At 47.5% G+C, this 57671-nt stretch carries 56 protein-coding genes and 2 pseudogenes (2 of these 58 cut by a window edge); 31 read left to right on the forward strand and 27 right to left on the reverse strand.

The genetic code is table 11. From position 1 onward, the window contains the following. Positions 1 to 89: the final stretch of a patatin-like phospholipase family protein gene (locus DYD54_RS09960; RefSeq protein ID WP_084260704.1), read on the forward strand. The gene continues 1054 nt to the left of window position 1, outside the view; the window shows 89 of its 1143 coding nt (coding positions 1055–1143); its start codon lies off the left edge, out of view; its stop codon occupies positions 87 to 89. Between the two features lie 68 nt (positions 90 to 157). Here DYD54_RS09960 and DYD54_RS09965 read toward each other — a convergent pair whose 3' ends face one another. Continuing rightward, entirely contained in the window at positions 158 to 727 is a 570-nt protein-coding gene (locus tag DYD54_RS09965) for a hydrolase (protein ID WP_063514748.1), read from the reverse strand. Between the two features lie 170 nt (positions 728 to 897). Between DYD54_RS09965 and argA the strand changes: the two genes are divergently transcribed. After that, positions 898 to 2199: an amino-acid N-acetyltransferase gene (argA, locus tag DYD54_RS09970; RefSeq protein ID WP_063514749.1), complete on the forward strand. Its 1302-nt coding sequence runs from the start codon at positions 898 to 900 to the stop codon at positions 2197 to 2199. A 205-nt stretch (positions 2200 to 2404) separates the two neighbouring features. Further along, positions 2405 to 3763: an MFS transporter gene (locus DYD54_RS09975; RefSeq protein ID WP_063514750.1), complete on the forward strand. Its 1359-nt coding sequence runs from the start codon at positions 2405 to 2407 to the stop codon at positions 3761 to 3763. 65 nt (positions 3764 to 3828) lie between these two features. Here DYD54_RS09975 and bamJ read toward each other — a convergent pair whose 3' ends face one another. Beyond that, complete coding sequence (bamJ, locus tag DYD54_RS09980) at positions 3829 to 4677, reverse strand: BamJ family beta-barrel-assembly machinery protein (RefSeq protein WP_063514751.1); 849 nt, start codon at positions 4675 to 4677, stop codon at positions 3829 to 3831. A 288-nt stretch (positions 4678 to 4965) separates the two neighbouring features. On the opposite strand from bamJ, the pseudogene DYD54_RS09985 reads away from it, so the two are divergent. Then, positions 4966 to 6162: pseudogene (locus DYD54_RS09985) on the forward strand (mechanosensitive ion channel); the annotation flags it as partial. A gap of 146 nt (positions 6163 to 6308) precedes the next feature. On the opposite strand, the gene DYD54_RS09990 reads toward DYD54_RS09985, so the two are convergent. From DYD54_RS09990 to DYD54_RS10010, 5 genes are all read right to left on the reverse strand, one after another. Then, positions 6309 to 6884, reverse strand: a complete 576-nt coding sequence (locus DYD54_RS09990) for a retron system putative HNH endonuclease (protein WP_063514752.1) — start codon at positions 6882 to 6884, stop codon at positions 6309 to 6311. A gap of 1 nt (position 6885) precedes the next feature. Beyond that, complete coding sequence (locus tag DYD54_RS09995) at positions 6886 to 8403, reverse strand: AAA family ATPase (protein ID WP_063514753.1); 1518 nt, start codon at positions 8401 to 8403, stop codon at positions 6886 to 6888. Positions 8404 to 8481: 78 nt separating this feature from the next. Further along, a complete protein-coding gene (gene ettA / locus DYD54_RS10000) occupies positions 8482 to 10143 on the reverse strand; it encodes an energy-dependent translational throttle protein EttA (RefSeq protein WP_063514754.1) in 1662 nt (553 codons plus the stop codon). Between the two features lie 285 nt (positions 10144 to 10428). Continuing rightward, positions 10429 to 10746 carry a TSUP family transporter gene (locus tag DYD54_RS10005; RefSeq protein ID WP_084260707.1) on the reverse strand — a complete coding sequence of 106 codons (318 nt, stop codon included), beginning with the start codon at positions 10744 to 10746 and terminating at the stop codon, positions 10429 to 10431. Between the two features lie 92 nt (positions 10747 to 10838). Then, positions 10839 to 11183: a hypothetical protein gene (locus DYD54_RS10010; RefSeq protein WP_084260708.1), complete on the reverse strand. Its 345-nt coding sequence runs from the start codon at positions 11181 to 11183 to the stop codon at positions 10839 to 10841. 120 nt (positions 11184 to 11303) lie between these two features. Here DYD54_RS10010 and DYD54_RS10015 point away from each other — a divergent pair, with 120 nt between their 5' ends. The 6 genes from DYD54_RS10015 to parC all read left to right on the forward strand — a co-directional run bounded on the left by DYD54_RS10015 (position 11304) and on the right by parC (position 17594). Continuing rightward, the gene (locus DYD54_RS10015) at positions 11304 to 11579 is read left to right on the forward strand and encodes a GNAT family N-acetyltransferase (RefSeq protein ID WP_063514755.1); all 276 of its coding nucleotides are present in this window, start codon (positions 11304 to 11306) and stop codon (positions 11577 to 11579) included. 25 nt (positions 11580 to 11604) lie between these two features. Beyond that, positions 11605 to 13416 (forward strand): DUF294 nucleotidyltransferase-like domain-containing protein, encoded by a 1812-nt coding sequence (locus tag DYD54_RS10020; RefSeq protein ID WP_063514756.1) that lies wholly within the window; start codon positions 11605 to 11607, stop codon positions 13414 to 13416. A gap of 2 nt (positions 13417 to 13418) precedes the next feature. After that, a complete protein-coding gene (locus DYD54_RS10025; RefSeq protein WP_084260753.1) occupies positions 13419 to 14057 on the forward strand; it encodes a 3'-5' exonuclease in 639 nt (212 codons plus the stop codon). Between the two features lie 166 nt (positions 14058 to 14223). Further along, entirely contained in the window at positions 14224 to 14514 is a 291-nt protein-coding gene (locus DYD54_RS10030; protein WP_063514758.1) for a 4a-hydroxytetrahydrobiopterin dehydratase, read from the forward strand. Between the two features lie 62 nt (positions 14515 to 14576). Beyond that, the gene (gene tenA / locus DYD54_RS10035) at positions 14577 to 15257 is read left to right on the forward strand and encodes a thiaminase II (protein ID WP_063514759.1); all 681 of its coding nucleotides are present in this window, start codon (positions 14577 to 14579) and stop codon (positions 15255 to 15257) included. A gap of 93 nt (positions 15258 to 15350) precedes the next feature. Further along, positions 15351 to 17594, forward strand: a complete 2244-nt coding sequence (parC, locus tag DYD54_RS10040; protein WP_063514760.1) for a DNA topoisomerase IV subunit A — start codon at positions 15351 to 15353, stop codon at positions 17592 to 17594. A gap of 52 nt (positions 17595 to 17646) precedes the next feature. Here parC and DYD54_RS10045 read toward each other — a convergent pair whose 3' ends face one another. The 9 genes from DYD54_RS10045 to DYD54_RS10085 form a co-directional block, all read right to left on the reverse strand. Beyond that, complete coding sequence (locus tag DYD54_RS10045; protein ID WP_063514761.1) at positions 17647 to 17970, reverse strand: YqfO family protein; 324 nt, start codon at positions 17968 to 17970, stop codon at positions 17647 to 17649. Positions 17971 to 18070: 100 nt separating this feature from the next. Next, on the reverse strand, positions 18071 to 18787 hold the full coding sequence (gene purC, locus DYD54_RS10050; protein ID WP_063514762.1) for a phosphoribosylaminoimidazolesuccinocarboxamide synthase: 717 nt from the start codon (positions 18785 to 18787) through the stop codon (positions 18071 to 18073). A gap of 29 nt (positions 18788 to 18816) precedes the next feature. Then, positions 18817 to 19095 carry a hypothetical protein gene (locus DYD54_RS10055; protein WP_046697250.1) on the reverse strand — a complete coding sequence of 93 codons (279 nt, stop codon included), beginning with the start codon at positions 19093 to 19095 and terminating at the stop codon, positions 18817 to 18819. 28 nt (positions 19096 to 19123) lie between these two features. Continuing rightward, positions 19124 to 20026, reverse strand: a complete 903-nt coding sequence (dapA, locus tag DYD54_RS10060) for a 4-hydroxy-tetrahydrodipicolinate synthase (protein ID WP_063514763.1) — start codon at positions 20024 to 20026, stop codon at positions 19124 to 19126. Positions 20027 to 20110: 84 nt separating this feature from the next. Then, positions 20111 to 21415, reverse strand: a complete 1305-nt coding sequence (locus DYD54_RS10065) for a trypsin-like peptidase domain-containing protein (RefSeq protein ID WP_370446616.1) — start codon at positions 21413 to 21415, stop codon at positions 20111 to 20113. 219 nt (positions 21416 to 21634) lie between these two features. After that, positions 21635 to 22279 (reverse strand): dTMP kinase, encoded by a 645-nt coding sequence (gene tmk / locus DYD54_RS10070; RefSeq protein WP_063514765.1) that lies wholly within the window; start codon positions 22277 to 22279, stop codon positions 21635 to 21637. 11 nt (positions 22280 to 22290) lie between these two features. Then, positions 22291 to 23412 carry an endolytic transglycosylase MltG gene (mltG, locus tag DYD54_RS10075; RefSeq protein WP_084260709.1) on the reverse strand — a complete coding sequence of 374 codons (1122 nt, stop codon included), beginning with the start codon at positions 23410 to 23412 and terminating at the stop codon, positions 22291 to 22293. A 104-nt stretch (positions 23413 to 23516) separates the two neighbouring features. Beyond that, entirely contained in the window at positions 23517 to 24368 is an 852-nt protein-coding gene (locus tag DYD54_RS10080; protein WP_063514766.1) for an aminotransferase class IV, read from the reverse strand. 13 nt (positions 24369 to 24381) lie between these two features. Beyond that, positions 24382 to 24969 carry a hypothetical protein gene (locus tag DYD54_RS10085; RefSeq protein WP_084260710.1) on the reverse strand — a complete coding sequence of 196 codons (588 nt, stop codon included), beginning with the start codon at positions 24967 to 24969 and terminating at the stop codon, positions 24382 to 24384. Between the two features lie 115 nt (positions 24970 to 25084). Between DYD54_RS10085 and aroE the strand changes: the two genes are divergently transcribed. The 3 genes from aroE (at position 25085) to DYD54_RS10100 (ending at position 28617) form a co-directional block, all read left to right on the forward strand. Next, entirely contained in the window at positions 25085 to 25915 is an 831-nt protein-coding gene (aroE, locus tag DYD54_RS10090) for a shikimate dehydrogenase (RefSeq protein WP_063514768.1), read from the forward strand. A gap of 128 nt (positions 25916 to 26043) precedes the next feature. Further along, a complete protein-coding gene (locus DYD54_RS10095) occupies positions 26044 to 27864 on the forward strand; it encodes an acyl-CoA dehydrogenase C-terminal domain-containing protein (protein ID WP_063514769.1) in 1821 nt (606 codons plus the stop codon). A gap of 114 nt (positions 27865 to 27978) precedes the next feature. Continuing rightward, positions 27979 to 28617, forward strand: a complete 639-nt coding sequence (locus tag DYD54_RS10100; protein ID WP_063514770.1) for a tetratricopeptide repeat protein — start codon at positions 27979 to 27981, stop codon at positions 28615 to 28617. Positions 28618 to 28686: 69 nt separating this feature from the next. Here the strand turns inward: DYD54_RS10100 and DYD54_RS10105 are convergent, their stop codons facing one another. Then, complete coding sequence (locus DYD54_RS10105; RefSeq protein ID WP_063514771.1) at positions 28687 to 29958, reverse strand: glutamate-5-semialdehyde dehydrogenase; 1272 nt, start codon at positions 29956 to 29958, stop codon at positions 28687 to 28689. A 257-nt stretch (positions 29959 to 30215) separates the two neighbouring features. Here DYD54_RS10105 and DYD54_RS10110 point away from each other — a divergent pair, with 257 nt between their 5' ends. The 6 genes from DYD54_RS10110 (at position 30216) to DYD54_RS10135 (ending at position 35039) form a co-directional block, all read left to right on the forward strand. Further along, positions 30216 to 30989, forward strand: coding sequence for an ABC transporter ATP-binding protein (locus DYD54_RS10110; protein WP_063514772.1), 774 nt, complete (start codon positions 30216 to 30218; stop codon positions 30987 to 30989). A 22-nt stretch (positions 30990 to 31011) separates the two neighbouring features. Then, a complete protein-coding gene (locus DYD54_RS10115) occupies positions 31012 to 31791 on the forward strand; it encodes a transporter substrate-binding domain-containing protein (protein WP_063514773.1) in 780 nt (259 codons plus the stop codon). Between the two features lie 28 nt (positions 31792 to 31819). Further along, positions 31820 to 32596 (forward strand): transporter substrate-binding domain-containing protein, encoded by a 777-nt coding sequence (locus DYD54_RS10120; RefSeq protein WP_063514774.1) that lies wholly within the window; start codon positions 31820 to 31822, stop codon positions 32594 to 32596. Positions 32597 to 32657: 61 nt separating this feature from the next. Continuing rightward, positions 32658 to 33434, forward strand: coding sequence for a transporter substrate-binding domain-containing protein (locus DYD54_RS10125; RefSeq protein WP_063514775.1), 777 nt, complete (start codon positions 32658 to 32660; stop codon positions 33432 to 33434). Between the two features lie 178 nt (positions 33435 to 33612). Beyond that, a complete protein-coding gene (locus DYD54_RS10130; protein ID WP_063514776.1) occupies positions 33613 to 34332 on the forward strand; it encodes an ABC transporter permease in 720 nt (239 codons plus the stop codon). Then, positions 34329 to 35039 carry an ABC transporter permease gene (locus tag DYD54_RS10135; RefSeq protein WP_063514777.1) on the forward strand — a complete coding sequence of 237 codons (711 nt, stop codon included), beginning with the start codon at positions 34329 to 34331 and terminating at the stop codon, positions 35037 to 35039. The genes DYD54_RS10130 and DYD54_RS10135 overlap by 4 nt, the downstream gene beginning before the upstream one ends. 51 nt (positions 35040 to 35090) lie before the next feature. Here DYD54_RS10135 and DYD54_RS10140 read toward each other — a convergent pair whose 3' ends face one another. The 6 genes and pseudogenes from DYD54_RS10140 to DYD54_RS11630 all read right to left on the reverse strand — a co-directional run bounded on the left by DYD54_RS10140 (position 35091) and on the right by DYD54_RS11630 (position 37748). Then, positions 35091 to 35447, reverse strand: coding sequence for a hypothetical protein (locus DYD54_RS10140; protein WP_147285095.1), 357 nt, complete (start codon positions 35445 to 35447; stop codon positions 35091 to 35093). 84 nt (positions 35448 to 35531) lie between these two features. Next, positions 35532 to 35723 (reverse strand): hypothetical protein, encoded by a 192-nt coding sequence (locus tag DYD54_RS10145; protein ID WP_084260712.1) that lies wholly within the window; start codon positions 35721 to 35723, stop codon positions 35532 to 35534. Between the two features lie 28 nt (positions 35724 to 35751). Continuing rightward, the gene (locus tag DYD54_RS10150) at positions 35752 to 36057 is read right to left on the reverse strand and encodes a hypothetical protein (RefSeq protein ID WP_063514778.1); all 306 of its coding nucleotides are present in this window, start codon (positions 36055 to 36057) and stop codon (positions 35752 to 35754) included. Between the two features lie 164 nt (positions 36058 to 36221). After that, on the reverse strand, positions 36222 to 36692 hold the full coding sequence (locus DYD54_RS10155; RefSeq protein ID WP_063514779.1) for a hypothetical protein: 471 nt from the start codon (positions 36690 to 36692) through the stop codon (positions 36222 to 36224). 52 nt (positions 36693 to 36744) lie between these two features. Further along, a pseudogene (locus tag DYD54_RS11855) lies at positions 36745 to 37344 on the reverse strand (alpha/beta hydrolase). A 59-nt stretch (positions 37345 to 37403) separates the two neighbouring features. Continuing rightward, positions 37404 to 37748 carry a hypothetical protein gene (locus DYD54_RS11630; RefSeq protein ID WP_063514782.1) on the reverse strand — a complete coding sequence of 115 codons (345 nt, stop codon included), beginning with the start codon at positions 37746 to 37748 and terminating at the stop codon, positions 37404 to 37406. A 284-nt stretch (positions 37749 to 38032) separates the two neighbouring features. Here DYD54_RS11630 and DYD54_RS10165 point away from each other — a divergent pair, with 284 nt between their 5' ends. Beyond that, positions 38033 to 38407, forward strand: coding sequence for a hypothetical protein (locus DYD54_RS10165; RefSeq protein WP_063514783.1), 375 nt, complete (start codon positions 38033 to 38035; stop codon positions 38405 to 38407). A gap of 137 nt (positions 38408 to 38544) precedes the next feature. Here DYD54_RS10165 and hslO read toward each other — a convergent pair whose 3' ends face one another. Further along, complete coding sequence (hslO, locus tag DYD54_RS10170) at positions 38545 to 39432, reverse strand: Hsp33 family molecular chaperone HslO (protein ID WP_063514784.1); 888 nt, start codon at positions 39430 to 39432, stop codon at positions 38545 to 38547. 257 nt (positions 39433 to 39689) lie between these two features. Here hslO and DYD54_RS10175 point away from each other — a divergent pair, with 257 nt between their 5' ends. The 6 genes from DYD54_RS10175 (at position 39690) to glmS (ending at position 47574) form a co-directional block, all read left to right on the forward strand. After that, positions 39690 to 40814: an acyl-CoA dehydrogenase family protein gene (locus DYD54_RS10175; RefSeq protein WP_063514785.1), complete on the forward strand. Its 1125-nt coding sequence runs from the start codon at positions 39690 to 39692 to the stop codon at positions 40812 to 40814. Between the two features lie 105 nt (positions 40815 to 40919). Continuing rightward, positions 40920 to 42290 (forward strand): FAD-dependent oxidoreductase, encoded by a 1371-nt coding sequence (locus tag DYD54_RS10180; RefSeq protein WP_063514786.1) that lies wholly within the window; start codon positions 40920 to 40922, stop codon positions 42288 to 42290. 105 nt (positions 42291 to 42395) lie between these two features. Next, a complete protein-coding gene (locus DYD54_RS10185) occupies positions 42396 to 43778 on the forward strand; it encodes an ABC transporter substrate-binding protein (RefSeq protein ID WP_063514787.1) in 1383 nt (460 codons plus the stop codon). Between the two features lie 17 nt (positions 43779 to 43795). Next, the gene (ntrB, locus tag DYD54_RS10190; RefSeq protein ID WP_063514788.1) at positions 43796 to 44683 is read left to right on the forward strand and encodes a nitrate ABC transporter permease; all 888 of its coding nucleotides are present in this window, start codon (positions 43796 to 43798) and stop codon (positions 44681 to 44683) included. Then, entirely contained in the window at positions 44673 to 45545 is an 873-nt protein-coding gene (locus DYD54_RS10195) for an ABC transporter ATP-binding protein (RefSeq protein ID WP_063514789.1), read from the forward strand. Before ntrB ends, DYD54_RS10195 begins: the two co-directional genes overlap by 11 nt. A gap of 184 nt (positions 45546 to 45729) precedes the next feature. Continuing rightward, complete coding sequence (glmS, locus tag DYD54_RS10200; protein ID WP_063514790.1) at positions 45730 to 47574, forward strand: glutamine--fructose-6-phosphate transaminase (isomerizing); 1845 nt, start codon at positions 45730 to 45732, stop codon at positions 47572 to 47574. A gap of 37 nt (positions 47575 to 47611) precedes the next feature. On the opposite strand, the gene DYD54_RS10205 is transcribed toward glmS, so the two are convergent. Then, on the reverse strand, positions 47612 to 48355 hold the full coding sequence (locus DYD54_RS10205; protein ID WP_063514791.1) for an endonuclease/exonuclease/phosphatase family protein: 744 nt from the start codon (positions 48353 to 48355) through the stop codon (positions 47612 to 47614). 106 nt (positions 48356 to 48461) lie between these two features. After that, a complete protein-coding gene (locus tag DYD54_RS10210; RefSeq protein WP_228703557.1) occupies positions 48462 to 49586 on the reverse strand; it encodes an AOC03_06830 family ribosome hibernation factor in 1125 nt (374 codons plus the stop codon). Between the two features lie 280 nt (positions 49587 to 49866). On the opposite strand from DYD54_RS10210, the gene DYD54_RS10215 reads away from it, so the two are divergent. The 3 genes from DYD54_RS10215 to pdxH are packed head-to-tail and all read left to right on the forward strand — an operon-like array spanning position 49867 to position 52843. Then, positions 49867 to 51972: a M3 family metallopeptidase gene (locus tag DYD54_RS10215; protein ID WP_063514792.1), complete on the forward strand. Its 2106-nt coding sequence runs from the start codon at positions 49867 to 49869 to the stop codon at positions 51970 to 51972. Beyond that, the gene (locus DYD54_RS10220) at positions 51972 to 52202 is read left to right on the forward strand and encodes a YheV family putative metal-binding protein (RefSeq protein ID WP_046697275.1); all 231 of its coding nucleotides are present in this window, start codon (positions 51972 to 51974) and stop codon (positions 52200 to 52202) included. Before DYD54_RS10215 ends, DYD54_RS10220 begins: the two co-directional genes overlap by 1 nt. A gap of 8 nt (positions 52203 to 52210) precedes the next feature. Then, positions 52211 to 52843: a pyridoxamine 5'-phosphate oxidase gene (gene pdxH, locus DYD54_RS10225; protein ID WP_063514793.1), complete on the forward strand. Its 633-nt coding sequence runs from the start codon at positions 52211 to 52213 to the stop codon at positions 52841 to 52843. A gap of 99 nt (positions 52844 to 52942) precedes the next feature. Here pdxH and plsB read toward each other — a convergent pair whose 3' ends face one another. Continuing rightward, positions 52943 to 55570, reverse strand: coding sequence for a glycerol-3-phosphate 1-O-acyltransferase PlsB (gene plsB, locus DYD54_RS10230; RefSeq protein WP_084260714.1), 2628 nt, complete (start codon positions 55568 to 55570; stop codon positions 52943 to 52945). Positions 55571 to 55849: 279 nt separating this feature from the next. On the opposite strand from plsB, the gene DYD54_RS10235 reads away from it, so the two are divergent. Then, positions 55850 to 56776 carry an acyl-CoA thioesterase gene (locus DYD54_RS10235; protein ID WP_063514794.1) on the forward strand — a complete coding sequence of 309 codons (927 nt, stop codon included), beginning with the start codon at positions 55850 to 55852 and terminating at the stop codon, positions 56774 to 56776. A 2-nt stretch (positions 56777 to 56778) separates the two neighbouring features. Next, a protein-coding gene (locus DYD54_RS10240; protein ID WP_063514795.1) for a DUF1615 domain-containing protein crosses the window boundary here: on the forward strand, positions 56779 to 57671 show its 5' portion. 259 nt of this gene lie beyond the right edge of the window; the window shows 893 of its 1152 coding nt (coding positions 1–893); the start codon lies at positions 56779 to 56781; the stop codon falls past the right edge of the window.

Consider the following 57671-nt stretch of genomic DNA (forward strand, 5'->3'; position numbering starts at 1 on the left):
CAGGCTATGATGCCACCATCGCCAAAATCCCCCAAATCAAGCAAACACTGGCTGAACACCAAAAGCTGCAATCCACCACCAAGCAATAAAACAAAAAACGCAAATCCAATCGGGTTTGCGTTTTTTGGTTATCCTACTGATACGAGCTTAGAACTGATTATTTTACCAAGTTACTAATCGCCTTAAAATTCGGGTCTTGGCTAGAGCGCAGCAGCTCAAACAATATTGCCTCTGCGGTCGTCACCACCGCGCCTGCACGTCGCATTCTACGGATGGCGATTTTACGGTCATATGGGTCGCGAGAGCTGGTCGCATCAATGATGATGACAGGCTGCATGCCATTATCGAGTAGATCCAGCGCGGTCTGCTGCACACAGACGTGCGTCTCAATGCCAAATAATAACACGTGATGGCGGTTCTGCATGGCAAGATGTCGCCAAGTGTGTTCGTCATCTACCGAACTAAACGCTGATTTTTCAAACACGGGCGCATCGCCAGACACCGCTTTTAGCTCACCAATCGTATGTCCAAGCCCCTTGGGGTATTGCTCATTGATGGTCAAAGGCACGCCAAGATGCCCTAAGCCTTCTATCAAGATACGTGCTTTTTTGGTGATTTTATCCATGTCAAAAACATGCGGCACGAATCTATCCTGCACGTCAATCATGAGCGCCTGAGTATCCTCGCGGCGAATGCGATAAGTGCGTGTGACGGTCGTGGTCGGCATGGCAACTCCTTGTTGATAGTGGATGACGACTTTACTGTACTAAAATTTCCCCATCAGGTCAAGGAATATCCCTATGCCAAAAATGACAAAATTTCCACACTCTGACAAAAAACACTTGGCATTCATCAAAAAGCTGACTATCATAGGCGTGTTTTTATGATGATATTACCATGACGCACACCGCCCAAAACCCCATACAATGGTTTCGCCATTCTGCCCCTTATATCAACACCCACCGAGGCAAGACTTTCGTGGTCATGTTCGGTGGCGAGGCAGTCGCACATGAGGAATTTGATCGTCTGATTCATGACTTTGCACTTTTGCACAGTCTTGGCATTCGACTCGTTCTGGTGCACGGTGCCAATCCTCAGATCGAGACGGCGCTGCACAACGCCAACCTACCAAACACCGCCCAGAACGGCGTTCACATCACCCCCTCCGAGGCGATGCCTCACATCCTATCGGCTGTCGGTGCGATTCGCCTACAGCTAGAGGCACGGCTGTCGATGGGGCTTGCCAATTCGCCAATGTTCGGTTCGCGCATCGATGCAGTGTCTGGTAATTTCATCAACGCACGCCCTTTTGGTGTGCGTCATGGCGTAGATCATCAGATGACAGGCGAGGTGCGCGGCGTGGACGTGGATGCCATTCATCATAATCTAATTCATAACCACATCGTTATTCTAAGTCCGATTGGTTTTTCGGCGACAGGTGAGGTCTTTAGCCTGTCTGCTGAAGACGTCGCAGAACACGCATCCATTGCTTTACAGGCTGACAAGCTGATTTTATTGGGTGAAGCGCCTTTATATAATCAAGGCGCACTCGTTAGAGAGATTACCACCAAACAAGCTCAAGAACTGCTAGACGATAACAGTCTTAGCGATGAGATTCGCCGATTCTTAGGCTGCGCGATTCGCGTAAGCGACGTGGTCGATCGCACACAGATTCTACCCTTCGCCAAAGATGGCGCGCTCATCGAAGAGCTGTTCACTCGGGATGGTCTTGGCACCATGATTGCACGTGCGCCATACGATCAGATTCGTCAGGCGCATCTTGGGGACGTAGTGGGATTGTTGGCACTTTTAAGACCATTAGAAGAAGCTGGCATTCTCATTCAGCGACCGCAGTATCTCCTAGAAGCAGACATCGAACACTACACCGTCATCGAGCGTGATGGGATGGTGGTCGGCTGCGCGGCACTCTACCCACTCGATGAGCATTGCGCTGAGGTTGCCAGCATCGCCATCCATCCTGACTATCGTGGTGGCAGTCGCGGCGATGAATTGCTACAGTTCATTGAATCGCGCGCCAGATCAGAAGGATTTACACGGTTATTCGCGCTCACCACGCACACCAGTCACTGGTTTATTGAGCATGGTTTTATTGAAACTGCTGTATCATCCCTACCCGTCTCTCGCCAAGCACGCTATGACAATGGGCGCAACTCCAAGATATTCGTCAAAACCATCTAAATACAATCTGCACACAACGCCCAATCGGGCGTTTTTTTAAAATTTTTTGTATTAAATTGAATAATAGTTCAAAAAATGGTTTACAAGTCATTATAAACAAAATACAATAACAAACATGTCATCATATTGTAATGACATGGCGGCGCACTAGGATAAGTCGCCATTAGGACTTTTGATAGATACACAAGGATCAAGGAGAGCGTGTATGAATCAACACACCCATACGGCAGGTGTCGCAGGCGGCGCACCGACCGAGCACGTCGTCAATGTGAACGACGTCATTGATAACACCACCTTTAAACCCTTTCATTGGCAGGTGCTGTTCTGGTGCTTGCTCATTATCATCTTTGACGGCTATGATCTTGTTATCTATGGTGTGGCACTGCCGCTACTCATGGAGCAGTGGTCATTAACCCCTGTCGAGGCCGGCATGCTGGCAAGTTCGGCTCTAGTCGGCATGATGTTCGGCGCGATGATTTTTGGTACGCTGGCCGATAAATTTGGACGCAAAAAGATCATTATGGTCTGTACTGCGTTCTTTAGCGGATTTACCTTCTTGGGTGCCTTTGCACCATCACCGACAGAATTTGCCATTTTAAGATTCTTGGCAGGTCTTGGTATCGGCGGCGTAATGCCAAACTTGGTCGCCCTAACCTCTGAATACGCCCCAAAAAAATCACGCGCCACGATGGTCTCCATCATGTTCAGTGGCTACGCAGTTGGTGGTATCATCTCAGCACTGCTGGGCTCATTCTTGGTCAAGGACTACGGCTGGGAAATCATGTTCTACCTAGCAGGTATTCCATTGGTGGGCTTGCCGATCATCTGGCGCTACCTGCCTGAGTCTTTGACATATCTGGTTAAGGACAACAAACAAGGCCCAGGTCGTCACATCATCCAAAAGATCGATCCATCGCTTCGTGTCACAGATAATACCAAGCTTGTGCTTAATGAAGCTGCACCGACTGCGATAGGCAAGCCTCAGGACTCTTCATTCAAGGCACTATTTACCGAGGGACGTGCCTTTGGTACACTGATGTTCTGGACAGCGTTCTTTATGTGTCTATTGATGACTTATACGCTATCTAGCTGGCTGCCTAAGCTCATGCTGTCAGCAGGTTACTCACTAAAAGGCAGTATCATGTTCCTGTTCGCCTTGAACATCGGTGCGATGGTCGGTGCGATTGCAGGTGGTTATTTGGCAGATAGATTCCATCTAAAGCCTGTCATCGTTACGATGTGTGCTTTGGCGGCGGCATGCATCTCAGCACTTGCCATTAACTCACCACCAATCATTCTATACTCATTGGTGGCAGTGGCTGGCGCGACGACGATCGGCACGTCGATCCTACTGTACAGCTATCTTGCGCAGTTCTACCCGCTACACATTCGTACCACAGGCATCGGCTGTGCTTCTGCGGTGAGTCGCATTGGTGCGATCGTAGGCCCGATCATCACAGGTTTCTTGTTGGCGATGAGCCTACCGCACGCGTATAACTTCCTAGTCATTGGCATTCCTGCACTGATTGCGACCATCGCCATGGCAATATTAAAACGCTCATGATGGATTATTTTAAGCACATAAAAAAGCCCTTATCATTAAGGGCTTTTTTATTTTGGGTTATTTAATTACTTGTTCTCGGTAGCAGGCTGGGCTTGAGTGCTGCCCGCAGCTTCGGTCTTCGCCACAGCTTCTGCCATTTGTTTTTGAGCTTGCTCTAGTGCAGCTTTGGCTTGCTCTTCGCTTAATAGCTCAACGGTGAAAGTTAGCACGCTGTTCGGCTCAATCATTGGGTTGCCCGCTTCACCATAGGCAAGCTCTGATGGGATATAGAATTCGTATTTTCCGCCTTCTTTCATCAGCTGCAAACCTTCAGTCCAGCCTTTGATGACTTCATTCACCGCGAACTGTGCTGGCATGCCACGCTCATAAGATGAGTCAAACACCTTACCACTGATTAGTTTACCTTCATAATGAACGATAACGGTGTCAGTTGCTTTTGGTGATTTGCCAGTACCTTCGGTGATGACCTTATACTGTAGACCTGATGCGGTGGTTTTTACGCCTTCTTTGGTCTTATTCTCAGCTAGGAACTTATCACCTTCAGCTTTGTTTTTAGTGGCTTTATCAGCAGCTTCTTTGACTTTACGCTCTTCGTACGCCTTGCCAACGGCTTGGATTTGCTCATCAGTTAGCGCACTTTCTTTGCCATTGAAGGCATCAGCGATTGCTTTATTGAAAATTTCCAAATCCAACTCTTCGCCAGTTTGTTCGGTCATGGCTTTTAGGTTCATGCCTTGCTCATAGCCGATGATGTAGCTGATTTTTTGGATTTCGGTGCTGCTGTCAGTCACCACGGTAGATTTCTCAGCAGTTTTGGTGTCTGCTACTGCATCGGCTGTCTCAGCTTTTTTGTTGCAGCCAGCCAATGCTAGGATTGCCATCATGCTTGCAGCAAGTAGAGTGTGTTTTTTCATAATACTCTCAATTAGAAGATTAGAAATGGGATCGATATTTATCGATGTTTAATGGCACAACATGATACCAAAAATTAAGGCGCTGCGCCACGAATTCTAAGAATAATTGATGGCTTACTGTATAGAATTTGTTAATATTGTACTAAAAAGTCAACCGCTTCCGACATAGGGCGGTTTTTAGTGTTACAATCTGTCTTGAATTTTTAGCAAGTTTAGTTTAATCAATTGGAGTGTTCCGTGGACTACCAATCAAAATTTATTTTATTTAATCAAGGCCTACAAGGACCCGTTGCCTCAATCATCGCAGCCATTCTTATCGGTCTTATCGGCTGGCTATTCGCTTCTATTTTTAGAGATTTGGTCGCAAAGGCATTGGCCAAAACTCGCCTAGACCAAAAACTATCAAACAACGCAGGTGTCAAGCCAATGAGTGGCACGATCGCAGACATCGTGTATTGGTTCATTCTTCTGTTGGTATTGACCATGGTATTGGGTCGCTTAGGCTTAAATGGTCTATTTATGCCATTGACGAACATGATCGACAAGACATTTAGCTTCATTCCAAATGCACTACTAGCAGCATTTGTGTTCTTCATTGGCTTTGTCGCTGCTCGAGCGGTGCGTGGCACCGTGACCAATTTGGTTGCAGGTTTCAACATCCAAGCCCTAGCCACCAAAGCAGGCATCAACGAAAAGAACAGCCTACCGACCATCGCAGGCTCGCTGTCGTTCATGTTGGTGATCATTCCATTCACCATCGCTGCACTAGATGCATTGAAGGTTGAGGCGATCTCTCGCCCTGCCACCAATATGCTTAACAAGGTGCTAGAATCTCTACCGAACGTCTTCACCGCCGCTGCGATTCTGGTTGTTACCTATTATGTCGTGCGCATGCTGGCCGGCATTGTTAAGAACATCTTAGCCAATACCCAAATCGATGCTTTGTCTGCCAAGCTTGGCCTACAGGGCGCCCTAGGCGAGAAGAAAGTATCTGACTTGGTTGGCTGTGCGATTTTGTTCTTTGCCATGTTGTTTGCAGGCATTGCGGCAGCTGACTTGTTGGGCTTTGAAGCGATCAGCGGCATCATCGCCATGTTCATCGCCTTCGGTAGCCAGATCATCCTAGGCGCTGTTATCCTAACCATCGGTTTTTGGCTTGCAAGCATCATCGCAGGTGTGGTTGATCGTTCTGAACAAGGTTCAAAATTCCTAGCCAACATCGTACGCGTCCTAATCATGGGCTTGGTTCTTGCGATGGGTCTAAAAGCAATGGGTATCGCTGACAGCATCGTGAACCTAGCATTCGGCTTGACGCTTGGTGCGGTTGCCGTGGCATTCGCTCTGGCATTCGGTCTAGGTGGTCGTGATGCAGCTGCTCGCCTACTTAAGCGTATTCAAGATAAAGCTGAGCACGAAGCTGACAACAAAGTCTTGCTACCAAAAGATACACAAGATACCTTCCGAGGCGACGACAATCGTTTCTAATCCAAAGCTTCAAAACAAAAACGACATCTTAATGATGTCGTTTTTTATGCCTTTGATGATCTTGATTGATTAATTATTTGGAGGAATTTACCCATCACAAAACAAACCGCCGTGCCAATCGGTGTGATTGGTTTATTCTTAATCTTTTATCTATCTAGCTTCTTCAAAACATAACGATAAAGTTCTGCCTGCTCATTATCCATCCATGCAAAAATCAATTCCAAATTCTCCTGATTAAGCTCATTATCAATCCCAAACAAATCGCCAATCGCCTGTTTTCTTCTTTGACACAAATCAGCATTATTTAGGTTTAACAAATCAATCGCTTGTTTTGCTCTATCACTGATTGGATTTAATTCCCCATTAACTTTTAACATAATTTCTGTATCACACGCTGTCATCAAAGGGGTCAAATCTAATTCATCATTACCTTTTGCATTATCGCATTGCTTACTTTGTTTGCAAGATAATAATAAATTACCATAATCAAAAGTGAATTGTGGAAATTTACTGCGACTTTTTAAATGTTCAACACTCGCCTGTTTTTCCAAAATCTGACAACAATAACAACATAAGCCTTTTTGCTCTTGGCGTAATTGCTCTCTCAATGAGACATAACCATCATAGTAATCTTGGCTCAACTCCCAAGTTTTTGGTTTATTTTTCTTAATCCAATTTTCCACATTTATTGGCATCATTAACTTTTTATCAATATACTGCATATTAGACTTCCTTGCTTTGGTCTAATTTTGCTTTTGCCCAAGTTAATTGCGTTCTTAATAAATGCGTATGATTTTTTGGTAAAATTTGAGACAATTCATCAATTAAATTTTTGGCATTATCCAATTGCTTATCGCCAATATAATCTCCAATCATTTTAAATTTTTCGGCAATTTCAGGCGTGCGTTCAGAAACCCCAAACACCCCATTTAACAAAGTATTGACATCTTCGCCATAGGCATTATTATATGGTCTTAATTCGCCATTATCCAAAATATACACCAATACATCAGGATTATCGCTCACGATATGGGATGAATGCGTGGTTAGGATAAACTGCACATTTGGGAAAGTTTTGGTGAGTTTGTCAATCAGATTTTGTTGCCATTTTGGGTGTAAATGCAAATCCACTTCATCAATCAACACCACTCCTTCGCCATGCAAAGGATTATCAAGACTGGGGTTTAAAATCGCCAATCTGCGAGCAATATCACCCACTAAAGCAAGTAAGGATTTTTCGCCTTGTGAAAGTTGATTAACATCTAATTTTTCACCGTCTTTTTCTACAACCATTTTAGGCGTGCCTTGTCGCTCAATACGGATATTTTTAAAATCAGTAAAAAGTTCAATTGCTGATTTAACAGTTTTAGCATCTATATTAATACACTCACTTTGTATGGTATCTATTTTTGATTGAAACCCTTTGCTTATTTCTTTTTCCATTCTAGCCATTTGCTCAATTAAATCAGCTCTACTTTCTCGCAAAAGCTCCAATGTTTCTTCATCTTTTTCTTCCTTAATTTGTTGACTCAATTCTTCAAATGATTCACTAAACTCTTTAAATGTATTTAATAAACTAGCATAGTCATCGTTTCTTTTTTTTCTAATTTCATTAACAATATTGGCATTTTCTATATCCTCTAACTCTTTAAACCATTTAAAAAAATCATAAAAATCAATACCTACACCATCTACGCAAGCAAAATAAGCATCCAATTGATCAAATTCACTTGTTAAGGTATCAGCTTGCGAGTTTATGATAATTGAGCGCTCAACAGGATAAAAAACAATCAGCGGCAATGACAATAGATTGTTCTGTGTCAAAGAACGACGATACTTACCAACCGCCTTTAACAAAGATAAAATTTTATTAGAAAAGGTGGACTCTCTTCCATTTTTAACAGATGATATTTGCCAACTTGTGTTTTTTTCTCCTATCAATGCGCTTATATCACTTTCATCGTTGTAGTAATCTAAATCCACCTCCAAATGAACACAGGTTTCATTAGTATTGTTTTTTATTAATTTTTTATCAATCTCAAACCCGTTACTATTATTTTTAACTCCGTTCACAAACCAACTGAACCCTGTTGCCAACGCCTGTAAAACCTGCGATTTACCCGCCCCATTATTACCCACAATAATGGTAACATTGCCCTTGATTTCATCACTGGGGGCAAATTCCATTTGCAACTCTTCGAATCGTCCATAATTTTGTAAATGCAGTTTTTTAACTTTCATTGTCATAACCTATTTTAAAAAGGATAAAACATAAATACCCCACCCAACGGCAAGGTATTTATGATACAAAAGCCGATATTACCCACCAATCTTCTTATATTTCATTCTCTTCGGTGTGGCATCTACCCCAAGTCGTTCTTTACGCCATTTTTCGTATTCGGTGTAGTTACCGTCAAAGAATTCTGGCGTTTCGTTTTCAAACGACAAAATGTGCGTACAAATACGGTCCAAGAACCATCGGTCGTGCGACACCACCATGACCGTACCAGGGAACACCTGCACCGCATCTTCCAAGGCACGCAAGGTCTCCACGTCAAGGTCGTTGGACGGTTCGTCAAGCAGGATAACGTTCGCCCCTTGTTTTAGGGTTTTGGCAAGTTGCAAGCGGTTACGCTCACCGCCTGACAGACTGCCCACACGTTTTTGTTGGTCTTGACCCTTAAAGTTAAAGCGTCCGATATAGGCACGGCTTGGCGTGGTATACTCACCCACCGTAATCATATCAAGCCCGTCCGAGACTTCTTCCCACACGGTTTTGTTGTCGTCAAGCTCATCTCTGACCTGCCCCACATAGGCGACTTTCACGCTCTCACCCACTTCTACCGTGCCAGTATCAGGCTTGTCTTTGCCTGTAATCATATTAAACAAGGTCGTTTTACCTGCACCGTTTGGACCCACGATACCGACAATCGCCATCGGTGGCACGCTAAACGATAGGTTCTCATACAGTAGACGGTCGCCAAAGGATTTTGAGATGTTATTAACTTCAATGACTTTATTACCAAGTCTTGGTCCTGGTGGAATATAAATCTCCGCCGTCTCGTTACGCTGTTGGAACTCACGAGAGTTCATCTCTTCAAAGCGTTCAAGGCGAGATTTGGATTTGGCTTGCTGACCTTTTTGGTTTTTGCGAACCCAATCTAGCTCTTGTTTTAGGGCCTTAGCAAAGGCTTCTTCTTGCTTTTGCTCTTGTTCTAGGCGTTTGTTCTTTTGTTCTAGCCATTCGGTGTAGTTGCCTTGATATGGGTAGCCATAGCCACGGTCAAGCTCCAAAATCCACTCAGCGACATTGTCAAGGAAATAACGGTCGTGGGTAATCGCCACAATCGTGCCAGAGTAGTCTTTTAAGAAGCGTTCAAGCCACGCCACAGACTCTGCGTCCAAGTGGTTGGTTGGCTCGTCAAGTAGGAGCATATCAGGCTTGGATAGGAGCAGACGGCACAGGGCAACACGGCGTTTTTCGCCCCCTGACAGCTTAGACACGTCAGCGTCCCACGGCGGCAAGCGAAGTGCGTCCGCCGCCTTTTCAAGTTGGGTGTTTAGGTTGTGAGCATCCCACGCCTGAATGATATCTTCCATTTTACCTTGCTCGGCGGCAAGTTTGTCAAAATCGGCATCAGGCTCGGCATATTCGGCATAGATTTGGTTAAGGCGTTCTAGGGCATCAAGGGCTTCACGCACGCCGTCTTCTACGTTGCCACGCACGTCTTTGGTGGGGTCAAGTTGGGGCTCTTGGGGCAAATAGCCTACTTTAATGCCTGCTTGCGGACGAGCTTCCCCGCTAAATTCGGTATCCACGCCCGCCATAATGCGTAGCAAGGTGGATTTACCTGCACCGTTAAGACCCAGCACGCCAATTTTTGCCCCTGGGAAAAAGGACAATGAGATGTCTTTTAAAATTTCGCGCTTAGGCGGAACAATTTTGGACACCTTGTTCATGGTGTAAATATATTGAGCCATATAAATCCTTGAATTAAAAGAAATTTTTAAAAATTGGTCTGACGTATAGCTTGCCAAATTTTCGCCAATTTAACTGCCTATTATCGCATGGTTTGGGCGGTGGGGCAAGTTTGTTGCGTTAAGATTTTGGTAAAAAGAATTTGGCTAAAATAACTGATGGCACCCCACCAATTAAAGTCATGACAAATGGCAATATCAAAAAACTTCCAACCACTCCGCCTAATACCAGATAGCTAATGATGACTTGTTTGGTTGGATACTTTGTCATATTTTTATTTATCATTACTAAACCCCAAACCCTTTTATCAACGCCCGCACGCCCAATATCAGCAAAATGACAAGCACGATTTTTTTAAACATGGCTTGCGAGATTTTATCCCTAAAATAAAATCCTAGATATAAAAACATCACAGACGCCACGCTCGCCACGCCAATCATCAGCCAATCATTTTTGGGCAGAGCGGTCAGAGCCTGCCACAGTACGATAAGCTGGGCGATTTTGCCAACGACATAGCATAGGTTACTTGCCTTGATAAGCTCGGTTTTTGGGTCATCGCAATTTTCGGTGGCGGAGAGCAGATACACCACCAACAGGGGCGACATGGCGTTGGTTGCTCAGCCCAACACCCCTGCAATCGTATCGCTTATCACAAGGCTTAGGGTGGTATTGGAGAGTTTAAAATTTTTGCCCACGCTCATCGCCACAAACTGCATGGCAACATAACCGACAAGAGTAGCCCTAATGCAACCAACAGATGATGACTTGCAATGATAAAGACAAGTTTTGTGCCGATAAAACTGCCAACAAAACTTGTTAGCACGAGCAGCCAGTATTTTTTAAGATAATAAACAATCCGACCGCCGTCCAAAAACACCACCAAATTGACAATCAAACAAGGAATGACCGTCAGCACCAAAACGTGCGACATCGGATAGCTACTCGCCAAAGCGGTGGTGGTGGGTGTTACGCCAATGCCTGTCAGTCCATGAAAGATGCTGGCGATGATGAAGGTTAAGATGATCAGGGCAAATGCAATCATGGCTTATGTATTGGCAATTAATTAAATTCAAAGTATGACAAAGCCCAACGCAAAAAATCCATTTACAACTGTCTTGATTTTCTTTATGATAAAACAAATAACACCAACAAGGACAATCTCATGACCGACATCACCCACAACCCTACCACTCAGCGCTTTGAGACCACCATTGACGGATATACAGGTTTTTTAAGCTATGAAATTATGGATGACACCACACTAAACTACAACCACACCATCGTCCCAAAAGAGCTGGGCGGTCGCGGGCTAGGTACGGCACTGGTTAAGCATGCGCTCGATTACGCCAATGAGCATAACAAAAAGGTCGTGCCAAGCTGCTCATTCGTCGCCAGCTACATCAACAGACGGCCTGAGTATCAGCATCTGCTCGCTTAATCAATCCAGAATACAAGGATGTATCATGAATCACGCGCTTAATCATCTGTTCACGCCACCCTTTGATGTACTCAAGGACGCCGAGAGAAAGACGCTGTCGCAAGCCAGCAAAATCACCTATCTGCCTGAGAATACCGATTTACCCAATGATTGGCGTGATGATTTTTTTATTGTCATTAAAGGCAAGCTCACTCAACACCAAAATGGCGAGCTCATGGCAGGCTTAAAGGCAGGGGATTGGTTCAATCTCAAGGACAAGGATGGTACGCCTTTTAATGTCAAAACCCAAGAGCAAAGCCTACTATACCGCATCGATGGAAAGGCTCTTACTACCATCAGCGATGGCAACGATGAGCTTAGAACTCAGCTATTTGCCGACTTGTCTGCGCGTAAATCCCACCAAGACATGCGCCAAGCTCATCATCAAAACCAACAGATGCTCTATCACGCGGTAAAAAGCATCGGCAATCACATCCGCTCACCAAACTTCGTCGATGATGACGCCACGCTCTATGAGGCGACAGCGCGCATGACTGAGCTCGATGCCAAGCATGTACTGGTGCGCTCTGCCCAAGGCGTGGGCATGTTCACACAGACGGACGTCTGCCGTGCCATCACTGACAGGACTGATTTTCACACGGTGCCTGTTCGTGCATACAGTCAGTTTCAGCTGCATACCATCCACGAGAGCCATGATCTTAGCGAGGCGCTGATCACGATGCTCGATAAGCGCGTGCATCGCCTACCGATTGTAAATAGCGCAGGCGACATCGTGGGTGTGATCGGACAGACCGAATTACTCAACTATCTTAGCAATCAATCCCAGCTCATCACACAGCGCATCGACCAAGCGCAAAGCCTAGATGATGTGGCAGTGGGTGTGGACATGATCGGTAAATTCATCCGTCACCAAGCCCAAAATGGCATGAAAATCCATCTCATCGGGCGCATCGTTCAGAGCCTAAACGCGCACGTCTTTGCCAAAGTCTGGCAGCTCATCGCACCACCTGATGTCATCAGCAACACATGTCTGATCGTCATGGGCTCTGAAGGGCGCGGCGAGCAAGTCATGCGCACCGACCAAGACAACGCACTGATCATTCGAGATGGCTTTTATGATGACAATCTACCCAGCTACACCCAAGCCTTCAATGATGAACTGTACGAACTTGGCTATCCTTATTGCGATGGGCAAATCATGATCAATAATGCTCAGTGGCGACGCTCTTTGAGTGAATTTCAGGCGCAGATTAACAGCTGGCTGATCGCCACAGGTGGTGAAGCCATGGTCAATGTGGCAACGCTCGTCGATGCTCATCCTGTCTGCGGCGATGCCTCACTATTAGAAGACCTAAAATCACATTGGCAAAAAGCCATCACCTCCCCAACCGTGAAATCCGCCAATTTCATCAACCGCTTCGCCGCGCCGACAATTCAAGTCGCAACCACAGAAGGCTTTTGGCAGAAATTCACAGGCGGACTTGATAGCGACGTTGACCTCAAAAAAGCCGGCATCTTCCCCATCACACATGGGGTACGCACGCTTGCTCTAGAATACGGCATCAGCGAAACCAGCACACGCTTGCGCCTAAAGCAGCTAGCCGACCTGAAAGTCATCGATGATAAGAGTGCGCAGAACATCACCGAAGCGCTGGATTTCTTCTTATTAAAACGCCTAGAAGTCGCGCTCATCACAGACGATAAATCCGCGCGCAAAGTCAATCCAAATACGCTATCAGCACTCGAGCGCGACCTACTCAAAGAAAGTCTTGCGGTGGTGAAATATTTCAAAGGATTCATCACGCGTCATTATCGCCTTGATGTGTTTGTGGGGTGATGATGTTTGATTTTATAAAAGATCTTTTTAATAAGAACCAGCAAGCCAAGCTCACCGACACCAAGTACAGCTACCTGTTCGAGCCGGCACCTCTTGATGAATGGGCGTGCCTTGATCTAGAATTAACAGGGCTAGATCCCAAGACCGACCACATTCTAAGCATAGGCGCGGTCAAGATCACAAAAGACGCCACAGGCTACATCATCGACACCGCAAACCCCCTGTCTATCGTATGCCGCCCACCCATCATGCCTGATACGGACAGTATCGTCATTCACGGACTACGCCCCATGGACCTTGAGAATGGCACAAGCTATAACGACATGTTAGATCAGCTGCTGCCATTCATCGGTTCGCGCCCTGTGGTTGGGTTCTATGTGAGCATGGACATTGCATTCTTAAATACACTCATCAAACCAAAAATCGGCACTAAGCTGCCTAACGCGCTCATTGATGTATCGATACTCGACGTCAAGCTCCGCCAAAAAACCAATAAAAACAGCGACATCCCCATCGACAAGCGCCATCTAAGCGAGCTGTTAGGCGCTTATGACATCCCCATATTACCGGCGCACGACTCGATGAATGACGCACTGATGACGGCGATGTTATTTTGCCACCTGAATCATCAATTAAATTAAATCCATGCACTCACATCCATCAATGATTAAAAAATCCAACCAAGATGGTTATCATAAAAGGCAATATAATCAGCACAATGAAATGAAAAATTATCATATAAAAATCGCTAGCATTTAATAATAAATATGCTAAACTAGCCAATATTTTGATATCAAAAGGACAACCATGAGCAGTCTTACTCCTAAACAAACCGCCCTGCAATTAGACAGCCTACCAGCCTGGCAGCAGGATGGCAGCAGCCTAGTGCGCACTTACGAATTTAATGACTTTGGGTCTGTGGTGGCATTTTTGGTTAAGGCATCATTCTATGCCCAAGAGCTTGAGCATTATCCAGAATGGCAGAACCATTATACGACCGTCAATGTTCGCATCGGCAAGATGGAACGCGGCGCGGTACGTCACCGCGATGTGCAGCTTGCCAAGCGCCTAGAGGCCGCTTTTGAAGCCCAAAATTAACCCCGAAGCCAAGTTATCTTGGCTTTTTTGTTACCCGATTAACAGTGAATTAAGGATTGATTATGAGCAAGTTTAGTCAGATTCTGTGGCAAGAAAATCAAACACTCTACGAAGCCACCTTAAACCTACCATTTAATCAAGAGCTAGCAGCAGGCACGCTGTCCAAAGACGCCTTTACCCATTATGTCATCCAAGATGCGCATTATCTGCTGGCCTATGGGCGTGCCTTGGCGATCTGCGCTGCTAAGGCATACGATGCTGACGACGTGATTTTATTTACCGAAGCCGCCAAAGTTGCTATTGTCGTGGAGCGCTCGCTGCATAATGGCTTTATGCAAGAGTTTGGCATCAGCCAAGCTGACTTCATGGAGACACCGCTAACCCTAGCATGCCATCATTACACCTCTTATCTGCTGGCCAGCGCCTATGTTGACAGCTACCCTGTGGTATTGGCAAGTCTGCTGCCGTGCTTTTGGATTTATGCCAAAGTCGGTCAAGACATCTATGATAAGTCCGCCCCGAACAACCCTTACCAAGCATGGATCGATACCTATGCTGGCGAAGAGTTTCACACCGCCGTCCAAAAAGTCATCGACGTCGTGGATAAAGTTGCCGAGCGTGCCGATCAAGATACGCTAGATAGAATGCGCGAAGCTTATACTTATGCCGCCAAGTTAGAATGGCTGTTCTGGGAAAGCGCGCACCGTCAGGATAAATGGCGCGGGCTTGATGGCATCTGTTGATCAAATCTAAAAGTTTCATGTTTGACTACAGCAAATTGCGATAAAGTTTGATAAAATGGCGGTTATTTAAAGTTTGATGACCGCTATTTTATTATGACAGATAACCCACAGTCTTCTTTTGACACCCGCTCGATCGCTGAATTTACCGAATCGGCATATCTTAATTATGCCATGTACGTCATCATGGATCGAGCCCTGCCACACATCGCAGACGGTCTAAAGCCAGTTCAGCGCCGCATCGTCTACGCCATGAGCGAGCTTGGTCTTAAGCACTCCGCCAAACCCAAAAAATCCGCCCGTACCGTAGGTGATGTACTGGGTAAATATCATCCGCATGGCGATTCTGCCTGTTATGAGGCGATGGTGCTGATGGCGCAGCCTTTTAGCTATCGCTATCCGCTTATCTTTGGGCAGGGTAACTGGGGCTCGCCTGATGACCCAAAATCCTTCGCCGCGATGCGATACACTGAAGCCAAGATGAGCAATTATGCCAATACACTGCTTGCCGAGCTTGAACAAGGCACCGTGGACTGGGTGTATAACTTCGATGGCTCATTAAAAGAACCTGCCACCCTGCCCGCGCGCCTGCCGAATATCCTGCTAAATGGCACCACAGGCATCGCGGTTGGTATGGCGACCGACATCCCACCGCACAACCTCACCGAGACGGTCAAAGCGTGCATCAAGCTACTCAAAAACCCAGCCATGTCCGTACGCGAGCTATGCAAGACCTTGCCTGCGCCAGACCTACCCACCAAGGCTGAGATCATCACCCCTCAAGATGAACTCATCAATATGTACGAGACTGGCCGCGGCAGCTACAAGATGCGCGCCACCTATCATCTGGATAAAAATGACAAAAACACCGTCATCATCGATGCACTGCCCTATCAAGTCTCTGGTAATAAAGTCATCGAACAGATCGCCAAGCTCATGCTTGACAAAAAACTGCCTTGGCTTAACGACATCAACGACGAATCCGACCATGAGAACGCCTGTCGCATCGTACTAGAATTCAAAAAAGGCAAATTAGACCTTGATAAAATCATGAATCATTTGTTTGCCATGACCGACCTTGAGGCGTCATATCGCGTGAACATGAACATGATTGGCATGAATGGCAAACCACAGGTCAAAAACCTAAAAGAAATCTTGTCAGAATGGCTAGACAGTCGCCGCGGTGTGGTCATTCGCCGTTTGCAGCATCGTCTGGATAAGATTGATAAACGCTTGCATATTTTGGCAGGTTTGCTCGTTGCCTACCTAAATATCGATGAAGTCATCTCCATCATCAGAAATGAAGACGATCCCAAACTTGAGCTGATGAGCCGATTTGGGCTGACGGACATTCAAGCCGATGCCATTCTTGACATCAAGTTACGCCAATTGGCAAAACTTGAAGAAATCGAATTAAATGCCGAACGAGATGCGCTAGAAGCTGAACGCGCCACCATCGCTGAACGCCTTGCCAATCCTGACAGCCTAACCGCCCTGCTGATCGATGAGCTGACCGCTGACATGAAAGCTCATGGCGATGAACGCATGTCGCCTGTGGTCGTGCGTGATGAAGCCGCTGCCATCAAAGCATCGGATTTGGTACCTAGTGAAGCGGTAACTGTCGTGCTATCAAAGGCGGGCTGGATCCGCATGGCAAAAGGCCATGACGTGGATGCTGCCGCACTCAATTACCGATCGGGCGATGAATATCTGGCACATGCTCAAGGCAAATCCAACGACAAGCTGATCCTACTGGACAACACAGGTCGAAGCTATGCCTTAGACCCCATCAACCTACCATCTGCTCGCGGACAAGGCGAACCGATTACCAGCATGCTAAACCCGCCCGCAGGCGCAAAAATAGAGCAGGTCTTATTCGGCGATAAGGATGGTAAAGTACTGCTGGCAAGCTCTTCTGGTTATGGCTTCGTGGGTCAATATGCCAACTTTGAGACCAATCAAAAAGCGGGTAAAGCCATCATCAATCTCAACGATTCTGCGTTTTTGCCCGTTGGTAAGGTTGGCAGTGACGATACTTTAGTCGCTGCCTTGACAGATGCAGGTTATTTATTGGTGTTTGAATTGTCTGATCTGCCAAGCCTGAACAAAGGCAAAGGCAATAAAATCATCAACCTAAAAGATAAAGACGGCGAAACACTGATTAGCCTAGTCAGCCTTACAGCGTCTGACAGCCTAGCCATCAGTGCGGGCAAACGCACACTCACTCTTAAACCTGCCGACATCGCCACCTACATGGGTAAGCGCGCCAGTCGTGGCAGCCGCCTATCCAAAGGCTACTGGGGCGTATCCGGCATGACAACTCTCAAAAATAGCCAATAGTTAAGATAAAACCCCAAGCGATGACTTGGGGTTTTGTTTAGCTTAAGATTCATTAGATGTCGACCATCTCATACACCTCATAGGCAGGCACTTCATAAGGATGCGCCTGCCTATAGAATGCTACGACCGCAGAGAGCTTATCGGCAGGTACAACCGCCTCTACTCGCCATTCTGAGACGTATTCAATCTTATCGATCTCACCGGTGGCAGGGTTTGCGCCCTTTAGTGGCTTGAACTGCCCCAAACCAAGCACCTGCCATGAGCAGTGGCTATATCCACCGAGCTGTCCTGCACCCGCTTGGAATAAAGCAGTTTTGACTTTCTCCAGATCAGATTCTGGAATATAGCCAATGAATTTATATAGCTTATTTACCATTACTCTCTCCAATGACGAATGTTAGCTTGAACGTCTTTTTGAATACTGTTATTTTATCAATAAAAAACCCAAGGCATCGCTTGGGTTTTTGTTCATTTGGTCAGTCTTCCAAAGGCACGCCGATACGCAGTGCAACTTCTTCATAACCTTCAACCACATCGCCCAAGCCTTGGCGGAAACGGTCTTTGTCCAGTTTTTTCTTGGTTTCTTTGTCCCACAGGCGGCAGCCATCTGGAGAGAATTCATCACCAAGAACGATGCGGCCGTGGAACAGACCAAATTCTAACTTAAAGTCAACTAACATCAAACCTGCATCATCAAAGATCTTAGATAGAACTTCGTTTACTTTATGGGTTAGCACTTTCATCTGCTCAAGCTCGTCAGCCGTGGCATAACCTAGGGCGATAGCGGTTGATTCAGACAGCATCGGATCGCCAAGCTTGTCGTCTTTATAGAACAACTCATAAGTTGGCGGAAGTAGCGGCAGACCCTCAGCCAAGCCAAGGCGCTTCATCAGACCACCTGCAGCATAGTTACGCACCACACATTCAACAGGAATCATTTTTAGGCGTTTTACCAGCACTTCATCGTCAGACAGCTGACGCTCAAAATGCGTCTCAATGCCCGCTTCGCTCAACTTTTGCATGATGAACGCATTGAAGCGGTTATTTACTTTACCTTTACGATCGAGCTGCGCCATCTTCTCGCCATTGAAAGCTGATGCGTCATTGCGAAAATGCAATACCAAATAATCTTGATGCTCAGTCTCATAAACAGACTTGGCTTTACCAGTATAAAGTAGGGCTTGTTTTTCCATGATATTTCTCAAAAAGTCGCAATAAAAAATTAATGGGCTGCGGTTGGCGGCTTTGGCAGCTCATACTGCTTGCCAGAATCATTGGTCAAGTTAATTGGGCTTGCGCCAAGATTTGGCGTTTGATACAACGGAGTGAATTCAGCGGTCGCTTGATTGGCAGGCAGCTTAATCGGGTCGATTTTTTGGCTTTGTTGGTAGTCTAGGCTGCCATTATTACGCTTGCCGAGCCAGTTTTTGGTGGTGCTACAGCCCGTCAAGGCAATACTAAGCGCAACCAAGGCTACACCAATTTTTGTCATGTGATTCATATATTATCCTTGCAAGTTGACCGAACGATTAAGCCAATTGAGCTTTTGTTAATGCTGCATCAACCACAGGCTGATTCTGCTCTGATAGCCATACCAATGGCAGACGAATGCCTTTGCCGATTTTACCCATTTTATATAGAGCATATTTGGCAGGTTGCGGGCTTGATTCACAAAATAGATCATTGTGAAGATGCTTAACCGTGTCATGGATTTCGCTTGCCTTATCAAAATCGCCCGCCAAAGCCAGCTCAAATACTTGGCTCATCGCCTTAGGCACGATGTTAGAGATCACAGAAATATTACCACGAGCACCAAGCTTGATGAATTCAAGTGCCGTTGGGTCATCGCCTGACAGCACAACCATGTGATCGCCAACTGCTTTTATCAATGCTGCGCCACGCTCTAGATTGCCTGTCGCGTCTTTGATGGCGACGATGTTCGGCAGATTCATCAAGCGTTCAACCGTCTCTTGGCTAATATCGACAATGGTACGCCCTGGCACATTATATAGCATCTGTGGCATGTCAACCGCTTCACTGATCGCCTTGTAGTGCTGATAGATACCCTCTTGAGTTGGCTTATTATAATAAGGCGCAACCAAAAGCGCACAGTCCGCGCCTGCTTCTTTGGCAGCTTGGGTAAGTTCAATCGCCTCCAAGGTGTTGTTCGCGCCCGTCCCTGCGATCACAGGCACACGTCCTGCCACATACTTCACAAAAAAACGAATCACATCAATGTGCTCATCCATTGACAAAGTCGTCGATTCGCCAGTCGTTCCTACCGCCACAAGTGCGTGCGTACCTTCGGCAATCTGCCAATCAATCAACTTACCCAATGCGTCATAATCTACTGCGCCATCGTCCTTCATGGGCGTGACCAACGCGGTGATTGAGCCTTTTAGCTTAGATTTAATGTCTTGATAATCTGTCATAATAAAGCCACTGATATGTATTAAATTAGCTTAGTTTATCATAATTAATTTGGGTTTTGATGGATTTTATGAAATTTATTTTGGTCATTCGATACGCATTCCGATGATGGCGGGCGTACCTTGGCGGATCAGCTGCACAGGCACGACGCCCTCGCGGGGCAGGCTTTTTACAGCGACCGCCATCTCATCGGCGCTTCTGGTTGGGTGGCTATTAAGCCCAAGGATTACATCGCCCACTTGAATGCCTGTACGTGCCGCAAGCCCCATAGGATTAACCGAAGTGATCATCACGCCACCATTCACCCCAAAGCTGGCAAGCGCTTGCGCCTCGGCAGGAGACAGCTCTTTAAGGCGCAAGCCTAGGCGAAGTCCATTATTGCTCTGATGCTGACCACCTGCTGACACATCACTAGGTGCTTCAGCGAAGGTGCCTTGAGCGACGTATTTTTGATTGCCTCGTTGGTAGGTTAGATTAAAACTGTCATTGGGCTTGGCACGGTTAAGCAGATTTAGCATCTCGGCAGCGTGCGTGATGGCATGGCCGTTGAAATTTAGCACCAGATCGCCGGGTCGAAGTCCGGCTCGATCGGCAGGTGAATCAACTGCCACGCGGGTCAATAGCGCGCCTTGTGGGCGTGACAGCCCATATACCTCAGCCAGATTTCTATCGACATCCTGTACCACAAGCCCCATCGCAGCTCGGCGCACTCTGCCTGTCGTCTTGATCTGCTCATAGATGTGCAAGGCGGTATCAATCGGGATTGAGAACGACAGCCCCATGTATCCGCCCGTGTCGCTAAAGATGTGCGAGTTCACGCCGACGACCTCGCCTCGCTTATTAAATAGCGGTCCACCTGAATTACCTTGATTCAAAGCCACGTCTGATTGAATGAACGGTACAGTCGCCTCGGGCGTCATGCTTCGTGATTTGGCAGATACGATGCCTGCCGATGCCGAATAATCAAAGCCAAAAGGCGAACCGATGGCAAGCACAGGCTCGCCCACACGCAGCTCATTTCTAGACATGGTCAGCGCCGGGAAGTTTGTCCCTTCTACCTTTAGAACAGCGATGTCAGACGCTTCGTCAGAACCGACGAGTATGGCATCCATTTCGGTGCGATCGTTTAGAGTTACTGTGATGCGGTCTGAATCTTTGACGACGTGATGGTTGGTTAAGACATAACCATCCTTAGTGATAAAAAACCCCGTGCCAAATCCATGCTCAATGGTTGGCGCATTACCCGCATGCTCACCCAAATATTCACGCAGCAGCTGTGAAGTTTGGGCGTTGCGGTTCAGCATCTCCTCACTGATGGGCTTGGTGGTTGAGATTCGCACAACCCCACTGGACACACGCTCCACCAAATCGGCAAAATCCACCTGAACCATCGCATGCGCTGATGTGGCAGGACTGGGAAAAATGACTGATACAGACAAGGCAGCCGCCAAAATAGCGGGTCTGAATAGATGCTTGCTTAACGAAGTGTGGTTTAACATGATCATGAATTTTAAAATAAGTAGTGGGTTAGTATCTTAAAAATCATCCGAGCCGTCAAGTGAGACTTCTTAGTAAAAACTTACCAAAGCCTTAACAAGCTTACACGTTTCTCACACGCCTACCGCACCAATGATGCGTACCAACACCTCATCAGTCTCCCCACTGGCATCGATACGGCGAATGCGCGTGGGTGCGTGATTGAATTGATGTAAAAGCCCTTGATACACTCGATCAAAAAAACTCGTGTCCAGCGATTCAAATCGGTCAGCCTGACTGCGCTTGGCGGCACGAGCCATGCCTGTCGCCACATCCAAATCTAGCCACAGCGTCACATCAGGTAGCCTAGGGACAAAATTGGCAATCAGCAGTTCAATCTTATGAAGTGCCGCCGCATCACCATCAAACCGTCCAAACCCTTGATAGGCAACCGTACTGTCGATGAATCTGTCGCACACCACCCATTTGCCCGCCGCTAAAGCAGGCAAGATGGTCTTATGCAGATGATCGGCGCGTGCAGCGAACATGAGTAACAGCTCAGTATCATCGTGTAAGATGTTGTTTTTATTTAATAAAACCTCACGAACAACTTCCGCTACATCAGCGCCACCTGGCTCGCGCGTACGCACATGCTCGATGCCCTGAGACATCAAGTATCGACAAAACCCATCAATGGCGGTCGTCTTGCCCACACCTTCTGTGCCTTCAAAACTGATGAACTTAGGCGTCTGAGATTGAGCTTTGGCTGATGCATTCATGAGGTGCTGCCTTATTGATTCTTGGATTTCATGACCGCGCGATATTCTGCCACTGCCTTGTTATGCTCATCCAAAGTGCGGCTAAACTTATGCCCGCCGTCGCCTGTCGCCACAAAGAAAATAACGTCTGTATCTTCAGGATGTATGGCGGCCTCAATGGCGGCCTTTGATGGCAATGCGATCGGCGTAGGCGGCAGACCGTCAATCTGATAGGTGTTGTAGTCAGTCTTTTCATTGATGTTAGAGCGATAAATCTTGCCATCATAACGATCAAACAGCCCATAAATGATGGTCGGATCCGTCTGTAAGCGCATGTTCTTGCGCATGCGGTTGATGAACACCGCTGCGACCTTGTGACGCTCTTCTGCCAGTCCGGTTTCTTTTTCAATGATGCTTGCCATGATGAGCGCCTCATAACTGTTCTTATAAGGCAAGTCTGGCGCGCGGCTCTCCCATGCATTCACCAAAGCGGTCTGCTGATCATCATAGAGTCTTTTTAGGATTTGGCGATCGGTCGTTCCATGATCGAAAGTATAAGTATTCGGTGCAAACTGTCCTTCTAAATTCCCATTCACGGCGGTGATGCCAAGCGCCTTTGATACAGCTTCATTGTCGCGGGCAACATCCGCCCATGAATAACCATCAGCGCGTGGAGTCAGGATTTCAAGGGTTACACCATCGGTATTTTTTAGGGTGTTGTATAAGTCCTTGACTGTCTTACCCTCGATGATCTGCACCTTAATCATGCGGACTTCGGAGCCTTGCGATAAGATATCAATGACCTGTTTTAGGCTAGCATTGGCAGGGATCTGATAGACGCCTTCTTGAAGTGGCGTGCGTGCGTGGACTTTTAGGTATAGCTTAGTTGCCGCACTTGATGCCAATGCGGATGTTTGCCATTTATCTTTGACCAACAGGCTGTGATAGGTATCGCCTCTCTTGACTTCCAGCGTCTGCGCCTGTCGATCCGTCTTGGCAAAGATGGTGCTGTACACGATGACACACCATAACAAGATAGCCGCCAATATTCCAAGCCAAATCAGCTTTGAAACGGCGCTTTTCCCTAGGGTGTTATTACGCCTTTGGTTGGGTCTGGCGGTGGTTTTTTGGGTGGTTTTTTTTGGATTTGGCATGGCTTGTGGCTGTGTCAATAAAAATAAAAATTACCGTATTGTATCATGTTTTTGAAATGGCGCATCAGGCATTTTGGTTAAGGCAATTTACATGATAAGTCGGCCTAATGACTGTTTGATGACAAGATATGGATGTGCTGACTTAGTTGTAGAATGTCGCCATCAATAATTAGTGCATCGATCGGCATGATGCCACGCACCGCATTACAAAAGAACATACCGCTGATGCGCTTTAGATCATCGTCTGTCAGCCCACGAACTTTAATGCTAAACTTTAACATCAAGGTTCGGCGCATCACGCCATCCACACCCACATCCGTGATGGGCGGCGTATACCACACGCCATCAATGCAGTAGCAGACATTGCCCGTCGTGCCACTGACCCAGTCGCCTGACGCGCTCTTGATCAGCCCTTCTACGATGCCAGAATTAGATTCTTGATGATCCAATAAAGCTCTATGAATAAAAACTTGCTCATGGCTACTAATGAGCTTAAGTCCAATAAATCTGGACGTGCGCAACGATACCTTCTCATCAAGGCAAACAGCCCTACCTACTTTCTGACAAGGTACACCCGATACGAATTCCACACCATCATAAATGCGTGATGCTGTTGACTTGATAAAAACTTGCGCGCATTGATTGAGATAGCCATAGCCACGCACTTCTTGGGGTGCGCGAGTGACAATGATTTTTAGTATGCCTTCTTGGATGTCTTTCGCTAGGCGATATAAAGCCGACATCACACCATCTACGTCGAATGATAATTCTAGCCGCTCTGCTGATCTGACCAGTCGCTCTCGATGACCATCAGCGAATAGCACACGCCCATCATGAGCGCCAATGGTGCTAAAAAACCCATCCCCATAAGCCAAGCCGCGCTCATCCATGATGCCATCGCATTTGGTGAGCGCCTGCTGATCAGACTCTCTAAGAAGATAATAAGTTGTCGTCATGATATGTGCCAAGTTATTTTTGAAGGATGATGCGACATTGATAATTCATGCAGTCAGCCGTGATCACGCCTGCAACCTTCTCGCCTTTGTCGGTGGTTGCGTATGGTTTATTGGGGTTTTGTAGGATGGTTCTGACCAGATTTTCGCCTTTTTTGCCATCATAAGCACCCATTAGCGAATGAATGCGCTTGGCATAATCTAAGCTTGCGCGTTTTTGGTCGTCGTTATCCTTGGGTGCGGCATAATACCAAGCAACCTCAAGCACCTCATCTGACTCCACGACATAGAGCGGTGGTTCATGGCGTGCGCTGAATCGATATTTGGTGGCGTGATTGCCATAATAATCCAAACCGCTCTCTTGGGTGGCGGTCGTGCCGATGCTTGCCTTTAGCTGCTCTATGTTCATGCCTTGCTTGGGTGTGCTTGCCCAATTTTCCACATCATAGACCACCGGCTCATAGACGCGTGCCTCGCCATCATCTTGGACGACTTTTTCTTGGGGTGCAACAGGGCGAGAAATCATAAAAAGCACAATCGCCAACGCGATAAGCACTCCAATGAGCAAGAAAGGCAGCTTAGATTTGGAGGGTTTGGTGGTCATATCAATCATCCAAGTAAAGTTCGTTGTATTTTACCTAAGTTTTAAAAAACTTGCTATTTTTTCTATAATGCAGTAAAAATACCCCAACATTAGCTCTTATTATTTTGGATCATTCATGCAGCATTTTATCGTCATCGGCAACCCCATCGCCCACTCAAAAAGCCCCGACCTTCATCACGCATTCGCTGACAGTGTCGGGCTTGACATCAGCTATCGTCGTCAGCTTTGCCCTGATGACAAAGACAGCTTTAATGCGGTGGTTGAAGCATTCTTTAATGGCGGCGGCGTGGGCGCGAACGCGACCTTGCCATTCAAAGAGATCGCCTTTGAGCTGTGCAGTCAGACGGGTCGTCTAAGCGAATATGCCACGACCGCCAAAGCAGTCAATACCCTAGCCCTACGAGACGGCAAGCTCTTCGGAGATAACACGGACGGGCGCGGATTGGTGGCAGATCTACTAGACGAAGGTGTCACTCTACAGGGCGCGCACGTTGCCATCATCGGCGCAGGCGGTGCGACACGCGGAGCGATTCTGCCGCTCATCGAACAAGGAGTGCGCCTGACCATTTTTAACCGGACATTGGCACGCGCCGAAGCCTTAAAGGCAGACTTTGAAACATTTGGCAGCATTGACATCCATGAATTGCACACCCTAAAGTCAGGTGATTTTTATGCTGATGTCATCATCAATGCCACGAGTGCCACCACCACAGGGCAGATGCTGGAGCTGTCCGATGGTGTACGCGCAGGCTTCGCCTACGACATGATGTATGGTAAGCCATCAGAGTTCTTGGCACACTTTGAACATCAAGGCGTGCGCTGCTGTGATGGCTATGGCATGCTCATTCAACAGGCCAAACTTGCCTTTGAACTGTGGACAGGTAAGCGCGTCGATCTGGATAAAGTGGATTGGGATAAGCACATTAATAATAAAATAAATTCATAATAAACATTATTTATTATGAATTTATTTTATTAATGGCAGAAATTTTAAGTCATTTTAATAAATCTATTGTATAGTGAATGGGCATGGCAACGTCATGCCCAGTTTTTTTAGCCAACCAAGGATTGATTATGCTGACTTATAAAGCTCCCTTACGCGACATCAAATTTTTGATGAATGAAGTGCTTGACTATCAAGGCCACTACCAAACTCTAGACAATGGCAAGAATGCCGATGCTGAGACGGTAGATATGATTCTACAAGGCTTTGCTGACTTTGCTGAGACTATGCTTGCGCCTGTCTATCAAGCAGCCGACGAAGAAGGCTGTCATTTCAAAGATGGCGAAGTAACCACACCAAAAGGCTTTAAAGAAGCCTATCAAGCTTTCATGGAAGGCGGCTGGCAAGGCATCTCTTATCCAGAAGAATTCGGTGGCATGAACCTGCCGATGTCACTTAATCTCATCAAATCTGAGATGATGGGCACCGCCAACTGGCCATGGGCAATGTACCCAGGTCTATCTATCGGCGCGGTAAATACCATCTTACAATATGGTGACGAGAACCAAAAAAACACTTATCTACCCAAGCTAATCAGCGGTGAATGGTCAGGTACGATGTGTCTTACCGAAGCTCAGGCAGGTACCGACCTTAACCAAATGAAAACTCGCGCGACGCCGAATGACGACGGCAGTTATGTCATTACGGGCACTAAGATTTTCATCAGTGCTGGTGAACACGACCTAACCGACAACATCGTACACATTGTCCTGGCTCGCCTGCCGGATGCGCCGGCTGGCACTAAAGGCATCTCGCTGTTCATCGTGCCAAAATTCCTTGTAAACGCTGATGGCGAGATGGGTGAGCGCAATGCGGTGACTTGTGGCTCGATCGAGCATAAGATGGGCATCTCATCTAGCGCAACCTGTGTCCTAAACTTCGACGGCGCGACAGGTTATCTTATTGGTGAGCCCAACAAAGGTCTAAAAGCCATGTTCACCTATATGAACACCGCGCGTATCGGCACAGGCATTCAAGGTCTGTCGCACATGGAACTGGCTTTCCAGAACTCATTGCCATACGCCAAAGAACGTCGCTCGATGCGCGCCCTGTCAGGCACCAAAGAACCTGATCAAGCAGGTGACGCGATCATTCATCATGCTGATGTACGTCGCATGCTTCTGATCCAAAAAGCCTTCTCTGAGGGTGGTCGCTCGATGACTTATCACTCAGCACGCTACGCCGACCATCTGGCGAATGCAGTCGCTAAAGGTGATGAAGAAGGTATCAAAAAATGGGATGACAAGCTAGGATTCTATACACCCATCCTAAAAGGCTTCTTAACCGAGCTTGGTATTGAGTGCGCCAAACACGGACAACAGATCTACGGTGGGCATGGCTACATCAAAGAAACTGGCATGGAGCTCATCGCCCGTGATGCTCGCATTGCCACCCTATACGAAGGCACCACAGGCGTACAAGCCCTAGACCTGCTTGGTCGCAAGGTGCTGCTGCACGGCGGTGGCAAAGTGGTGCGAGACTACACCGCAGGCATCATGAAGTGGTGTAGCGAATACGCCCTTGATAAAGAAATGCGCCAATACGTCTGGGCGCTGACCAAGCTATGCGCTGAATGGAACATGCTGACCGCACGCCTACTCATCGCCGCACGCAAAGACCGCGAAATCGTCTCTGCGGCTTCTGATGACTACCTAATGTACTCAGGCTATGTGATGATGGCATATCACTGGGCGCGCATGGCAGCAGTTGCCTTCGACAAGATGAAAAACGGCGGCGAACAGCCTTATGAATTCTATCTGGCGAAGACTCAGACCGCCGAATTCTACTTCGAGAAAATCCTACCAAGAAGTGATGCGCATGCCAACGCCATGACCACGCCTAGCGAAGTCATGACGAAGATGGATATAGAGCATTTTGCGTTTTTGGATTGATTATTGGTCTAAACACGCTAAAAATAAAAAAGGACGGAGATTTACCGTCCTTTTTTATTGCCAAAGCAGACGAAATCTCCTATCATGTCTGCACAGACTTTCTTGGAGAATCTCATGAAAATACCCGCCCTATCCGCCCTACTACTGGCACTGAGCCTAAGTGTGGCAACGCCTGCAATGGCTGATGATTTTGACATTGCTGTGTCTTACTATGATTCACAAAATTACAGCCAAGCCTTCCCCATCTTTAAACGCTTAGCCGAACAGGGGAATGCAAAGACTCAATATAATTTGGGCTTGATGTATTATAATGGATACGGCGTTAAGCAAGACTACGCACAGGCGGTATCTTGGTTTAAAAAGGCGGCTGAGCAGGGGCTTGCAGAGGCTCAACATGATTTGGGTGTGATGTATGATAATGGAGACGGCGTGAAGCAAGATTATGCACAGGCGGTATCTTGGTATAAAAAGGCGGCTGAGCAGGGGCTTGCAAGTGCTCAATTTAATTTAGGCAATATGTATAGCGATGGACGAGGTGTACGCCAAAGCTACACCGAAGCCATAGCATGGTATCAAAAAGCCTACGCCCAAGGCAATGCACAAGCCGCCCATAATATCGGGGTACGCTATGTTAATGGCTGGGGCGTACGCCAAAGCCTTAGCACCGCCAAAAAATGGTTTGGCAGAGCCTGTGATTTGGGAGAGCAAAAAGGCTGTGATAAATATAAAATACTCAACCAACTAGGCTACTGACCATCCGTCATACCCAAAAAAAGCGTGTCATGCACGCTTTTTTATTTTCTTGGATGGACCATTGACCATCTAAGAGCGAATCTCCCCATGCCCGAACACCACCCATTTTTGGGAAGTCAGTCCATGCAGACCTACAGGTCCGCGCGCGTGAATCTTATCGGTTGAGATGCCAATCTCAGCACCCAACCCATATTCAAAACCATCAGCAAAACGGCTCGATGCATTGACCATCACACTTGATGAATCCACCTCGCGGATGAATTTTTGCATATTGGCATAGTCATTGGTGATGATGACGTCGGTGTGGTGGCTGCCATAGTGGTTGATGTGCGTGATGGCATCATCCAGCTCATCTACGATTTTTACGGCAAGCTTAGGCGCAAGATATTCTTGATACCAGTCATCCTCGGTGGCAGCTTGGATATTTAAGTGCGCGCCTTCTAGAGCTTTCATCGTCTCAGCACACACGAAGAACTGCATATTATTATCCACCTCGTGCATTGCAGTTAGAATCTTGATCAGCGCATCGGTGCGACTCTTGTGGACGAGCAGCGTCTCCATGACGTTACACGGGGCATAGCGAGAAGTCTTGGCATTGACACAGACTTTGACCGCCAAATCCACATCGCATTCAGCATCCACGTAGGTGTGGCAGTTGCCATCTAAGTGCTTGATGACAGGCACACGCGCGCCATTCGCGATGCGCTCGATCAGACCCTTACCACCCCTAGGGATCACCACATCCACAAACTCTGTCATCGTAATCAGGCTATCCACCGCCGCGCGATCCGTGGTCTCTAGTACTTGAACCGCTTCGCTTGGCAGTCCTGCTGCATCCAATCCTGCACGCACGCAGGCTGCAATTGCCTGATTTGAATGATATGCCTCAGAGCCACCACGCAGGATGATGGCATTGCCTGATTTGATGGCAAGACTTGCTGCCTCAACTGTGACATTCGGACGGCTCTCATAGATCATGCCAATCACCCCAAGCGGCACACGCATCTTGCCCAGCTGAATGCCCGATGGACGATACACCATGTCATCAATCTCACCGATCGGATCTGGCAGGCCAATCACATCATCCAAGGACGCCAGCATCGCATCAAATCGCGACTCATTAATCACCAAACGATCCAACAACGCCTCATCTAGCCCATTGTGTTTGCCGTTCGCGACATCTTTGGCATTCTCACTTAAGATGCTGTTTTTATTGGCGATCATCGCTTCTTTGATGGCACTAAGTGCTGCATTCTTGGTACGGGTGTCCGCCGCTGCCAACGCACGCGACGTCGCTCGGGCCTTTTTGCCGACGATCATCATGTATTCTTGGGTATTCATCCTTACTCCTAACCGCTTAAAAGTTGCCCTATCATAACAACCAAACCTCAATTTTTCCATTCAAAAATGACAAAAATAACCACGCTTGATTAAAATTTACCAATTTATACAAAAAAAATTCACCCAAAACGTGAAAAACATTTGCCTTTTAGCGCACTTTTGGCGAAAATATCTAATTCATCTTTTGTATTTCACGAACTTATACTTTTGTTCGTTATTTTGACTGCTTCATTACCCTTATTTTAAAAAGAACCATCATGACCGACACTCGCCCCATCGCCCTAGATTTACAAGACATTCATAAGAATTACGGCTCTTTGCAAGTCCTAAAAGGCGTCTCTTTAACCGCGCACGACGGCGATGTGATCAGCATCCTAGGCTCATCGGGCTCGGGCAAATCCACCCTACTTCGCTGCATCAACCTACTAGAAAATCCAAGCAGCGGCAAGATCATCATCGGCAATGAAGAGCTGATTCTCACCGACAAAAAAGGCGAACTGGTCGCCAAAAACCCAAAACAACTCGAAAAATTACGCTCAAAAATCGGTTTCGTCTTCCAAAGCTTCAACCTTTGGCCGCATAAAACCATCCTCCAAAACATCATCGAAGGCCCAACCCAAGTCCTAAAGCAATCCAAGGCAGAAGCCATCGCAGAAGCCGAACGCCTGCTTGATAAAGTGGGGCTGCTTGACAAGAAAAATGCCTACCCCGACAACCTATCAGGCGGTCAGCGCCAGCGTGTTGCCATCGCACGCGCCTTAGCGATGAAGCCGCAGGTGCTGCTATTCGACGAACCGACATCGGCGCTTGACCCTGAGCTTGTGAACGAAGTGCTGTCAGTGATGCGCGAGCTGGCTGCCGAAGGACGCACCATGCTGATCGTTACGCACGAGATGCGATTTGCGCGTGAAGTATCAGACAAGATCGTCTTTTTGCACCAAGGTCGCATCGAGGAGATTGGCACTCCTGATGAAGTATTTGATAACCCGAAATCTGAACGCGTGCGTGAATTCATGGCATCGCACCGCTGATTTATTGTTTTAAGGAACGTTTATGAATATCACCAAAATCGGTAGCATCGCTGCCATCGCCCTAGCTTTGACAGCATGCAATCAAGACAAGCCTGCAGACAATGCAGATGCTACCAAGGCTGACGCACCTGCTGCTCGCGAACTAAAAATCGCCACGGAAGCTGCCTATCCTCCATTCAACGATACTGCGCCAGATGGCAAAATCATCGGTTTTGACGTAGATGTGATTAATGCGGTCTGCGCCGAAATCAACGCCAAATGTGAAATCGTCGCTCAAGATTGGGAAGGTCTAATCCCAGGCCTAAACGCCAATAAATACGATGCCATCATCGCAGGCATGTCGATCACGCCTGAGCGTCTAGAGCAAGTTGACTTCTCTGAGCCATATTTCTCAAACACCATCGTATGGCTATCAAAAACCGATGGCAGCTTTGATCCAAATAACATCAAAAACACCATCCTAGGTGGTCAGCGTTCAACCACTGGCGCTGCCTACATCGCCGAAAAATATGATGGCAAAGACGGCAACACCGTGCAGCTGTACGACACCTACATGAACGCCTACCTTGACCTAAAAGCTGGTCGTAATGCGGCAGTCATGGCAGAGAAAGTCTCTGCGGCAGAATGGCTAAAACAAGGCCAAGAAGGCTTTGGTCTGGTTGGTGAAGAGATCGACAACAACGACAACCTAGGCATCGCTGTTCGTAAAGGCGACGCCCTAAAAGAAGACATCAACGCTGCACTTGCCAAGCTAAAAGAATCTGGCAAATTGGCTGAGCTTGAAGTAGCGAATTTCAAATAATCGCAACAACCACCCAAAGGAGAGAACAATGAAACTAAAATTATTGAGCGCACTTGCGCTAACTGCTCTGGTAAGTGCTTGTGGCGACGATAAAGCACCTGCAGAATCTGCTGCGCCTAGCGACAGCACCAAGCAAATCCGCATCGCTACCGAATCTAGCTTCAAGCCATTTAGCTACCTAGATAACAGTGGTAACTTGGTGGGCTTTGAGATTGATCTTGCCAATGCACTGTGCGAAGAAATGAAAGCCCAATGCGACATCCAAAGCCAAGACTGGGAAGGTCTAATCCCAGGCCTAAACGCCAAGAAATTTGACGCTGTGATGGCTGGCATGTCTGCCACCGAAGAGCGTGCCAAAGTGGTTGATTTTAGTGATGCGTACTTTAACAATACCTTGGTACTGCTTGGCAAAAAAGGCGTTGATCTGAACGTAAACGCCCTTGATGGCAAGAACATCGCCGCTCAGCAAGCCACCGTATCAGCTGATTATGTCGCTGCCAATCATCCCAATGCTGTCGTAAAAACCTACGACAAACAAGACAACGCTTACCTTGATCTAAGCGCAGGCCGCGTTGATGGCATGATGTCTGACATCGTTCCTGCCCTAGATTGGCTAAAAACCGAGCAAGGTACTGAATTTGAAGTCAAAGGCGAGCCGATTGACATTAGTGACAGCGTTGCCATCGCCTTCCGTAAGGATGACGCATTAAAAGGCGAATTCAACGCTGCACTTGCCAAACTAAAAGAATCTGGCAAATATGATGAGCTTGTCGGCAAATACTTTGATCAAAACATCGTAAAATAATACTTAGGGCGTGTCATAAGATACGCCCTATTTGTCTATACCAATTTATAAGGACATGAACATGAAACTAAAATTATTGAGCGCACTTGCGCTAACTGCTCTGGTAAGTGCTTGTGGCGGCGATAAAGAAGCCGCGCCAATCAACTCTAATCAAATCCGCATCGCCACCGAAGGGGCGTATGCCCCATTTAACTACACCAACACCGACGGTTCACTTGGTGGTTTTGACGTAGACATCGCAAACGCACTGTGCGCCAAAATGGCAGCCGAATGCACCATCGAAGCCCAAGACTGGGATGGCATCATTCCTGCGCTAAAAGCCGGCAAATTCGACGCCATCGTCTCATCGATGTCAGTTACGCCTGGGCGCATCGAGCAGGTTGATTTTACCGAACCATACTTTGCCAACACCCTAGTATTCTTGGCAAAAAAAGACAGCACATTTAACCCTGCCAACGCCAGCGAGATCGAAGCTGCTAAGATTGCCGCTCAAGACTCAACCATCTCAAGTCAATGGCTATCACAAGCCCACCCAAGCGTCACATCACAGCTGCACGGCAGTCTAGACGGTGCCTTCATGGATCTGGGCAATGGTCGCGTGGATGTCATGATCTCTGATAAGCTGCCCGCCCTGACATGGCTAAAAAGCGATCTGGGTAAGAACTTTGAAATCAAAGGCGACGACATCGACATCAACGACAAGTTTGCCATTGCAGTTAATAAAGGCGATGCTGAGCTTGCTGGCAAGTTCAACAAAGCACTGGCTGACATCAAGGCTGACGGCACTTACGATGAGATCGTCGTGAAGCACTTCGGACAAGAGATGCTGACAAAATAACCCAACCAAGTCAGGTTAAGTCCTGCTTTTGGATGGATTTAAAAATAAGCATTTCATGATAAGTGAAATTTTGTTAAAATAGACGGTTTTGGCTTGGCAAATCTCTTTGTCATCGTCCAAGCCGTTTTTATGGATTTTTGTTCGTCTTTTCTTGATAAGGCATTTATAAGGCAATAACGTGTTTGACCTACAAGGCTACGGCCCAATTTTAATGAAAGGCACATGGCTCACCATTCAGTTAGGCTTCGTTAGTCTGATTTTTGGTCTCATTCTTGGCTTACTGGGTGCAGCCGCCAAGCTATCGGGTGTATGGCTACTCCAACGCATCGCGGACATTTATACCACTGTCGTGCGCGGCGTACCTGAGCTGCTCATGGTATTTTTCATTTTCTTTGGCGGTGATGCCATCATACAGCTTGTCGCTGCTCAGATTGGCCACACAGGTCGTGTGGACATGAGCCGCTTTTGGGCGGGCGTGGCTGCCTTATCCATCATGTTCGGCGCGTATGCCACCGAAGTATTCCGCATGGCGGTTCAAGACATCCCAAAAGGCCAATGGGAAGCTGCCCAGAGTCTTGGCATGGCGCCTGCGCAGACTGTCAGACGTATCATTCTGCCACAGATGTGGCTTGTGGCTCTGCCTGGTATCGGCAATCTAACCTTGGTGCTACTAAAAGACACCGCACTGGTATCACTTATCGGACTTCAAGATCTCATGTATTACTCAGGTCGCGCCGCCCAAACCACCCAAATGCCTTTTACATTCTACATCACAGCCGCGCTCATCTATCTGGCACTGACCACCATTGTCACGCTGTTTATGACACATTTTGAATGGCGCGCCAACCCTGCCGCTCGCTATGCCAAATCACTGTTAAAACAAGGAGATAAGGCATGAATCTACAATGGCAAGCCGTCATCGAGCATCTCCCCACCATGCTAAAGGCATCGGTGACCACCATCGAACTTGTGGTGCTGTCTTGTGTACTGGGCTTAATCCTTGGGGTTGTGTTGGGGCTTCTGCGCTCATCTAAGCACCTTTGGGTCAAAGCCCTACCTTTTTTGTATATCTTTTTCTTTCGTGGTACGCCACTATTGATTCAGATTTTCTTGATTTATCAAGGACTTGGGCAGTTTGATTTTATCAAAGACAGCTTTCTTTGGGAGCCGGTATTTAAGCAGGCATACTGGTGTGCCATCATCGCATTTACACTAAATACTGCCGCCTATATCGCAGAGATCGTGCGTGGCGCCATCGCTGCCATCCCTAAAGGAGAGCTTGAAGCTGCCGATGCCATCGGGATGTCAAAGTTCCAAAAAATCCGCCGAATCATGCTACCGCGCGCTTTTGGCATCATGATTCCTGCTTATAGCAACGAGGTGATTTTTATCCTAAAAGGCAGCGCTCTGGCAGCGTCGATCACGATCACGGAGCTGACCTTGACCGCCAAGAACCTTGCAGCTAAGAACTACCTGCACATCGAGATGTACGCTGCCGCTGGTGTGATTTATTTGATTTTGGCGTGGATCATCATGTTTGGCTTTAAGCTATTCGAGGGCCATATCAATAAGCACAAACACTACGTGCCGCCAACCACTACCTAATTAATAAAAAACATCAGCCAAGTGACTGGTGTTTTTTGTTTACTCTAATGCTTATTCCAAGCCTTTTTTGATTTTATCGCCCAATTCGTCAAATTTGGCTTTTAGGCTACTCTTAAATTCATCCCAATTGTCTTGACGCTCTTCGGCTTTTTTGACTTTTAGATCTGCGCGCGCTTTGATTGCCAAGTCCTTTTGTGCTTCTAGAGCTTCTTGAACTTCTTTTTGGACAACCACAGCACCCCAGCGGCTGACCGTGGTGTCGCTAAACTGATTGAAAAAGTCATTTAGCACATCCTCGCTGCGCTCTTGAACCAAAGCAATGATTGCAACATCACCATCAACCAAGCGATCGGTAACCGTCGCTAATAGCGCGCCTTCGCCGATACTCTGCCGCCTTAACATTGCCACCAATGAGTGCACCTAATGAGCCAACAAGCAACATCCCCAAAGGACCACCTATAATACCAAGCAAGCCACCAATCAGACCACCTGTCAGCATACCGCTATTGATTTCCTGTAAGCATTAAAAGCATCAACCGTGGTGATCACGCCATTTTGTTTCTTGATGAGTACCGCCTGCGCGATGATGGTCTCAGCTGTCTGACGATAGACCTTTAGTTCGTTAAAGACTTCGTAAGCTTCACTGCTTACAGGAGATAGGGTTAATAATACATTTTGATTCATAAAATGCTCCATTTTTTTCATTTAGGGGTTAAATTGATAAAGCCTTAGCTTCTGCCAGACCTTCATCGTCACCAAAATATAGCCAGTCTGTATCCTTATCCACCATGAAATGTAATGCCCTGCCTTTAATAGTGTCTCTGAGCTCAAGACACAGCTTGTAAATTTCATCTCGATGCTGGTTGGTATCGAGTATTGGCTGAGTGATGTATTGTAATTTTTTGATTTGATCATCGCTGAGTTGGTGATGCTCTTCATTCCAAACCAATACTCGACCGCAGATGGTCTTGATGTGCTTTAGATTAAATTCGCCTCGATTCACCCTAACATAGAACATAACACGCTCACTTTTTGTAATATTTGACTTCTGATCATTTAAATAGATTGGCTTTATGATAGGCAGGGTATTTTTCATCCTTTGAGGTTGATGGTTTGTCGGTTAATAGCAATTTGCCATAATGCCAACAGATCAGCCAAGCACCCACATAAACCAATAGCTCACTATTTTCTTCTAGGATAATGCCCATATCGCCAAGACCGAAGCTGCCACGCTCGCCCACATATTGAAACCCAATCAATAGCAACCAAGCCAATATCGGCAGCACTGGCAAGGCTTGATAGCGCAGCCATCGCCATAACCCCCATCAAAGTTCGGCCGTACAAGCGATTATGAACACCAAACCATATCGCATCAGCATCATACAGCACACCGCGCATCATGTTGGTCTCACGAACAACGAACACCAAAAATACCATCGCCATGCCAAGCCATACCCAGCGATCCGTCTGCGCTTGCATTCGTGTGTAGCCGTACAGACAGCCAAACGCTGCTAAGCCTAATAGTGCACATTGCAGATTCTCCATCAGCCCATGTTCGACATACCAAGCCATTGGTAAATACGGCGTCAAAAATGGCATGATCAATACCACCAGCACAAAGATCCAAAGCACAGGATAACGAGACACACTCATGGGTTTACATTCTTTTGATCGCCTCAGTACGCGTGGCATGATAGGCCTTAGTCTACGGTGATGTTGGATTTACCTTTTCAAAGGCATGATACACACCATTGATGACTTGTAGATCAGTTGCCACACCTACTTTTATTAAGCGATTGGCATAATCAATGTCTTCATTCACGAACAGATCTAAACCACCGACCATGATATAAGTTCTTGGCAGACCTTTTAGCTCCTTCGCCATGCTCGCAGAATAATAGGGTAGATCACCATCGCTGATGTCCTGACCACCCTTTAATGGCCCCAGCCCAAGCGGTTGTATTCAGGTTTCCAACACAAATTCGCCCGCATAATCATTAGCATAAGGCGACTCTGCTGTACCTGTACGATGATCAAGCATCGGATAAATAAGCACCTGACCGGCAGGCTGATACTCACCTAGATCGCGCACTTTTAGGGCAAGTCGTGCCGCTAGACCACCGCCAGCACTCTCACCCATAATGATGATTTTATCCTCATCAAAGCCCAAACTCTCTGCATTATCAAACACATAAGACAAGGCATGATAAGCGTCATTAATATCCGCCGGGAAAGGCGCATCGCCCGCCTGACGATACTCCACACTAACAACCACCGCACCCACCTGCTCGGCAAGCTCGAACAGCTCAGCGTTCTGCTATACGGCACTACCCACCAAATAACCACCGCCATGAATAAAATAAATCACCGGCGACTTGTCAGCCTAAACCTTAGGTTCAAAGACATACATGTCCACAGCAGGTTGATCACCTGCCTTCGGGCGGTCAATTTACTCATGGCTTGGGGCGCTGTGGCTAGGTTCTGCTTTAGCAAGTCAGCGTTGATTGTTTGTAATATGGCACGCGTCTGATCAGGGTTAGCCAGATCCGCCTGAGCGATCATTGCATCTAAGTTACCCAAGGCTGTCAATGCTGACAAATCCTGATATTCAGGCGCAAGCAAATGTGCCGACTTGGATTGGGCTGGCTCTGAGGCTGAAGCGCTTAATGCAAAAGCAGAGATGAATGCGGCAAGTAGAAGTTTTTTCACAATAAAATTCCGATAAAATTCCGATAAAATTCTGAGTATTGTTAATTTTAAATAACCCATGACCGCAACTCAACCACCAATATTTTTAAAAGCATGTACTTTTATTAACAAAAATATAAAAATATTGTACAATCCAACAATAATTATTAAATTGTCGGAACATCGCCATGACCACCGATTTGCGTCCCAAACGCACCCAAAAAGCCATCAAAGAAGCCTTCGTTGACCTATTGCACGAACGAGATTACGATAAGATCAGCGTGTAAGACATCGTCACACCAGCGATGATTACTCGCTCCACCTTTTATCAGTATTACTTTAATAAAAGCGACTTAACAGGCAAGCTCATCGCCGAGATACGCTGCAGCTATGAGCAGTTTTTGTTTTTGAGATTTGGCAAGAACCCTCAAAAAAGCATTAAAGCTCGCGAATCATTGACTCATCAAGACAGACGTCTCGCCCTGGCGTTACTAAAAATTCAAACGCCCAAGCACAATTTTCGCTGCGAGATGCATACACTGGTCAAGAATCGATTTTTGGCGTACGCCAGTAACCAAGACCCGAACTTAGATTGGGATTTTCATGCAGACAGCTATGCTGCGATGGCGCTACATGCAGGCGAATATTACCTAAAAAAGGGTGAGATCTCAACGAGATAGAGGCCTTGAAGGATTGGCAAAAAGTGATGGATATTCTACAGATTGGACTGATGGGTGATGATGGGTATAATTCTCGTGTCAGGTATGATGATTTAGCACATAAAAAAGAGGGCTAGGCCCTCTTTTTGTGGTTTTACTTATACAAATAACGCATCGACATCGGATTGGTTAAATTCATACGACTGTCCACAGAATCCACAGTCCAATGACAGCTTACCGCCATGAGCATCTAGCGCGTGTAGTGCCTCTTCATGGCCTAGTTGCAAGATTGCGCCCTCGCTTTTTTCTTTAGAGCAGGTACAGCCAAATTCAAGCTGGCTTGGCTCTGGGATCACCACATCTTCTTCATGATATAAGCGATACAGAATCTCATCCGCCGCCAGATCAGTCAGCTCTTCACCCTTAATGGTGATGGTCAGGGCGCTCATGCGCTCCCACAGATCGGGGTCGTTCTCACGGTCCTCTTCTGTTTGTGGTAATAGCTGCACCAGAATACCGCCTGCACTTCCATCGCTCGTGGCGAGTTTCAACAGAGTTGGGATCTGGGCGGATTGTTTTTGGTAATGCGCCAAGCACTCCGCCAAATCATCACTCACTCGCTCAACGATGCCTTGATACGCTTCGCCACGCTCTGGATGGATGCTGATGAACAGCACGCCTTGTCCCAGCTTAGCAAAGGCGCTCTGACTGGTGGTATTCTGCTGCCATTCATCACTGTCGTGAAACCCCGCCAAAGCACGCACTTGCCCTGTGTGATCGCATTCTGCCATCGCCCAAGACAACAGGCTGTTCTCATCAGATGATTGTAATTGCACTGACAGCCTGCCATTAATCTTCAGCGTGCCGATTAATAGGCTGGCGGCCACGAGCATCTCACCCAAGAGTGCCTTGATGGCCGCAGGATAAGGTTTTTTATTGATGACATTTTGATACGCCTCATCAAGACGCACGACATCGCCGCGCACAGGCGACCCTTCAATAAAAAAACGTTGGCGATACTGGGTGGATTGATTCACATCATTCATGATTTACTTCTTAACTGGTAGAATTTACAGATAAATGGGGATGGGTTGCCAAATTGCAAATCAGTGAACGATTTTTGGCAAAAATTTTCATATTCCTGATTTTTTTGAACATATTCCAAAATAGAAAATGCGCGCTCAACCAAGCTGACTTATAATAAATTGCTAGATTTTTAGGGTAATTTAGTTCGTTTTAGAATAAGCAAATTTATTTTTAAACCACTAAGACAACAAAACACCAAAAAAAAGAGATCGCCATCATGAGTTTTAATTTTAATAATCAACAAGATTTTTTGGACAAAATCCAAAGCCTAGCCAACACTCATCTTGGTCCAAAAGTCATCGACATCGACAAAGGCTACTACCCACTGGCGGAGATGAGCGTACTGGGCAAGGCAGGATTGTTCGCGCCACACCTTAATGAATACGGCAACCGCCTTGATTTAGCGATTCTGGCGAATGCTCAGGTGGGTCGTGTCTGTGGTACAACAGGCTTTTTGACATGGTGTCATCAGGTGATGGGGCTATACCTTGACCAATCGGACAACACCACACTAAAACAGCGCATTCTACCTGACCATATCATCGCCAATACCTTTGGCGGTACGGCATTATCTAACCCCATGAAAACTTGGGCGAACATCGAAAGCATGCGACTTGTCGCCAAAAAAGACGGGCAAGGCTATAGCATCAGCGGCACCCTACCTTGGATCAGCCACATCGCACCAGATCAATACTGCGGCGCGGTGGCACAGATTGAAGGCACAGACGATGAAGTGTTCTTTTTTTTACAATTTGACAAAGAACGCGCGGGCAAGTGGGAGCTACACGCATGCCCAACTTTCTCAGGCATGGAAGGCTCTAGCACTTGGCGCATCGAATTACAAAATTATCCGATCAGCACGGATGACATCATCGCCCTGCCTTGTAAGGACTTCATCAAGCGCATTCGCGGTGCATTCGTCCTGATGCAGATGGGCATCGGCGCTGGCATCATTATGGGCGCGATTGACGACGTCAAAGAAGGTACTGCGGTGAGTAACGCTTTCTTGGAAGACCAAGCAGGCACCCTGCAAGACGAACTGGATCGTCTGGTTGCACGTACTGCCGAGCTTGCCAAGACGCCATTTGAGACGCATACGGACTTTTTCTTGGATGTGCTGGATGTGCGCACCCAAGGCGGCATGCTTAGCCTAAAAGCCACCCAAGCCGCCATGCTCCACCAAGGTGCCAAGGGCTATCTCATGAGCGCAGCGCCGCAGCGTCGTCTGCGTGAAGCGCAGTTCGTCGCCATCGTTACGCCTGCCATCAAGCATTTGCGCTATCTGTCGCATCAGCTGATGAGTGAGCCGAACGTGCGCCGTGAGATTGAGTTTCACATCTGATTATATTTCAAATTAAACATTCAAATAACAATCAAAACGACTGGTCGATGATCACATCAAAATCGACCAGTCGCCCAAAATTCAAACAATCAAAAAAGGCAACCCATGACTACACCCACTGACGGACGCGGCGCTTGGCGTAAATTCATCTGCCTAGCATGTGGCTATATTTATGACGAAGAATTTGGCGATCCAGAAGATGGCTTGCCCGCTGGGACACGCTTTGAGGACATTCCTGACGATTGGCAATGCCCATTATGTGGTGTCAAAAAAAGCGATTTTGAACCCTATGACGACACCGAAGAGGCTCTAAACATCACCACGCCGATTTTTAATAGCCATAAAAAAGGCATCGTCATCATCGGTGCTGGTTTGGCTGGCTGGAGTGTGGTTGACGCTGTTCGCGCCTTGGATAAAGACATTCCTGTCACGCTTATCTGTGGCGACTCAGGTGATCGCTACCATAAGCCCATGCTATCAGTGGCCATCTCACAAGGCAAGACGCCTGCCGATCTGGTGCGCACCAGCGCCGTGCAATCTGCCACAGACAACCACGTTCGTCTGTTGGCGAACACTTTCGTCACTCACATTGACACCGAGACACAAACCCTGCACACCACACGCGGTGATGTCGGCTATGATGATTTGGTGCTTGCGATCGGAGCAGCGCCTGCTTATCCGCCAACCATCGCCAAAGACGTCGCTCATCATGTCAATAACCTTCGTCGCTTTGACGCACTACAAAAAGCCTTAGCGCGCGACAATAAGCCCAAAAACATCGCCATCATCGGGGCGGGCATGGTTGGCACTGAATTGGCTGAGGATCTGGTCAACGCCGGACATCAGGTTAGCTTAATTGATGTCAGCCCACGTCCATTATCAGCATTTTTACCAAAAGTAGCAGGTGAGCGCATCCTAAACGCCATCACCGCCAAAGGCATCACCTGGCTGGGCTTTAGCATGGTCAATGATGTGGCAGTCACGCCATCAGGCTATGAGATCGCACTGCTAGACTGCAACGATAATAGCACTCGCACATTATCATTTGATGAGGTGATTGTCGCGACAGGCTTGGTGGTGGATGAACGACTGCCAACACGTGCAGGTGTTGACTTCAACAAGCGCACAGGCATTGCCGTGCATCAGCACACCCTACAGACCAGCGTGCCGCACATTTATGCTCTAGGCGACTGCATTAGCATCGATGGCGTGCCTTGTCGTTATGTTGCGCCGCATCGCGCCCAAGCAACTGCCATCGCTCACGAAATCCTAGGTGTGGCACATTCAGGCTACGAACACAAAGCGCCAATGATTCGCCTAAAAAACAAAAGCATCAATGTCACCGCCAATGGCAATCCTAGAGCTGATGGCGACTGGCGCATCATCAAGGATAACCCTGCCGAGCTGTCGCTTGAGATGGTGGACGATGCTGGTGAAGTGATTGCAAAAGCTCTACTAAAATCACCTCAAAGCTAAATCATCATAACCATATGACAATTTGGCATATATTGTCAGCCGTTATTCTTTATTATAATAGCGGCTGATTTTATTTTCCGATTTTAGAATATTATTAAAGTTAACATGAGCAATATCTTTCGTCCTTATGATCCTAATTCGCGTCTTGGCTGCACATGCGGGCAGCACAGCACCCAAGCTGACTGCGACCGCGCCAGTGCGTTTGGACAATTAAACCAAAACGTACAACTAAACTCCCAAACCGAGCAAGCTGCTGCCGATTTTGTTGAAGCTGCCGCCATGCGAGCACTGTTCCCTCATGAGCCGACTCGCCGAGCCTTCCTAAAGGCAGTGGGCGCTGGCACTGCAATGGCAGCCATTGGTAGCCTTCTGCCATTATCTGCCTTACAGGAAGCCGCCGCAGCCGATCGACTGAACCCCGAGAAGAAAGACTTAACCATCGGCTTTATCCCGATCATCTGCTCAACGCCGCTCATCATGGCAGACCCGCTGGGCTACTATGCCGAGCAAGGCATCAATGCTAAGCTGGTCAAGCGTGCTGGCTGGGCGCTCGTGCGCGATCAGATGATGAATCGCGAGCTGGACGCTACGCATTTTCTGGCGCCAATGCCGCTTGCCATCACGCTGGGTCTAGGCTCTACCAAGCAAGACATGAAAGTCGCCTGCATCCAAAACGTGAACGGTCAAGCCCTCGTGATGTCTCTAAAACACAAAGACAATCGCGACCCACGAAACTGGAAAGGCATGACCTTCGCCATTCCATTTGAGCACTCAATTCACAACTATCTGCTGCGTTATTTCCTGGCGGAGCACGGACTTGACCCAGATAAGGACGTGAAACTACGCTTAACCACACCGCCCGACATGATCGCCAACCTAAAAGCCGGCAACATTGATGGCTTCTTTGGGCCTGAGCCGTTCAACCAACGCGCCGTCTGGGATAAGGCAGGCTACATTCACACATTGAGCCGTGATATTTGGAACGGTCATCCTTGTTGCAGTTTTGGCACATCCCAAAACTTTATCGATGACAATCCGCAATCATTCCTAGCGATGTATCGCGCGATTCTAAAAGCCAACGTCATGGCGAATAAGCCTGAAATGAAAAAAGAGCTGTCCAAGATCTTATCGCCTGCCAACTATCTAAACCAGCCAGAGCTTGTGATTCGCCAAAGCTTAACAGGTCGCTTCGCTGATGGCATTGGCAAAGTCCAAGACGTGCCAGATCGCACAGGCTTTAACGCCATGCCTTGGGAGTCTTTGGCGGTATGGATGCTCACGCAAATGAAGCGCTGGGGCTATCTAAAAGGCGATGTCGATTACCAAAAACTCGCCCAAGAAGTATTCTTATTGACCGATGCCAAAAAACAAATGCAAGCAATGGGCTATGAATTTAGCGACGAAAAATCCATTACCGTCATGGGCAAGCCTTTTGACCCAAGTCGCCCTAATGAATACATCTCAAGCTTTCCCATTCGCGCACAATAACATAATAAGTAAAAACAATGAGTTTATTTAATAAATTAACCACCCAAACCAAGGCGTATCTCGTCACCGCCTTTATCGTGCTCGTCACGCTTGGCATCTGGCAGGCGGCGACTCTGCCCACACAAGTCACCGCACCCACCGACCCGATCGCCTTAGAATACGAAGTACTGATGGGCAACATTCCTGAGCACACACCCGCAGGTGCCGTCGTCGCCAGTACCGAGAGCGAATTTCCCAGCCCAAAACGCTTCGCTGCCACTGCCATCGAGCATCTGTCTGATCCATTTTATGACAAAGGCTTGAACGACAAAGGCATCGGCATTCAGCTTGGTTATTCAATTGGCAGGGTACTGCTGGGGTTCTTATTGGCCGCATTGGTTGCCATTCCACTGGGTTATGTGCTTGGCATGAGTAAGATTCTAGATAAAGCCATCTCGCCTTTTGTGCAGCTGTTAAAGCCCATCTCGCCCCTAGCGTGGATGCCGATCGCCCTTTATACGATCAAAGACTCAAATCTATCAAGCATTTTTGTGATTTTTATTTGTTCGGTATGGCCGATGCTGACCAACACCGCCTTTGGCGTGGCAAGTGTTCGCCGAGAATGGCTGAACGTTGCCAAGACGCTTGAAGTTGATCCACTCACCACCGCCAAAAAAATCGTCCTACCTGCTGCTGCGCCCACCATCGTCACCGGCATGCGCATCTCTATGGGCATTGCATGGCTTGTGATTGTCGCTGCTGAAATGCTCGTAGGCGGTACAGGCATTGGTTATTTTGTATGGAACCAATGGAACAACTTATCCATCGTGAATGTCATCTTTGCCGTGCTGCTCATTGGCGTGGTCGGCATGGTGCTCGATTGGTTATTTGCATTATTACAAAAAAAGGTGAGCTATGTCGAATGATGTTAACAACACGACTGACAACGTATTAATCAGTGTACAAAATCTCTCTAAACGCTACGCTAAAGATGCACCGAATGTCTTTGAAAAGGTCAATTTCGACATCAAGAAGAACGAATTCATCTGTCTCATCGGACACTCTGGCTGCGGTAAATCCACCATCTTAAATGCCTTAGCAGGACTTGAACATCAAACAGGCGGTCAAATCCTAATGGAGGGTGTCGAGGTGGTCGGACCCAGCCTTGAGCGCGGCGTAGTGTTTCAGTCGCACGCCCTACTGCCGTGGCTGACAGTTGCCGATAATATTGGCTTTGCCATTGATGCGCGCTACAAAGGCATCTCAAAGAACGAAAAAGAACAAAAAATCCGCCACTACTTGTCTTTGGTGGGACTAGAAAACGTTATACACAAGATGCCATCAGAGCTGTCAGGCGGCATGAAGCAACGTGTCGGTATCGCGCGCGCCTTCGCCACCGAGCCTAAGATGCTGCTGATGGATGAGCCATTTGGGGCGCTTGATGCCCTAACGCGCGGCAACATCCAAGATGAACTGGTGAGCATCATCGAGAAAACCCAGCAGACGGTATTCATGATCACCCATGACATCGATGAGGCGATTTTGCTTGCTGACCGCATTTTCTTAATGAGTAACGGCCCACAAGCAAAACTGGCAGAAATCGTGGTCAATACCCTGCCTCATCCGCGCACTCGTGAACACATCCACCACGACCAAGGCTATTATCGCATCCGCAATCACTTGCTTGATTTTTTGGTGAATCGCAGCAAGAAACTCCAAGCCCAACAAGAAGAATTCACCGCCCCAAAAGTGGTGTATCCTGCCAGAGACAACTGGGATTTATTATAATTTTAATTGTCTTAAAACACCGTCAATTGGCGGTGTTTTATTTTTGTAATATTTGATGGCAATCATTTCCACCCCATCCCAAAATCCACTATAATATTAGCGCCAATAAAAAGCATCCGTGATATTGGTTTTGTTAGGGTAATTTTGCCATTTTTATAGATTTTTTGATACTAAGGAACAATATATGTGCGGTATCGTTGGGGCTATTCGTAGCCAAGCTAATGTGGTGGATTTTTTGACCGACGGTCTAAAACGCCTAGAATATCGTGGCTATGACTCGTCTGGCATCGCTGTATTTAGCGAAGAAGAGAATAAAATCAAACGCGTGCGCCGCGTGGGTCGTGTGGCACTCATGGAGGAGGCTGCCAAAGCCAAAGGATTATTCGGTCATATCGGCATCGGTCACACGCGCTGGGCCACGCATGGCGGCGTAACTGAGCCTAATGCGCATCCGCACATCTCAGGCGGCACGATTGCTGTGGTGCATAATGGCATCATTGAGAACTTTGAAGCGGAGCGCGTTCGCCTAGAGGCTTTGGGCTTTGAATTTGAATCACAGACTGACACCGAGGTCATCGCTCACAGCATTCATCACGAATACACCAAAAATGATGGCAATCTCTATCGCGCTGTACAGACCGCTTGCTCGCGTTTTCACGGAGCGTACGCCATCGCCGTCATCACTCCAGACGACCCCACTAAGATGGTTGTGGCACGCATGGGATGCCCTCTGTTGATTGGTTTTGGTGAAGGCGAAGTGTTCATTGCATCTGATGTATCGGCAGTAGTGTCATTTACTCGTCAAGTCACCTACCTAGAAGATGGCGACATCGCAATCTTAACCGCAGATGGCGTTGGCACCCTACTAGATAAAGATGGCAACACGCCTGAGCGCCAAGTCAAGACCTCTCAGCTATCTTTAGCAAGCCTTGAGCTTGGTCCATACAGTCACTTCATGCAAAAAGAAATCAACGAGCAACCAAAAGCTGTCGCTGACACCGCAGAGATCTTCCTGGATGGCGGCTTTATTCCTGAGAACTTCGGCGAGAATGCACCTGCCATCTTCAACGAAATCAACAGCATTAAGATTCTGGCGTGTGGCACATCTTACTATGCCGCTCTGACAGGTAAATACTGGTTGGAATCGATCGCCAAGATCCGCTGTGATGTTGAGATCGCCAGCGAATATCGCTATCGTGACGTTATCGCCGACCCCAAGGAGCTGATCATCACCATCAGTCAATCAGGCGAGACACTCGATACGATGGAGGCGTTGAAATACGCTCAAGCTCAAGGTCATGTACACAGTCTATCCATCTGTAACGTCCTAGAATCTGCCCTACCACGTAACAGCTCTCTTGCCATCTATACTCGTGCTGGTGCGGAGATTGGCGTGGCAAGCACCAAGGCATTCACCACGCAGCTTGTGATATTATTCGGTCTGGCTGTGACATTGGGCAAGCTTCGCGGTCACATTAGCGAAGCTGACGTTATGAAATTCTCTGAAGAGCTACGCCTGCTGCCAGGCAGTATTCAGCATGCCATTAACCTAGAACCTCAGTTATCAGCATGGGCACAAAAATTCGCCACCAAGCCATCTGCTCTGTTCTTAGGTCGCGGCATTCATTATTCGATTGCCCTAGAAGGCGCTCTCAAGCTAAAAGAGCTAACCTACATTCATGCCGAGGCTTATCCTGCGGGCGAGCTTAAACATGGACCATTGGCGCTGGTTGATGAAAATATGCCTGTGGTGGTCATCGCCCCCAATGACAAGCTGCTTGACAAGGTCAAAGCCAACATGCAAGAAGTCAGCGCACGTGGTGGCGAGTTGTTCGTCTTGACTGACCTTGACAGCGACTTCACCGAGACTGATGATGTACGCGTCATTCGCACCCCGCGCCATGTGGGCGTGCTATCGCCGATCGTGCACACCATCGCAGTTCAACTACTCTCCTATCATGTCGCACTGGTGCGCGGCACAGACGTGGATAAGCCAAGAAACCTTGCAAAATCGGTCACAGTCGAATAAACCACAAAAACCGCTCAATTTTTGGGCGGTTTTTAATTTAAAGAGACAGTACTGCACTGATTGGCAAATGGTCGGACAGATTCGACCACGGCATGCCCGCATGAACAGTTGCGCGGTGGATTTGTAAATTACGCACATAGATTCTGTCTAGGCTCAGTACTGGTAGCTTGGCAGGATAAGTGGCAGGATACACCCCGTGCAAATGATGAAAAACCTCAGTCATGCCAAGCGATTCCAACACTTGGGTGGATTTTTTACTCCAATCGTTAAAATCACCAGCCAAGATTAACGGCACATCCTTGCCAATCACGCCATCGATATAATCAATGATCGCCTGATATTGCTTGATGCGATCACGGTGCAATAGATTTAGATGCGCGCACAACACCACCACAGGTCTCTCCCAGCCCTCAGGATGGATCTCACAGTGCAGTACGCCGCGCTTCTCAAGACGGCTAACTGTGATATTTACATTATGCTTAGGGTCGAGTGGGTGACGAGACAGCACTGCATTGCCATGATGCCCATGCTCATATTCCACATTCTTGCCATAGCTGTCTTTTAAAGCCAGATATTCACCAAACCATTCATGCTGAGACTGCTTAGGGTATTCATTAAATGACATAGCGCGTTTTAAGTTCTGTCCTTGTACTTCTTGCAAGCACAGTACATCAGGGTCAATGGAGGCGAGCGCATTCGCCATGCCATTTAGCTTGACCAGACGATTCATCGGCGACATGCCTTTGTGGATATTATAACTAATAACGGTAATCGGATTCATACAATTAAAAATGACGCAATCAATATTGCGTCATTTTAGCATGGTTTGTGAGTTTGGCAATTTTTATCTGGGCTTGTTAAACCTTAATCATTGCCAGCTCTTTGGTTTAGTAACGTGTCACCAGTGCGATGTCAGTATCTGCGATGATCTCTTTTGGTAAGAACACCACTTCACCGCCATGTGCGCTGACCAGCTCAATGATCTCGCCCACCACATCATCGGTGACACCGTCAGCAGCTGCATCATCACTTAGTGTGATGCTCTGGTTCGCCTCATCAACCACCGCAGGCTGAATGTAGCCGATACGTACATATAGACGCTCGCCGATGCCTTGGAAGGCCGCTTGGTAGATCGCTTGCAAATCGGTGCGTAGCAGATTGTTGCCGCGGGCAGCTTCCATCTCGCCTAGGCTAGATTCATGGCGAGAAGCGCGATAAGCTTCGACTGACTCGTTCAGGCTGTCAATAATGTGCTGAGCCGAGCCATTCTCTAGGTCAGTGACGTTATCCGCTGAACCTGCGATGATGTCAGGGCGGTCGCATACGTCTTTATAGAAGCTGATATTACGCGCATCGCCAACAACGAATAGCGATACATTGTCCTGAGACTTACCAATCACTTCTTGGACGCTTTTATCAACACGATTTAGGAATTCTTTTAGATAATTATCCTCATTCGATGCTGCAGAGCGATCCGCACCACTGGTGGTGTAGAGCGAAGTATTATCGATTGGGAACGTCAGATTCTGCATGTCGGCTTGCTCTAGCGTTGTATCATCAAACTCACGCACGACACGGTTATTCACTGCCTCAATCAGTCTGGCATGTGTACGAGTCACCACGAGAGCATAGTAATGCACCGAGTGCGCTAGGTCACGCATAAAGTCGCGTATGGCGAATTTCTTATCAACAACCACGCGAGGTGTGGCATCAACTGGCAAGCGCAATACCTTAGCCTCATCCGCCGTCGCAAAAATCGCTAAGCTGTCTAGATTATAATTATGGTCGTAATCTGTTAGCGCCTCTTCCACTTTACCCAAAATCGCATCGCTGGTGCGCTTGTCATACTCGTTAGCCAGACGCTCTGCCGCCTCAGACAGTCCATTTTTTAGGGCGATAGGGTCTTGTTCGTTCTCAGGGTGGGTGCGATGTGTCTTTACAATGACAGAAAGCGCAGGATCTGCGGTCACGCCACGAAGCTGTTTTAGGGTAGATTTCATTGATAAGGTCATGATAGGTTTCCTTCTTATAGTGCATTATTTATCAGGCTTCTCGCCTGCCAAAGTAGTCAAATTCCCCACTACTTGAAACCCAATATAACAGCTATTCCCACAATCTTATAGTGGTGTTATGCAAAGATTTATGACAAATTTTTTACAATAGTTATCTTTTGTGAACAAATTTTAGCCATCTTAAATTTTGTAATCAGCCTTGCTTTTTGGCATGCTAACATTGCAAAAGCCCTTGTCCGCCCTTATAATTTTGACAACAACACAAAAAGCGAGAACGCCCATGAGTATTAATTTTAATAGCGCAGATTTTGACGAGCGCTTACATTTGGTGGATTTCAATAAAACCACCCCACAAGCCCTCACCCAAGAGACCCACGACGCCTTAGACGCTGCCCATGCTTTTTTGGATGACTTAGAAGCTGGCAAGATGGACATGGATGGCGAACCGCTTGCCATCATTGATCAATTTGACACCCTAAGCCATGCCATTCATCGGCCTTTTGGGGTGCTATCTCACCTAAATAGCGTGATGAATAACGAAGAGATTCGCCATGCACATCATGAAATTCTGCCAAGATTAAGCGAATTTGGCGTGCGAGTTGGTCAATCAAAAGCCCTATATGATCTGTACAAGACCCTACAAAACGACCTAAAAGGCAGCGGTGACTTTGCCCGTGTGCGCGCAACTTTCTTGGCGCTACAGAGTTTTGATCTGTCTGGTGTTAGCCTGCCTGATGACAAAAAAGACCAATTCGCCAAAATCCAAAGCGAGCTGTCGCTGCTGTCTGCTCAGTTTTCGGACAATGTCTTGGATGCCACAGGCGCGTTCGCCCTGCCTTTAACCCAAGAGCAGTTAGATGGCATCACCCCAAGCGGTCTTGCCCTACTAAAGGCGGCAGGCGACAACCATAAAACCAAACACCCAGATGCAACCCTGCCCACCGACTATGTCGCGACCCTAGACACCCCCATGTATCTGGCTGTCATGCAATACACCACCGATCGCAACCTGCGCGAGACTCTATATCACGCCTACAACACCCGCGCATCCGCAGAATCGACATTCGAAGGTCAAAAAGACGACAAACCTAGCAAATTTGACAACAGCGACATCATGACGCGCATTTTGGCATTGCGCACACAAAAAGCCAATTTGCTAGGCTTCAAAGATTACACCCAGCTATCCCTTGCCACTAAGATGGCAGACAGCCATGATGAGATCGAACACTTTTTGTTGGATTTGGCTAATAAGGCACGACCATTCGCCCAAAAAGACCTAGAAGAAGTAAAAGAATTCGCCACGACACTCGGCATCGAAGACGTGCAGCCTTGGGACGTGCCGTTCATCAGCGAGAAACTTCAAAACGCCAAATACAGCCTAGACAGCGAAGCGATTCGCCCTTATTTCCCCGTGCCTGTGGTGCTAAATGGCATGTTTGACATAATTCATGAGCTGTTTGGCGTGCGCTTTATTGCCAAAGATGCGCCTGTCTGGCATAAGGATGCGCAGTTCTATGAAGTGCATGGCAAAGACGGCTTGATCGGTGGCGCGTACATTGATCTATACGCACGCGCGGGCAAATCTGGCGGTGCATGGCTGTCAGACTTTCAGGGCAAACACGAAAGACTAGACGGCAGCCAGACTCTGCCTGTGTGCTTTGTGGTGGGAAATTTCTCGCCTGCGGTGGATGGTAAGCCAAGCCTACTGACCCATGATGAAGTGCTGACTTTATTCCATGAATTTGGCCATGCACTGCATCATCTACTGACTCGTGTCAACATCGCCGATGTGTCGGGCATCAGCGGTGTAGAGTGGGATGCGGTCGAATTGCCCAGTCAATTCATGGAGAACTTCGCTTGGGATAAGGCAGGCATCGCCAAAATCAGCCGCCATGTTGAGACAGGCGAGCCACTGCCTGATGACAAGCTAAATGCAATGCTTGCCGCCAAAAATTTCCAATCTGGATTACAAACACTGCGCCAAATTGAATTTGGCCTGTTCGATTTGCGCATGCATGCGGGTAATTTGACAGACTATGCAGCGATCATGACCACATTGAATCAGGTTCGCGATGAAGTGGCTGTCATCATGCCGCCAAGCAATAACCGCTTCCCAAACAGCTTTAGCCATATCTTTGCTGGCGGCTATGCATCAGGCTACTATTCTTATAAATGGGCGGAGCTGCTGTCGGCAGATGCCTTTGGTGTGTTTGAAGATCATGCCGGCGATACAGGCGTCATCAACCCTGTGATTGGTAAGGCATTTTATGACAGCATTCTGGCGATGGGTAGCTCACGCACCGCCAAAGAGAACTTCACCGCCTTTGCAGGGCGTGAGGCGAAGATCGATGCGCTGCTACGTCATAGCGGCTTTGAGGTGGCGTGATGCGTTACCAATCAACCCGCCCAAAACGCCAATTCCTCGCAGGTGTGGCTTGCCCAAAATGCCGCACCATGGATGCCATCGTTCAGATACAGGTGTTCGAGCCTGAGTTTGACGAATGGATTGAGTGCACCGCCTGCGACCACAGCGAACGTCGCCCCACCATTGATGAAACAGCCGCCATGCGTGAACAAGACGGCCATGATGGCGTGGGCGTGGTTAAATTTAAATAAGGATTATCATGAATCTGCACGACATCAGAGAAGACTACAGCAAGCAAGAACTGAGCGAATCGCACTGCCATGCCGACCCATTGATGCAGTTTCAGGCGTGGCTGAACGATGCCATCACCGCCCAAGTGAACGAACCGACCGCCATGAACATCGCCACCGTCGATGAAAATGGTCGCCCCAGTAGCCGCATGGTACTACTAAAAGAAGTCAACGATGATGGCTTTGTGTTTTTTAGTAATTATCACAGCCGCAAAGGCAAGGCGCTGTCCACCAATCCATTCATCAGCATCACCTTTTTTTGGCCTGAGCTTGAACGTCAGGTGCGCATCGAGGGCATGGCGGAATACCTAAATGAGACAGCCTCTGACGAATATTTTGACAGCCGCCCTTACACCAGTCGTATTGGCGCATGGGCAAGCGAGCAAAGCCAAGTCATTTCAGATAAGTCAGTCATCGTCAAACGCGCGGCTTTATTTGGGGTCAAACACCCCCTACACGTGCCACGTCCACCACATTGGGGTGGGTATTTGGTGCGTGCTGATGCGATTGAATTTTGGCAAGGTCGCCCATCACGCCTACACGATCGCATTCGCTATCGCTTAGATGATGATGCTTGGATAAAAGAACGTCTTGCCCCCTAGTTAGTCCATCCATCAAAAAAGAGCAGACCAAAAAGCCTGCTCTTTTTTTGTTTTTATGACATCATCCATCATCAAGGACGCATAGATAATGCATTATTTTTATCGCTTAGATTTACCAAAGATGCGCTTATTATTCATCTCATTAATCGCGGTCTCAATCTCAGCATTGTCAAGGCTTGCAGTATGACGCAGCAGCTGCATCATGTCAGGATTGAGCACGAATTTGGCATTTTGGGCGATTTTATCGATACGCTTATCAAAAATCAGCACGCCGGATTCGTCCGTTTTGACATAATCTAAGCGCTTTAATGTGTCGATAAAGCTTGTAAATAACGCCTTATCAAACATGTCAGGCAAATCATCGGCATACAGCACCGAGATGCGCTGACCAAGCACGTGGCACAGATTAACCACTTGCTCTGTGGTTAGGCGACCGCTGCCCTGCTCGGACAATAACGCCAATGCCATGAAATAACGCTCAAGGCTCTGCTGGGCAGGACTTGCTAACACCAACAGCTGCTGATAACTTGGCGAGTTGGTCTCTGGTACGCCAAGCACGCCATTACCCAGATCCACAATCAAGCCCTCAACGATGAGTACACTTAACGTCTCATCGGTTAGATTCTCAATGTGTTTTAATGCAGTGTTTAAGAATAATTCCGCCTGCAAAAACGGATACATCAATGTGGTGATGGCATCAAGCTTCTCACGATAAATGCGTCCATTACGCTGCACCAGAGCCGCCAAGAAACTCGCCATGATGAACACGTGCAAGATGTTATTTCTAAAATAGCTTAACAGCGGTGCTTGCTTGTCCGCCACACGAATCATGTCGCCAAGCACATGTGGCGTACGCTCGATGAGTTTTAGCTTTTCGCCATAAGCCAGAATCTCACTCGGCGGCAGATCGGTGATGTGCGTGTCTTCATCGTACGGCAGCGCACGAGCGATGCGCTGATACAGAGCGATCTGCTCGATGCATTGATCTTCATCAAGCGCCGACTTAGGTGTAGATAGCAGCGCCAATGCAATGAGCGATACGGGATTTACGACCGCAGATTTATTGATGTTTTGCAGGACTTTGACACCTAAGTTCTGCACCATTGCGTGCGTGTTCTTGGTGTTCTCTTCGCTGTTGTCTTTGGCAGATACAGAGAATTTCTCCATAAAATCATTCAAATGCAAAGGCTCGCCAAATGACAAATGCACCGTGCCAAAGATACGTTCGATCTTACGTGCGGTTTTTAGTAGCCCTAGCCAGTTCTCAGATTCTTTTGGCTTGCCTTTAAGCTCACCAACATAAGTCGCCCCCTCCATGATTCGCTCATAGCTGATGTAGGTTGGAATAAAGACGACAGGCTTGGCAGGTTCACGCAGGTGACTGCCCACCGTCATGGCAAGCATGCCAAGCTTCGGCGGTAATAGACGACCCGAACGCGAACGACCACCCTCAATGAAATATTCCATCGGAGCCGCACGCTGCATCAGACTGTGCACATATTCTTTAAATACCGTGCTGTACAGCGCATTACCCTTAAAGCTACGACGCATGAAGAACGCACCGCCGTTACGCAGCAGCTCGCCCAATAAAGGAATATTCAAGTTCTCGCCAGCTGCGATGTGCGGAATGCGAAGACCTCGCTTATAGATCACATAGGACAGTAGCAGATAATCCATGTGACTACGATGACAAGGCACATAGACAATCTGATGATCAGGGGCAAGCTGTCGCACACGCTCAAAATTACGCACTTCAACCCCGTCATACAGTCGTGTCCACAGCCACGTCAAGAAATGATCAAAGAACCTAAGCACCGAATGCGAATAATCACTGACGATCTCGCTTAGGTATCCCGATGCTTCTTTTTTGACGGCATTGATGGATTTGCCTGATTCGGCAGCTTCTTTTTCGATGGCGGCTTGCACCACTGGCGATGACAGGATCTCACCTGCCACATTGCGCCTGTCTGATAAGTCAGGCCCGACGATGCTAGTGCGCTGCTTATCCAAGAATCCTTTTAGTCTTAGATTAATCGTGCGTGACAAATCATCGCCAACGCCTGCTTTGGCATCCGTGATGAGCTTTTGTAAGGATTTGGCTTCAGAGAATCGAACAAAGGTATCACGCCCCATCACGCCAATGTTAAATAGCTGCTTAGGGATGCTCGGCGAGCTCCATTCATCCGCCATCAACAGGCGAAACATCGACTCTTCTTTGTCAGGAGCGCGCCCCCATAGAATCGTTACAGGCACCAGATTCACATCCAGCTCAGGATTATCAAGGCATGCCTTGACCAGCCGCTCAAGACGTGGCGACACGCTCTCGCGTTCTTTGTTGCGCCCATGCAAGAACACCATCGCAGATGACTCATCAAGTCCGCGCGAATGAATCTCGGCCAGCGCTGACGGCAAATCCAATTCATCTGTCATCATGCCCACAAGCAAACTGTTCGAACGTGAATAATCTCGAATCACATAGAAAGTTGGATTCTCGTTATCGATGATGGGTGCTTCACCGATGACAGTAGGCTTTACCGCCAGTGACAAGCCCTTGGCAGACACGCGGCGATAAGGATTGGGCGATGCGATCGGATGGCGCGGTTTTACTTTCACCTCTTGATCATCATGGCTGCCCCGATCATGCGATTCGTGCGTGGTAATCACGTTCTTTTTTGACTTGTTGCCTTTGCCGAACAACTGGCTTAACTTATTGGGGAGTTTTAACATAAAATAATGATAATAGTTTGTCGTATATGGCAGTCATTTTACCATTTTTTTGTGATTAAGGAATGATTTGGGCGAAAAAAGTTCTCGCACCAGTCATCAAGCCTGACGATGGCCGCGATGATTAAATACATAAAATTTATACCGATGCGTCACAATTGCCATGCATAATCACTGTGCCAAATATTGACAATCGACTGATGCAGATAGATAATAAGTCTTTTGATGAATATCAATTCAATTTATAGATATATAATTTTAATCACGAAATAGCCGCACGCCATGACTCATATTTTTGCAAAAAGTGATGACCCAAAAGACTTGGTCGCTGATTTATTAAAAACCATCGCCCTAAAACAAACCGCGCCTGACATATTCGTTGCGCCCAGCTTTGATTATGTTGGTCCTAGGATTTTTGGAGGTCAAGTATTGGCGCAGGCGCTCATGGCGGGGGCATTGACCTTAGAGTACGACAAGCCTTGTCATTCTTTGCATGGGTATTTTTTGCGCGGTGGTGATGTTCGTTTGCCGGTGACTTATCAAGTGCGTCGCCTGCGTGATGGTAGAAGCCTGTCAGCACGTGAAGTCATCGCGGTTCAGTACGTGCCAAATGATGCCGGCGAGCTGAACGAACAGGCAATCTTCTCGATGATAGCATCATTCTCTCCCATGGAAGGCGGGCTTGAATACCAAGAACCGATGCCTAAATATCCAGAGCCCGACTCGCTATTAAATGAACAAGAGCTAAAATCATCCTATGTCGGCAACGTCCCAGAAGCCCTAAAAGCAAGATTCATGCGAAAACGCCATGTTGAGATCAAGCCCATCAATCCTCGCGACCCCATCGCACCTAAGCCCATGCGCCCACGTCAAGCCAACTGGCTACGCATCAGCGAGTTGGGTGAGCAGCCTGTAGCGGTGCATCAAGCGCTACTTGCTTTCGCGTCGGATTTTTATTTGGTGGGCACAGGTCTGATGAGTCATGGGCTTAGCTACCTTAGTCGCGGTCTGCAGGTCGCCAGCATCGACCATTCCATGCATTTTCATCGCCCATTTGACATCAATGAATGGATCTTATATGACATGTGGAGCGACACGACGAGCCACGCCAAGGGTCTTAACCATGGTCAATTTTGGCAAGATGGTAAACTCGTCGCCACCACCCAACAAGAAGGTCTGATGCGCCTGCATCTAGATACAAAGGCATAGTCATGTCAAAGCGCGCTCTTGTTGTGATTGGCGCTGCATTGCTGTGCGCCTGTGATACTGCTGACACCACGCAGACCAAGTCACTCACCGATAAGCAAATCACCAAACTCATCCCTAAGCGCGTCGATGGACGAGCCTTGTGGGCGGCCGACATTGCTAAAATCTTCGATGAACTAAAGATCCCCAAGAACACTCAGAACATCTGCACTGCGATTGCCGTCATCGACCAAGAGTCTAATTTTGATGCTGATCCGCGCGTACCAAACCTAGGCAACGCCTCACTAAAGGCGATCGATGAGAAACTAGAAGCCAAATTCGGCAAGACACTTGCCAAGACCTTTCTTACGATGTTTAAAACCAAGCCGACCAAAGACGACAGCTTTATCAAGCAAATTCAGCAAGTAAAAACCGAACGCGAACTGGACGAACTGTATCAAAAAATCTTTGATTACTTTGCCAACACTTATAAAGTCTCAGGGCTTGCCCACATCACCAAGCTGACTGGCGAAGGTATCGATGAGCGCATCAACCCCATCACCACACTGGGGTCGATGCAGGTGCACATCGACTACGCGCGTGCGCATCGCCGCAGCAACATGAGCGATCGCACCCTACGTGCTGATCTTTATAGCCAGTACGGCGGTCTGTACTATGGCATTCATCGCCTCATGGTGTATAAGGCCGATTATGATAAGCCACTGTATCGATTCGCCGATTATAATTCTGGCATGTATTCAAGTCGTAATGCCGCCTTTCAGCAGCGCATCAGCAGCCTAAGCAAACAAAAAATCGACATCGATGGCGATCTTTTGCTCTATGATGGCAGTAGCCCACTGAGCAAAAAAAGCCAAACCGAAACCGTACTCATCAAGCTTTTGGCGACAGCACCAACACC

The sequence above is a fragment of the Moraxella ovis genome, from assembly GCF_900453105.1.
Classification (GTDB): Bacteria; Pseudomonadota; Gammaproteobacteria; order Pseudomonadales; family Moraxellaceae; genus Moraxella; species Moraxella ovis.

Coding starts and splice junctions, on each gene's coding strand:
- DYD54_RS10045 (WP_063514761.1), bottom strand. CDS start 17,970: ATGGTAAATAAGCTATATAAATTCATTGGCTATATTCCAGAATCTGAT.
- dapA (WP_063514763.1), bottom strand. CDS start 20,026: ATGACAGATTATCAAGACATTAAATCTAAGCTAAAAGGCTCAATCACC.
- DYD54_RS10185 (WP_063514787.1), top strand. CDS start 42,396: ATGAGCAATATCTTTCGTCCTTATGATCCTAATTCGCGTCTTGGCTGC.
- DYD54_RS10215 (WP_063514792.1), top strand. CDS start 49,867: ATGAGTATTAATTTTAATAGCGCAGATTTTGACGAGCGCTTACATTTG.
- DYD54_RS10115 (WP_063514773.1), top strand. CDS start 31,012: ATGAATATCACCAAAATCGGTAGCATCGCTGCCATCGCCCTAGCTTTG.
- bamJ (WP_063514751.1), bottom strand. CDS start 4,677: ATGAAAAAACACACTCTACTTGCTGCAAGCATGATGGCAATCCTAGCA.
- DYD54_RS10065 (WP_370446616.1), bottom strand. CDS start 21,415: ATGGTTCAGGTGGATTTTGCCGATTTGGTGGAGCGTGTGTCCAGTGGG.
- purC (WP_063514762.1), bottom strand. CDS start 18,787: ATGGAAAAACAAGCCCTACTTTATACTGGTAAAGCCAAGTCTGTTTAT.
- DYD54_RS10235 (WP_063514794.1), top strand. CDS start 55,850: ATGACTCATATTTTTGCAAAAAGTGATGACCCAAAAGACTTGGTCGCT.
- DYD54_RS10010 (WP_084260708.1), bottom strand. CDS start 11,183: ATGATTGCATTTGCCCTGATCATCTTAACCTTCATCATCGCCAGCATC.
- DYD54_RS10080 (WP_063514766.1), bottom strand. CDS start 24,368: ATGACGACAACTTATTATCTTCTTAGAGAGTCTGATCAGCAGGCGCTC.
- ettA (WP_063514754.1), bottom strand. CDS start 10,143: ATGGCTCAATATATTTACACCATGAACAAGGTGTCCAAAATTGTTCCG.
- DYD54_RS10205 (WP_063514791.1), bottom strand. CDS start 48,355: ATGAATCCGATTACCGTTATTAGTTATAATATCCACAAAGGCATGTCG.
- DYD54_RS09990 (WP_063514752.1), bottom strand. CDS start 6,884: ATGCAGTATATTGATAAAAAGTTAATGATGCCAATAAATGTGGAAAAT.
- argA (WP_063514749.1), top strand. CDS start 898: ATGACGCACACCGCCCAAAACCCCATACAATGGTTTCGCCATTCTGCC.
- plsB (WP_084260714.1), bottom strand. CDS start 55,570: ATGTTAAAACTCCCCAATAAGTTAAGCCAGTTGTTCGGCAAAGGCAAC.
- aroE (WP_063514768.1), top strand. CDS start 25,085: ATGCAGCATTTTATCGTCATCGGCAACCCCATCGCCCACTCAAAAAGC.
- DYD54_RS10135 (WP_063514777.1), top strand. CDS start 34,329: ATGAATCTACAATGGCAAGCCGTCATCGAGCATCTCCCCACCATGCTA.
- DYD54_RS10220 (WP_046697275.1), top strand. CDS start 51,972: ATGCGTTACCAATCAACCCGCCCAAAACGCCAATTCCTCGCAGGTGTG.
- DYD54_RS10055 (WP_046697250.1), bottom strand. CDS start 19,095: ATGAATCACATGACAAAAATTGGTGTAGCCTTGGTTGCGCTTAGTATT.
- DYD54_RS10095 (WP_063514769.1), top strand. CDS start 26,044: ATGCTGACTTATAAAGCTCCCTTACGCGACATCAAATTTTTGATGAAT.
- DYD54_RS10125 (WP_063514775.1), top strand. CDS start 32,658: ATGAAACTAAAATTATTGAGCGCACTTGCGCTAACTGCTCTGGTAAGT.
- DYD54_RS10155 (WP_063514779.1), bottom strand. CDS start 36,692: ATGAGTGTGTCTCGTTATCCTGTGCTTTGGATCTTTGTGCTGGTGGTA.
- DYD54_RS10005 (WP_084260707.1), bottom strand. CDS start 10,746: ATGTCGCCCCTGTTGGTGGTGTATCTGCTCTCCGCCACCGAAAATTGC.
- DYD54_RS10145 (WP_084260712.1), bottom strand. CDS start 35,723: ATGAATCAAAATGTATTATTAACCCTATCTCCTGTAAGCAGTGAAGCT.
- mltG (WP_084260709.1), bottom strand. CDS start 23,412: ATGCCAAATCCAAAAAAAACCACCCAAAAAACCACCGCCAGACCCAAC.
- DYD54_RS10025 (WP_084260753.1), top strand. CDS start 13,419: ATGTTTGATTTTATAAAAGATCTTTTTAATAAGAACCAGCAAGCCAAG.
- tmk (WP_063514765.1), bottom strand. CDS start 22,279: ATGAATGCATCAGCCAAAGCTCAATCTCAGACGCCTAAGTTCATCAGT.
- DYD54_RS10175 (WP_063514785.1), top strand. CDS start 39,690: ATGAGTTTTAATTTTAATAATCAACAAGATTTTTTGGACAAAATCCAA.
- DYD54_RS10150 (WP_063514778.1), bottom strand. CDS start 36,057: ATGTTCTATGTTAGGGTGAATCGAGGCGAATTTAATCTAAAGCACATC.
- tenA (WP_063514759.1), top strand. CDS start 14,577: ATGAGCAAGTTTAGTCAGATTCTGTGGCAAGAAAATCAAACACTCTAC.
- DYD54_RS10120 (WP_063514774.1), top strand. CDS start 31,820: ATGAAACTAAAATTATTGAGCGCACTTGCGCTAACTGCTCTGGTAAGT.
- glmS (WP_063514790.1), top strand. CDS start 45,730: ATGTGCGGTATCGTTGGGGCTATTCGTAGCCAAGCTAATGTGGTGGAT.
- DYD54_RS10030 (WP_063514758.1), top strand. CDS start 14,224: ATGAGCAGTCTTACTCCTAAACAAACCGCCCTGCAATTAGACAGCCTA.
- hslO (WP_063514784.1), bottom strand. CDS start 39,432: ATGAATGATGTGAATCAATCCACCCAGTATCGCCAACGTTTTTTTATT.
- DYD54_RS10165 (WP_063514783.1), top strand. CDS start 38,033: ATGATTACTCGCTCCACCTTTTATCAGTATTACTTTAATAAAAGCGAC.
- DYD54_RS10210 (WP_228703557.1), bottom strand. CDS start 49,586: ATGACCTTATCAATGAAATCTACCCTAAAACAGCTTCGTGGCGTGACC.
- DYD54_RS10110 (WP_063514772.1), top strand. CDS start 30,216: ATGACCGACACTCGCCCCATCGCCCTAGATTTACAAGACATTCATAAG.
- pdxH (WP_063514793.1), top strand. CDS start 52,211: ATGAATCTGCACGACATCAGAGAAGACTACAGCAAGCAAGAACTGAGC.
- DYD54_RS10180 (WP_063514786.1), top strand. CDS start 40,920: ATGACTACACCCACTGACGGACGCGGCGCTTGGCGTAAATTCATCTGC.
- DYD54_RS10100 (WP_063514770.1), top strand. CDS start 27,979: ATGAAAATACCCGCCCTATCCGCCCTACTACTGGCACTGAGCCTAAGT.
- DYD54_RS10015 (WP_063514755.1), top strand. CDS start 11,304: ATGACCGACATCACCCACAACCCTACCACTCAGCGCTTTGAGACCACC.
- DYD54_RS09995 (WP_063514753.1), bottom strand. CDS start 8,403: ATGAAAGTTAAAAAACTGCATTTACAAAATTATGGACGATTCGAAGAG.
- ntrB (WP_063514788.1), top strand. CDS start 43,796: ATGAGTTTATTTAATAAATTAACCACCCAAACCAAGGCGTATCTCGTC.
- DYD54_RS09965 (WP_063514748.1), bottom strand. CDS start 727: ATGCCGACCACGACCGTCACACGCACTTATCGCATTCGCCGCGAGGAT.
- DYD54_RS09975 (WP_063514750.1), top strand. CDS start 2,405: ATGAATCAACACACCCATACGGCAGGTGTCGCAGGCGGCGCACCGACC.
- DYD54_RS10085 (WP_084260710.1), bottom strand. CDS start 24,969: ATGACCACCAAACCCTCCAAATCTAAGCTGCCTTTCTTGCTCATTGGA.
- DYD54_RS10105 (WP_063514771.1), bottom strand. CDS start 29,958: ATGAATACCCAAGAATACATGATGATCGTCGGCAAAAAGGCCCGAGCG.
- parC (WP_063514760.1), top strand. CDS start 15,351: ATGACAGATAACCCACAGTCTTCTTTTGACACCCGCTCGATCGCTGAA.
- DYD54_RS10195 (WP_063514789.1), top strand. CDS start 44,673: ATGTCGAATGATGTTAACAACACGACTGACAACGTATTAATCAGTGTA.
- DYD54_RS10020 (WP_063514756.1), top strand. CDS start 11,605: ATGAATCACGCGCTTAATCATCTGTTCACGCCACCCTTTGATGTACTC.